We start from the raw sequence: 54,204 nt of genomic DNA, 5'->3' as shown, positions 1-54,204 counted from the left end.
ACAAAATAATCTTAAATAATGTAGATTTCGATATGCAAAGACACCGTTCAGAAAAATATATAAAAAGCAGAGGGTATTGCGATTAACCTTAAAGAAAAATTTAAATCCCTATCGATAGGGGAAGTGTTTCGGGGGATTGGCTGTATGCTGATCCCACACTCATCTTAATGATACAACAAAGATAGCTGTTGTGAGAGCATGATGCTGGAAAAACTAATGGAGAGGAAGGAACAGTTGGAAAAAGAGGTTCAAGAGCTTACGAAAAAGAGGGATGAGCTGAATAAAGCTGCGAGAGAATATGCAGATAAGAGGGATGAGCTGAATTCTCTTGTCAGAGAGCTTCTTGCGAAGGTTAAGGAGATCAAGGAAAAGAGAGATGAAAACAACAAGAAGGCGAAGGAACTAAAGCAGAAGAAGAATTCGCTGAACAGAGAAATTGACAAGCTTTACAGGGAGCTTGACAAGCTCAGAAAGTCGATAGATAAGGGCGGCAGACCACTCTCAGAAATAGAGAAAGAAATAAGGAGGCTCGAGTTCAGACAGCAGACTGCGGTGCTTACAATAGACAAGGAGAGGGCGTTGGTTGAGAGGATTGCCAAGCTGAAGAAGGAGCTTGAAGAAAGGAAGTATCAGCTTGAGAGGCACGAGGAGTTTAAGAGGCTGATTGCCAGAATAAAAGAGCTGAAAGAGAAGGTCAGAGAGATCCATCAGGAGATGATGGAGTTCGTCGAGGAGGCTGATAAGTACCACGCTGAGATGACGAAGACTTTCCAGGAGATAGATGAAAAGAGGAGCGAAGCTGACAAGATGCACGAGATGTTCGTTAACAGCAAGAAGGAAGCCGACAGAATACATAATGAGATAATCAAACACAGGAAGGATCTAAAAGATCTCGACAAGGTCATAAAGGCTCTGAAGGCCAAGCAGGCGAGAAGCAGGGTTGACAGGGAGAAGGAAGAGCTTATAAGGAAGGCAAAGGAAATCTACGAGATGTTCAAGAGAGGAGAGAAGCTCGAAACCGAGGATCTGCTGCTCCTCCAAAGAGCAGGACTTATCTAATTTTTATTTTGTTTATTTTTGCCTTGTTGCTTTTGACTTATATCCCTCAATAAGCAGTCTGACGAACCTGTTGATCTCATAGACAGGGGACTGATACTTTTTCCCGTAGCTCTGGAAAGCGTTTCCGCACCCAGCAAACGGACTTATAAGGCCGGAGCCTTTCAGCTCGGCTATTACCACACCACCATCTCTGTTTCTTTTCTGAGAGGCTTTGACTATCGTATTTCCGCACACAATGTTGTTTTCCGCCTCATTGGTTATCTCCTTGAAGATCTCAAAAAAATCTGAGGGTTTCCTCTCGCCAATCTTCCGAAAATAGTTCTCTACAATTTTCTCGAGCTCAAAGTTTCCGTTCTTCACACTCCTGAAAATTTCCCTTACGATATACGGTATCTCAAGCTTGTTTGTTGAATGTGATATAAGCCTGCTTTTCCATGCAAGAGATGAATTGATCGCTGTTAGAGGATGAGCAAGATCAAAGTAAGAGAGGATAAGGCTTATCTCGAATTTCTCCTCTTCACTCAACCCACTCAGATCAATATAGCCTCTCTCACAGTTCTCAACTAGCAGATCAACCGCCTTTCTTGAGTACTCATCCCCACCAAGGGTTTCAACAAATTCTTCTATAATTTTATTTTCGGGCTTCATTAGCTTCATCATTGCTGAGCCTACTGATGACACCCTAATCCATTACAATCAGCGCACCATAAGGGCAAGCTTCAACACAGTCGTAGCACTCTAGGCACTTGTCATGATCAATTCTGGCAACTTTTGCTCCGTTCCTGATTATCGCTCCCGTCTTGCAGACCCTGTCACATGTCCCGCATCCCTGACAGTTCAGAACCGCAATCATTTCTGATCCTCTTTTGCACTCCTGTTCAATGCTACAAACTCATCGATTACCTCTCTCATTCTCCTATACCAGTCGTCAAGCAACTTGATCATCTCCTTTGCCAGCTCTTCGACATCTACCGGCTTGTAGATGTAATAATATCCGCCATCATTGATCGTTTTCTTGTCTCTTGTAACTATCCCCGCAAGCATGAGCTTTTGCAGAGATTTATAAACCGAGTTTTCCCTCCTACCAAGAGTTTTACTTAAAGTATCTATTTTTGCACCCCTGAGCTTTACAAGAGTCTTGAACACAATTATATCCGCTTCGTTCATCCCATATAAGCATTCGAGGACATTATCACAATTCAGTCTGGTTAGAGCTTCTTTTATCGACTTCATGTTAAAAAATAAACTCAGGCACTTACTTTTTTAAGTGCCTTCTCTATTTCATGTTTCACAGCCCCTTCAGGCAACGCACCAACAAAGGCGTTGACGATCTCTCCATCGTAGAACATCAGCACTGTTGGGATGCTGAATATGCCAAATCGAGATGCTAACGCTGGATTCTCATCGGTGTTAACCTTTGCGAATTCAACCTTTCCATCGTACTCTTTCTCCACCTTCTCCAGTATGGGTGTCAGCATCCTGCAGGGCATGCACCACTCAGCCCAGAAATCCACAACTACGAGCTTTTTCTTCTTTATCTCATCGTAAAAGTTCTCCTCATTCAAATTTTTCATCAAACCACCTCCTAGTAAGCTCTCATCTGCTCAACCACTCTTTGAAGTTCTCCCATGCTGGGAACTCCAAGTATTACAGCCTGATCGTTAATTATCAGGGCAGGAACCCCCCTTATTCCGAACTTCACTGCTTCTTTCAGTCCCTCATCAGTGTTCACAGGTATTTCTATCGCCACTACATCCTTATTCTTTTCAACAAACTTCCTCACGACATCCGCTGCCATCGGACAGTACGGACATGTTGGGGATGTAAGCAATTTAATTTTTATCATCCTATATCACCACTAAATACTAGTGATTAAAGGTATATAAATTTTATCGGTTTTGTCAATCACAGTAAAAACCGTTACAGGTCAAATTCAATACAATTATGCATAAATTGTCAGAATATCACCATCCTCAAGTACATGGTCTATACCAACCCTCTGCTCCTTGAACTTCGCAGACTTGCCGATAACTCTTGCATACCTGAAATTCCTGTACATATCCTTGTGCAGTTTCTTGCAAACATCTCCAACCGTCATGCCCCTCTTAATGATCATGGGCTCGTTGAGGTCTGCTTTCCCACCAGGAGGTTTGAGAAATATCCTTATCAAGTCGAGCTTCTCGTAAATGCTCTTGGCCAGAAGATCGAGATTTATTTTCTTCTCAGCAGAAACGGGAATAACGCTATCTGGAAGGTTACCTGGATTATAAAGATCTATCTTGTTCACAACCACTATTGCTGGAATGTACACGCGATTCCTGAGAATGGCATCTATAAATCGATCCACGGTTACATCTTCCCTTATCAGCACCTCAGCATTATGAATCCTGTACTCCCTCAGAACCTCATAGATCGTCTGCTCATCTATAGATAGGGGAACAGTGGATGTTATCTTCAAACCACCTCTCTCCAGCTTTTTGACATACACCTCTGGAGGTTTCTGGTTCAACCTGATCCCGCCATTGTAAAGCTCCCTCTGAATTATCTTTATGGATTCAAGATTAAAAGGGTCCGCAATTATAACAACAAGATCGGAGTTCCTTACAGCAGATATTATCTCCCTTCCCTTTCCTCTTCCCTTCGATGCCCCCTCAACAATTCCGGGAAGGTCTATTATCTGGATTTTTGCCCCATTGTACTCAAGCATTCCGGGAACTGGCTTAAGAGTTGTGAAATCGTAAGCCCCTATTTCGCTTTTAGCTCCAGTTAAAGCGTTCAGCAGCGATGATTTCCCAACCGATGGAAACCCAACTAAAACCACTGTAGCATCACCATCTTTTTTGATTGAGAACGACGGTCTGCCAGTTTTTGCCTTCTGCTTTTCTGCCTCCTCCCTTAGTCTGGCTAGTTTAGCCTTTAGTCTACCTATATGATGCTCAGTAGCCTTGTTGTAGGGTGTGTTCTTAATTTCTTCTTCAAGCTGTCGTATCTGTTCCTCAAGACTCATTCTGAATTGAGTTAAGTGATTTGCTAAAAAAGATTTCCAAGTGGCTACCACCAAGTTAATAAAAAACAGTAACTTAGATCCAGCATGCTTATCTTCATAGGAACGGGCTTATGGGATGCCGAAGATATCAGCCTGAAGGGGCTGAGATATGCGAGAAGCTCGGATGAGGTTTATCTCGAGCTTTACACATCAAAGCCAAACATCGATACGGATTCGCTAAGTGAGCTAATTGGCAAGGAAGTTGGATTGCTTAGCAGATCAGATCTTGAGGAAAACAGCAGATATCTAGTAGAGAAAGCCAAAGAAAGAGATATAGTCATTCTTGTCCCCGGAGATCCAATGGTAGCTACAACCCATACAGCTTTGAGGGTTGAGGCAAAAAAGAGAGGTGTAAAGACTGTTATAATCCACTCATCCAGCATTCTGAGTGCTGTGTGTGGCATTACCGGCTTACACATCTACAAGTTCGGAAAATCGGCAACAATAAGCTATCCATATCGCGAAAAGGTCTCAAAAACTCCTGTGGATGTTATTGAGAGCAATCGAAAGATTAACGCCCACACGCTACTCTTCCTCGATTTGCATCCAGAGCCGATGAAAATTGACAAGGCTATTTCTTTGCTTGAGCAGGTCGGTAATGTTTCAGAGTATTACGGTGTCGGAATAGCGAGAGCGGGTTCAGAGAATATGGTTGTAAAATGCGATAAGCTGAAGAACCTGAAGGAGTTCGATTTTGGAGATCCGATGCACATACTCATAACACTATCGCCGAGGATCCACTTCATGGAATTTGAATATCTGAGGGAGTTTGCCGATGCCCCTGATACTCTCGAAAAGCTCGTTGAATGATTTTAATCATTAATAATAATTTGCAATAAATAGAACTTTAATTTGATAAATATTATATATGCCTTCTACTTAATATAATCGGTGGTAATATGAGAGAACTTAAAAGATCACTGGATATTCACGAGTACATTTACTACCTAAAAAAAATTTTTGATAGTCCTGCAGCAAGAAAGATCCTATCAAAACTTTCAACACCCAAGAAGATAGAGAAGATATTATCTATATACTGTGGCCTTGAAGATCCTAAAGGTCTGAGCGAGAAGCTTCAGGCTTTCACGCTTTCCGAGATAATTAAAAAGTCAGCTGAAAAGTTTGATATCGATGAAGATTTACTTAAAAATGGATTGAAGGACAGGTTTTACAGAAGGGGACTGGCGAATGTCATTGCTGGAATCGCCAGATACGGCATAACTGTGCCGCAAAGACTGTTTGCTCCATTCCTTGTGGTATGGGATTTTACGAAGATGTGTAATCTGAGATGCCAGCACTGCTACTCCAATGCCGGAAAGATGGGTCATGAGCTAACACTGCTCGAAAAACTTGAGCTCGTAAATCAGCTTGATGAGGCAGGAGTTGTTGCAATATCCTTCTCAGGAGGGGAGCCATTGATGAGCAGTGATTTCTGGCTTACTGCCGAACATGCCAAAAGGCTCGGTTTCCATGTGAGCGTTGCCACAAACGGAACACTGATAGATGAGGATGTTGCTAAAAAGTTGAAAGGAATAGTAGATTATGTTGAGATCAGCCTGGATTCTCCGAATCCCAAAGCTCACGACAGCTTCAGAGGGGTTAAGGGAGCTTTTGAAGGGGCAATTGAGAGAATAAAGAACTGCATCAAAGCTGGAATCCAGACAGGAATAGCCACAACAGCAACCAAAAAGAATCTCAGTGAGATACCAGAGCTAGTTGAGTTGGTAGAGGAGCTTGGAGCTTACAGACTCGTTGTCTTCAACTTCGTACCAACAGGAAGGGGCAAGGGGATAACAGACATGGATCTGAATGATACAGAGATAGAATGGCTCCTCAAATTTCTATATGACAGCATGCCGAACAAAGACATTCAACTACTGTCCACTTCCCCACTTTATGCTGTCGTTGCGGTAAAGAGGATTGCTGAGGGTAAGGGCAAAAGCATGACTCCAACCCATCTAACGGATGTCTGCATTCCCAAGGAGGGAACGCTCATGCTTTCAGATTTCATTGGCGGATGTGGAGCAGGAAGGTTGTACTGTGGAATAAGACCAAATGGAGATATAACTCCATGCGTGTTCATACCGATCGTCGTCGGGAACTACAGAGAGAGTTTCATAAAGGTATGGCAGGAGAACAGGGTGCTTGAGGCTTTGAGGGACAGGGATTCCACCAATTACGGTTGCAGTAAGTGTGAGTACAGATGTATCTGTGGGGGTTGCAGGGCGAGAGCTTACGGCTATTATGGTGACCTCTACGAGATCGATCCAGGATGCTTTCTGAGCATAAGTTGAACTTGGTATAACTGAATATAGAAAAATAATTTATACTTTTTTCACAGATGTTCAACGATGAAAGGACTGGTTGGCAGGATTTACGGTAATGCAGGATCAACAGAGTTTAATTTCGTTGTTTTAGAACCAAAAGAGGTTAAAAGAACGGATTACATCAAGGTCTGGAACGACTCAGAGGGGTGGGTTGTTGCTCAGGTTCTCGATGTTATAGCCTCCACAGACCTGAAGGAAACAGATGTTCTGAAAGGCAGGGATGCTGAGAGGGAGATCTACATAGCAAAAGCATATGTGATCGGAAAGAGAGATGAGAATGGTCTCCTGAGGGTTCCAAAAACCCCCTTTGTTCCTGGAGAGAATGTTTTCAAGGCAGAAAAGGAGCTCATTGTGGATGTGCTTGGACTCGAAAAAGATGGTATTTATCTTGGATTGATAGAGGATACGGACATCAGGGTCAATCTGGATGTCAACTCACTGGTGCAAAAGCACTGCTGCATTCTGGCAAAAACTGGAAGTGGAAAGAGTTACACTGCTGGTGTTATAATAGAGGAGCTTATAGAGAGAGGTGTACCGCTTTTCATAATAGATCCGCATGGAGAGTACGCCTCGCTGAAAGAACCCAACAGGGATGAAGAGGAAAAAATGAAAATCTATGGAATAAGTCCGAAAGGGTACGGCAATAAGGTTAGGGTGTATGTCCCTCCCAACTCTCCCTTCGCAAATAGGGCTGATGGGATTCTCAGGCTCGATGGATTGAATCTGTCTGCTGAGGAGATAATAGAGCTTGCCGGAATAACCAACACAACCCAGCAGGCTTTGCTGTATCAGGCATTGAAAAATCTTAAAGGTCAGGAGTACACAATAGAGGACATAATCGATGAGGTTGAACAGATAAAACACAGTGCGAAGGTTGCTTTGCTTGGCAGCCTCGAAAAGATTCTCGAATCCGGACTTTTCGGAAGGGATTCAACTCCCGTAGATATCCTGCTCCAGAAGGAGAGGGCGATAGTCCTGGACATGAGAGGCACACCTCCAGAGCACCAGGACCTCATCGTATCGAGGGTGTGTGCGAAGCTTTTCGAACTGAGGAAGAGAGAGGAAGTACCACCTGGCATGATAGTCATTGAGGAGGCTCACAACTTTATTCCTGAGAGGGGGATGGGCAAGGCCGTTTCCACACAGGTTTTGAGGACCATAGCCAGTGAAGGCAGGAAGTTCGGTCTCGGATTGCTGGTGATAAGCCAGAGACCTGCGAGAGTTGATAAGAATGTCATAAGCCAGTGTAACACCCAGATAATACTGAGGGTTACGAATCCAAATGATCTGAATGCTATAAAGAAGGGTGTTGAGGGTTTAACAGCAGAAATGGTTGATGAGATAAAAAGGCTCCCTCCTGGAACAGCTTTGGTTGTGAATCCAGAGCTCGAGAATCCGATTATAGTCAACATAAGAACTAGAAAAAGCAGGCATGGTGGTGCATCTGTTAGCGTTGTCAAGGGAACTGAGAAAAAGAAGAGAACAGAGAGAACCGCAAAGGTTAGAGATGTTAAGGATAAAAAAGAAGCTAAAAAGGAAAAGAAAGATAGCAAGAAGAAGAGCAGGAAAGGATTCCTGAGAAGGATGTTCGGGTAATCCTATGATAATCCTAACTCACACAGTTACCCTTAAAAGTCAGAACCGTGAAGAGACTATAGGGTGATAAAACTTGAACTACATCGTAAGACTTCAGGGTGGCTGGATCGTTAGAAAGGCAAAAAGTGTAGAGGATGCGATGAACATCGCGGTAGCTGAGGCTGGGAAGAGACTCAACCCAGATCTCGACTATGTCGAGATCGATGTTGGAGATACAGCCTGTCCAGCCTGCAACGTACCTTTCAAATCCGCATTCATGGTTGCCGGAGTCGCTTTAGTCGGGCTGATCTTTGAGATGAAGGTTTTCAATGCAGAAAGCAAGGAGCATGCGGGAAGAATAGCCAAGTACGAGATTGGCAAGAGGCTGGGCAGAATCCCGCTTGAGGTTATAGAGATTGAGGAGTTCGAGTAGGATTGGAAGTCGAGGCTCAATCCCGCTGAAAAATTTTTCGACTAAAATTCTATTTTGAATATGGAATTTGTCAGCGTTAGTGAGGTAACAAGCTATGCTTACTGTCCGAGATACTGTTATTTCATTCAGAGATATGGTGAGAGCTATGGAAGAGGAATGGCTCTGAAAGAGATCTACCTCAGTATTCGAAAAGGTTTAGATGCTGAATGGGCTAAAGCGAGATTTCTCAGTTTAGGCGGAGATGAGGGGATATTCAGCTCAGCCATTGAGGATTTCAGGTTCAATGGGTCCTTAAACGAGCTCGTTCCCGTTGACTGGGAAGTCAGCCTGACTAACGAGAAGTTCCGGCTGAAAGGGGTTGTGGATGAGATAGTCACAAAAAATGAAATGCTGTACCCCCTTTCAATTTCATATAAGGCTCCGGAAAGAGGTGTATGGTTTAAAGACAGGGTAAAAATTACCTGCTTCTGTATCCTTCTTGAAGAAAAACTGAAAGATAAGGTAAAGAGAGGATTCGTTTATTACTGCCGCGATGGCAGGCTAAGGGATGTTGAAATATCGAGAAAAGACAGAATGACTGTTTTAAGAATGATCGAAAGAGTTATTAGGCTCAGAAAAAATTTCATACCCGAGAGAAAAGAGAGTGGAAAATGTAAGTTCTGCTCTTTCAGGGAGAACTGTCTCACGATGAAAACAAGCTTCGCTTCAAAGTTTCTTTAGCGCTCCAGCCATTCCTCCTCAAATCCACTGTTATTGGCTTTGGTAACCAGACTCTCACACTCCACATTCTTTTCCCTGAATGCAGAAATGAGATCTCTTTTAACAGAATTGGCGTTGCTATCTGTTATAGCATAAACGGTTGGGCCGGTTGAGCTCATGCCCACAGCACATCCGGAGACAGAGCCCATAACATCCCATATCAGGTTTCCATACTGCTCTATCTCCACCCTCTTGAACCCTATGCGCTGAATTCTCGATATTCCCTCAGCAAAGCTATCCAGATCCTTTTCAACAATCGATGGCAGAACCTTCATGAGGATTATGTGACTGAGCATCCTGACCTCATTAATCGATATCGGGCAGTATTTCTGGAACAGATTCACCTCTCCAGCACCATATGACCCTGTAAGCTCTGGAATGACAACAACCACATCCCAGTCTGGAAAATCGTACCTTGCAAGCAAAGGAGGTGGTGGGGCTTTGCTCGCGGATGATGGTAGAAAGTCTTTCTTTACCTTCTTCGAATGTCCACCATCGAGAATGAATCCCCCGTATTTGAATGCGTGGATACCTATGCCAGATGTTCCCCCCCTTCCGACAAGGCTCGCAAGCTCGTACAGACTCAGATCCAAACCATAAAGCTTTTTGAATGCCTCAGCGACAGCCAAAGCTGACTGGGTTCCGCTTCCAAGCCCGACATGATTTCTGTATGTGCTCAAAATCTCAAGGCTAATCTCTTTTCCAAAAGCTTTTTTCAGCCTCTCTGCATACTTGTTGAACGGCTCCGGGATTCGTTCAGGGTTATCCGAGTCGCTGGCAGTGATCTCTATGTTTGGTTTTTCCAGGGCTAAGCCGATGCCACCATCGAGTCTCCCTATCTCTCCATTGAGGTCTATGAGCGTTATATGCAACCTTGAAGGAGTCTTTATCCTGATTCTCATATCAATCACCCATCCTCTGCAGATCTATCTTTCTTAAATAGTTCGGACTGTTGAAGTCAACAACATAAGCCTCCGGAGCTATGGTTGGCAGTTCATATCCGGTAAATATTCTCATAACCTCTCCTGCCTGTATGGAGCAGGTTATCGCGTAAGATATTGGGTTATGACTCGGAGAATCATACCTCACATCGAAGAAAGAGATGCCATCCGGGAGGAAGGTTGTTATGATCTCCGGTATGAAGGGTACTCCAAGCTCCTCTGCGATTCTTGCTGACCTCCTTATGTGCTTGTGGGCAATTATGACATCTATTCCCTTCAACTGCTTTTTCAATTCAGAGTATTCTTCAGGGTATGGGTAGGATATAACGCATGAGTCGAAGCTCATGGGGTGTACAACATCGTAGTCATTCGCCTCAAGTGGCTTGATAGTCGAGTCGAGTCTCGCATCGACTGGTGTTACGAAATCACCTATGTATCGTATGCACCCAACACCACTCCTCCAGAGTATCTCCATAAGCATCCTCGATCCTATGATCGCAACGCTGAACTTCTCGAGGTAGTCTATTTTCTTCTCATCAGCCATTCCGAGCCAGAATATCTTTCTCATAATCCTTTCCCCTGATCGCTTTCATAATATCGTGTTTTGTTATTATGCCCCTAACCTCACCCTTCTCGACCACCAGAACGGCTGGATTGTGTATAAGCATTTTGCAGATGTACTCGAGTTTTTCATCGGGTTGAACTGTTGGAAGAGGAGATTCCATGCAGTCCTTGACCTTCATCTCCTCAGCCCCCTCAGGCCCTTTTTCAAGGACGATTTCAAGAATTGAGCTTTCGGTTATAGTTCCAAGAACCCTGCCCAACTCGAACACCGGCATCTGGGATATTCCTTTCTCAAGCATTACCTCAATAACCTTTCTGAGAGACTGATTTGGAGAAACATACATGACATTCGGATTCATAACGGACTTGGCGTTTACCTTTTTGCCTTCAAGGCTATCCAGGACTTCAAAGATCTTCTTTACGAGAGAGAGCTTAGGATCGATATCTCCGGACTCAATTCTCGCTATCAGCGGCTGGCTGACTCCTACAAGCTCAGCCAGTTTTTTCTGAGTTATTCCAAGCTTCTTCCTCTTTCTCTTGATTTCCTCTATTTCAAAGTGCATTAGAGTTTTCTACAATACAGGATTATTTAAAATTACCTTGGTTAATATCCCGCAAAATCAAAAGCTTTTTAATCCTAAATTAAAAATATTAATAGATGAAAAAAGTTGGTTATTTCTGCACCTTCACACCGAAGGAGATTATCAGGGCTGCAAACCTGATGCCTGTAAGGGTTCTTGCGAACAACACCGCTGTTAGCACAGCTAATGCACACATCCAGAGCTACTGCTGCTCTCAGGTGAAGGTCTCCCTTGAGAGAATGCTCAGAGGTGAGTTTGACTTCCATGGGGTTGTCTTCACGAGGAGCTGTGACTCACTGATGAGGCTGGCCGACATCTGGGAGAAAAATTCAGACATGAAAGTTTATAGCATCGAATTCCCAACGAAGATTGATGGCAGAGCCAAGGAGTTCCTGAAGAGAGAGTTTTACGATTTTAAGGATGAAATCGGGAAGTGGGGAGAGGAAATAACAGAAGAGTCTCTGATGGATGCAATAGAGGAGTATCTTGAGCTTGAGAGGGTTCTTTCAGAGGTGTTCAGAACGAAGCCGGACTACGATCTCGTACTGAAGGCTGAAACCGAAGATCCCGGAAAAGTTATTGAGGAGGCGAAGAAGAGGCTTGAAAGTGAAGGAGATGACAGGAAGAGGGTGCTTGTAACCGGAAGCGTGTGTCCTTTTCCGGAGATATTTGCGATGTTTGAGGATGTCGGTTTTGCTGTCGAGGACGATCTGTGCACGGGCAGAAGATTCTTCGATTTTGGAGCCAAAGTAGAATTAAGAGGAAATGGTATGGATGATCTGATCGATTTTCTGGCGAGCAAATACCTTGAGAAAGCTCCATGTCCCACAAAAAGCTATGAAGGTGATCGGAGGTTTAAGTACCTGCTTGAAAGATGCAGAGATGTGGATGCTGTTGTATTCCTGCTTCTGAAGTTCTGCGAACCGCACTTCTTCGACTATCCACAGCTTAAAGAAAAAATTGAAGAGATGGGAAAGAAAACCCTGCTGCTTGAAATTGAGTTTCCATTCTCGGTTGAGCAGTTAAGAACGAGAGTTGAGGCTTTTTACGAGATGCTGGAGTGATTGTTAGATTGCTGGAGGGATCACCATGAAAAGCACGATCAAAAAGCTCAATGCAACATCAAAAATGAGGGAATTAATGCTTTACTATTATCTGGAGGGAAAGCAGGCTGAGATAGTTTCGTGGGTTACGAGCGGTGCTCCGGTGGAGTTTCTGTACGCCATGGACATCTATCCAGCCTATCCTGAAAACCATAGTGCATTGATTGGAGCGAACAAAACCGCTCCAGAGTACTGCGAACTTGCAGAGCGAAACGGTTACTCCCAGGACCTCTGCTCTTATGCAAGATGTGATATCGGTGCTGTGTTTGCTGGCACAAGTCCTATAGGTGGCCTGCCAAAGCCAAACTTCCTTTTCGCCTGCAACAACATCTGCAATACGGTTGTGAAGTGGTACGAGGTTCTGGGCAGAATCTTCAAGGTTCCAGTGTTTCTGCTGGATGTTCCATTCGTCAGGAAGGAACTCAAGGAAAGCCACGTAGATTATGTTGAATCCCAGCTCTACGATTTCGTGGATTTTCTTGAGAAAATCAGTGGCAGAGAGTTTGATGAGAAAAAGTTCAGAAAAGTTCTGGAGCTATCGAGGGAGGGTGTCGAAAGATATAAAGATGTCCTCTACATGGGCAGAAACAAACCCTCCCCGCTGACATGCTTCGATGCGTTCCTGAATATGGCTCCGATTGTCTGCCTGAGAGGAACAGAGAAGCCAGTAGAATTTTACTCGGAAATGAAAAAAGAGCTGGAGGAGAGAATTAAAAATGAGGTTTATGCTGTGGATGACGAGAAATACAGACTGCTGTGGGATAACATACCTGTGTGGTACAGGCTGAAATGGCTGTCTGAGTTTTTCATCAGGAATAACGCATGTATGGTCGCGGATACATACACAAACGCGTGGACTGGGTTTTTGAGTGCAGATAGTGCAAGCAAGAAGGATGTTATGAGAAGCATTGCAGAGACATACACGAAGATCTATCTTAACATCGGTTTGGATGAGATGGTCGAAACGATAAACAGGCTGATAGACCTCTACGATGTCGATGGAGTTGTTATACACAGCAACAGAAGCTGCAAACCGTACTCTTTCGGGCAGTATGAGATAAAGAAGATGCTCGATGTTCCTGCGGTGATAATAGAGGCTGATATGACAGACCCGAGAGCTTTTTCAGAAGCACAGATAGAGAGCAGGCTTGAGGCTTTTCTGGAGATTTTGTAGAGTTTATATTTTCCTATAGGATTTTATATTTTTCATCTTTACCTATTTTGTCATAGCTTACTTATCAACTAAATGCCCACACTTAGAAAGAGTCTGCCCTAGCTGTCCGATAATTCAAATTTAACGGGGCTTCCTGCTTCACAGAGAGAACTTACCCTCGATTACCTCTCAACAAGAGATCACACAGAGTATAAATTCTCTCCACAGCATTCGGAACTGTCAGCCCCACATCCAGCATGTTCAGGAAGGCGTTGTAGTCTCTGTCCACCCCATCCACATTTCTTGACAGGTAAACAATCTGTCACTCAATCTCAGCTCTTTCACAATTAAGGAGACAGTATTATATAGTCAGAATATGAAACAGTATTTCTAATGGTCGACTCGTCAAATTTTTTCGCACTGATAGTGTTTCTGATCTGCTTCGCAGGATATCATGGCTCATACCTAATCCTATCAAAGAAATACCCGAAAAAAGTCGTTAAGACATATACAAACATTTTCAGAGAAAAGGGAATAGAAAATGTGATTAAAAAAAGAGAGCCTCTGGTTTTGGTTCAGCAGCTCAGAGATGCAATTTACGTGAGCAATCTGTTTGCTTCAGCATCGCTGATATTCATAGGTATGCTGCTGAACCTGCTCATAAACCTGAACACCCTTGCGGAAAGTCTCAAGATAACAGATGTTGGTCTTTTCGAGTTCAAGATTCTCTTCATAGCCGCACTTCAAGCTATCTCGTTCATATTCTTCGTCTCATCTCTCAGATACTACAGAATGGTGAGTCTGCTTGCCACAACTCCTCCAGAAACAATACGCGAGCATCTGGGCATTGAGGCGTACAAATACCTGGCGCACCTCCTGAACAGGGGTTGCAGCTTCTACACGCTCGGCAGCAGAGGCATACTCTACAGCATCCTCCTGCTTGCATGGTTTGTAAACGAGTGGCTGTTTATGGCAATAGTCGTGCTTACAACAGTCCTGTTTGCAAAGTACAGGGACTTCGTGCGTGATAGGAAGGAGTGCTGCATGTAACTTCATCTATACAGTAAAACGCGAAAAAACTAGATACTGGCCGTAATGGCAGCAGTCAGCACAACTGAGGTGATAGCCACTGACACTGCTGACACGCAAACAACAGACAGCAAATGCTCCCATGCTTTCAATGATTCTGGATTTCAGAAATTCCGTAAGAACTAGTATCCGATGTAGGTGACCGGAATGAAACTAACAACCCTGGAAGTTGCGATCATACTCTGCATAGTGATATGTGGAGCCGTAATTGAATATGCAGGCGAATCTGTATTGAGCAGGAGTGAGTCAACACCAGATGTTTTTCCACCCCAGATTTCGCAGATCGATTCCACCATCATGCTCAAGATAAACCCCGGTATGATGGATCCAGCCTTAAATCCAGTTTTCGTAACAATAACACATCTTGGAAGCGCTGTAGCAGTTGTTTCTCTTGGAATTGCTCTCTACATTGCAGGATACAGAAGAGAAGGTGTTCTAATTCTTGTTGTAGCAGCTATTGGATCTATAATAGTGGCACCGCTGAAGACGATAGTTCACCGTCCCAGACCATACCTGACGCTACAGGAAGTCATACCACTCGAAAAAGCAACAGGAATGAGCTTTCCCAGCGGGCACTCCGAAAAAGCATTTGCTCTTGCATCTGTTCTGTCCAACGATAATAAAACCAAAAAGCTGGTGCTATACGCTTACGCCACATCAATCGCTTTCAGCAGAGTCTATATCGGAGTCCACTACCCGATCGATGTCGTTGCTGGAAGCATTTTAGGCTGGATCGTTGGCAAGATCACGCTTAAAATAGAAAGTATATTTTTGAGGTTTGCTAACTGATTCACTATGCATCTCCCAGATCTGGTCAAAGAAAAGAACATGAGGGCGTATAATTCCCTCGTTTTCAGTGTAAAGTCCGTGGGGAATACCATCATCATCGAAGTAAACTATGAGCAGCCTGGAATCGTCCACTATAAGGAGGTAGTGGCAGTAAGATTCCACATCATGAATTTCCCCGCCGACACTGCGGATCTCGTCCCTGCACACCTTCTCGAATTTGCCCAGTGCGTATAGCTTTACACCTTCTGGCAGATATTTCCTGAATACTCCCTTGCAGTTCAGTGTAAAAAGGGGGCGCTCTCCAGCAAGCTTAACACTCTTTTCTGCACTGCGAATCATTTCCAGAATGCGGGCGATGATCGCCTCTTCTCCTTCAACCACCCATACGTGTGAACCGCTACCACCTGCTTTTGGCTTGGGCGCACGTTTTTCGAGATCGTCGATGCGTTCCTTGAGCTCCTGTTCTCGAGCGTCGAATTCTGCACGAAGTTGCCTTATGCGGTTGGTAAGAGCCCGGCGAACGCTCAGTGCAGCATATCTTTTCGGGTTTGTGTGTCTGGCCTGAATGAAACCCTTCCGTTCAAGCGATGCAAGTGTATCGTAAATACGCTGCTGTGGAACTCCAGATAATTTCGCGACAGCTCCGGCAGTAGCTTCTCCTGCAGCCAGAAGTACGTAGTATGCCCTCGCTTCATAGGCTGTCAGCCCGTAATCGCGGAGGGCATTGATGAAGCTCTCATCTATATCAATCTCCATCGCGGGCATTTCAGATACTTACTCCGTATTTAACTTTTTGTTCCTCAGTACCAGCGTGCTTGTTCGAGAGAACCGCACAACCCTCTCGGCAACACTTCCAAGAAGCAGATAGTCTATGCCACTTCTCCCGTGTGAACCCAGTACCACGAGATCGTAATCTGCCGATATGGCCACAATGACGAACACAGGGTGTCCCTTCATAGAAACATACTCTGCAGAATCTCCAAAGATTTCCCTGGCTGCACCAAGGGCGCAATCCCTGCGACGCTGCAGCTCCTCGAGATACAGCTGTGATGGAGCTGGATCAGATGTATCCATCACATGCAGCACAGTTACCTCGAAAGGTATGCGTTCCTTCAGCTTCTGCACCCACCTCAGTGCACGGTTCGAACACTCTGATCCATCTGTAGTAACCAGCACACGCTTTGGAAGCGCTGATGAGCGTGCAACAAGCACTGATGTCTTAGCATGACGTACAACTTTTTCAGAAACGCTCCCTATAAACAACCTCTCGAGTCTTGACTTGTCACCGGATCCAACGACTATCAGATTTGCGTTGATCTCCTTCGCGTATGAAACTATCTCCTCGGCTGGTTTTCCCTCTTTAACAGCAACATGAGTCCTGGGATGCATCTTCTTAATATAATCGAGAGTTTCTTCAGCCTTCTGCCTCTTCAACTGGTTGCAAACCACCGAAACTGCATGTAAATCGTAATCCAGGGACCTTGCCAGTTCCACTGCAAATCTAACAGCCTTTTCAGATGCTTCGGTTCCATCCGTTGCTACTATAATCCTGAAGTTGTCAATATCTACAGATCCACATCCTCCTGCCATGCTTCCTAACCTCCTATTTCCATTAATATAAAATTACAATTAACGCATAGGAAATTGTTGCTATAAATATCCACACAATAAATCCAACGTAGAATGGTGTTATCCCCGTCTCCCGCATCTCACGGAAGCTTGTGTTCAGACCCATGGCAGCCATAGCTACTGCAAGCATGAAATTGTCAATCTGAATCAGCATTCTTGTTATCTGATCGGGAATTATGGCCATCGAATTTATGAAAATCATTGCTATAAAGCCGAAGATGAAGTACGGTACTGGCACTGATCTAAAGCTAAAGCCACCTGCACTCTTCCGGGCAAAGGCAATGCCGAGGATTACTGCCACAGGTGCAAGAAGGACAACTCTTGAGAGCTTGACTATGGTTGCGATATTACCGCTCTCATCGCTAACAGCATAGCCTGCAGCCACAACCTGTGCAACCTCGTGTATGCTTGCACCAGCCCACACACCATAAACCGTGCTGGATAGGCCCATGACACTGGCCAGTACAGGATAGAGGAACATTGCCACAGTGCCAAAGACTGTTACTGTTGCTATGGCGAAGGCAACATTTCGGTCTCTGGCGTTAATAACACCTGCTATTGCAATTGCTGCCGATGCACCACAGATGCTAACACCAGTACCGATGAGCGTCGCAAGCTCCTCCGAAATCCTGAAGCGTTTACCTATCCAGATTGAAAATGCCAGAGTTAGTGTAACACTCACAACAACCACGATTAACCCCTTGCTGCCAACTTGGAGGATTTCTGCGATGCTGAGCTTTAGACCAAGCAAGATGATGGCTATTCTCAGTACGCGCTTCAGTGAAAATTGCATGCCCTGGCTGAACACTTCTGGAAGGCCCACAGTATTTCTGAAAATCATTCCGACAACTATGGCAAGTATAAGAGGTGAAATTGCGACATATTTGTTCACGATATGGGCTAAAATAATAGCTACTACTGCAAGTGCGCTTGAGAAAGCCAGACCAGGCATAATCTTCATAGCTCTAATTTTCAGCTCACTCATGGTTCAACCACTTTTCAATAGATTACACCACTTGGTAGTGGTGTAATATAAAAAGGTTATGTCGGGCAAGTGGGTTCAAAAACATAAAGAAAAGACTACTGCATCAAATAAACAAAACATAACATGATTCTGCAGAGTCACTTTAAACTACAAAGGCAAAAACCAATCAGCCAAAGTACCTCAAAAGCTCACTCAGTCTTGAAGGCCTGTAATACTGGTTGTGTGTTCCCGTTTCTTTCTTTAATTTGGCTTTCCTGTGCCTTTTTCAGCATCTTCGGCTTGCATTCTATCAACAAGTCCAAATCGACAAGTCTTACAAGCACATAGTACCCTTGGAATTGCCAGATCTCTGTAATAGATGTGTAAATCTTTCAAACCAAAAAAGAGCTTTCGATGCTTTGAAGAGCAATTCGATCTCAGACCCCATCTCAGCAAAATCTTCGTGGTCGTTGATTGTGAGGAAGGTCGAAGGCTCAGAGCTAGAAATGAAAAAATCCAGCATGTTGATGTTACACCTGAATGTATTTAGAAAAAAGGAGGAGACAACGCCCTCAAAGTGGCAAAAATACCGTTATACTATTTGTTAGAAGATATGAAGAGGAGATTGGGATCGTTCTATCCCAGGGAAGTTCCAAAAGTTTGATTATGGTGTAGAGGTTAGCGATAGTTCACATCATAAATTCCTTCAAAACTTTATAAAATGTTAAACCCCAAATTTATTATACATCCTTCCCGAAACAGAACTCAAATGCTATGGGTTGAAAAATACCGTCCAAAAACACTTTCAGATGTTGTTGCTGAAAAGAAGGTAATCAGTGAGATAAAAAAATGGGCGGAGACTTTCGACTCCCACAGAAAACCGCTTTTATTGGCCGGCCCTCCGGGAGTTGGAAAGACCAGCCTCGCTCTGGCTATTGCAAACACATACGGCTGGGAAGCCGTGGAGATGAACGCAAGCGATCAGAGAAACTGGGAGATAATTACGCGAATTGTTGGAGAGGGAGCTTTCAGTGAGACTTTAAGTGAGAGCGGAGAGTTTTTGAGAAGTTCTGAGAAGAGAAGGAAGGTTATAATACTCGATGAGGTTGACAACATACATAAGAGAGAAGATGCCGGTGGAGAGAGGGCCCTTATAAGAATCATAAAGAAAAAACCACCCCAACCCCTGATTTTAATTGCCAACGACCTCTATGCTCTCTCAAAAGAATTGAGGGGTTTGTGCAAGCTTATACAGTTCAGAAGATTGAATGTCAGGTCTATAGCCAAGGTTCTCAAGAGAATTTGCAGTATTGAGGGAATAAAGGTTGAGGAGGGTGTTCTGGAGGAGATCGCCAAAAACAGCGGAGGAGATCTCAGAGCAGCCATCAACGACTTACAGGCTGTTTGCGAGGGAAAAGAGTTCGTTAAGCTCGAAGATCTGGCTATTGCGAAGAGAACTCAGGAAACAGATGTCTTCAAAGTCCTTCAGATGATCTTCAAAACGGATAACGATGCGTATTCAGCCTCCATGCTCCTCGACGAAACGCCTGAGGATTTCATATGGTGGGTCAGCGAGAACATCCCGCTTGAGATGGACGGTGAGGAGTTATTCAGAGCCTTATCAAGGCTCTCCAGAGCTGACATATTCCTTGGCAGGGTTAGAAGGAGGCAGTTTTACAGGCTGTGGAAGTATGCAGGATACCTCATGACCACAGGAATCCAGGTTATAAAAAAGGAGAGAAAGGGTGGATTTACCAGGTATAAAACTCCCTCATTCTGGATGAAGCTCGGCTACTCGAGGGGCAGAAGAGAAAAGCTGAAAAAGGTTCTGGCAAAGATCGGGAAGCATTCCCACATGTCAATGAAGAAGGCCCATAACGAAATGTTTTATCTGATAAAGGCTCTGATGGAGAGGCTGGATGATGAGAGATGTGCCAGAATCTCAGCATTTTACGAGTTCGATAAAGAAGACCTCGAATTTCTAACCAATGCCAAGAAAGCGGAGAGGATAATCAAGATAATCGAGGAAAAGAACCTACACATGGTTGACGAGAGCAACATCTTGGATGGATTTGAAAGATTCGAAAGAAAGAAAAGAGAAACAGAAAGGGCAGAAAAGGCTGATGGAGATACCAACAGAAAGGATGTCAAAACCAAGGGAAAGAAAGTTAAAGAGATGACGCTCGACTCATTCTTTTGATTTCAGATGCGATGCTGTCTATCGCCACCCTTTCCTGCTTCCCGGTTTCGAGATCTTTGACAACAACCTCCCCAGCTTTGTACTCGTCCTCTCCAACGATGATGGCAAACTCCGCATTAATGGAGTTTGCAAAGCTCAGCTGCTTTCTGAGATTTCGCTCCATCACATCAGCATAGACCTTCAAGCCCTCCTTCCTAAGCATCTCTGCTACCAGCATTGCCTCAACCCTCATCGCGGGAGTTGAGGCGACAACTATGCCTCCCTTCTTCTCAGCCTGAATCTCGCATATCTCCGCTATCCTGTCGAAGCCTATCGCAAATCCGGTTGATGGAATGTCCTCCCCACCAAAGAGATGTGTCAGGCGGTAGCTTCCACCACCGCAGATCTGATTTTGAGCTCCCAATCCCCTCTTCGCGAACGCCTCAAAGACTATTCCGGTATAGTAATCCAAGCCCCTGACGATGCTGAAGTCTATGCTATATTCTATGCCCAGAAGATCCAAAGCGTTAGATAATCTTTCCAGATGTTCAAAATCGAATTCAGGGACCAGTCTTCTTGCAAGATCTATTACCTCTCTCTTGCCCTTCAAAGCAATCAATTCCCTAACCATTTCAGCATAATCTGGCTGGAGCTTTTCCAGTTCCTCCAGGTTGTTCTTGTCTATCAACCTCATAACCTTTCTGTACCTCTCCTCACTCAGATCCTTGAATAGCTCCCTCATAAGCCCTACATGCCCGATTCTGAGTTCAAACTCGATGTTTAGATTCTTCAGAATGTTATACGCAAGGACTATAACCTCCAAATCCGCAAGATATGATCCTGAACCAACAAGCTCAACCCCGAACTGCCAGAACTCCCTGTATCTGCCTTTCTGCGGGTTCTCATATCTGAAGCAGTTGGAGAAGTAGTAGAACCTCATTGGCCTCTGCATAACCGAGCATTCGTTGACAACCACCCTCATGACAGGGGCTGTTAGCTCAGGCCTTAGAGCTAAGTCCCTACCAGATTTGTCTTTAAAAGCATATATCTCCTCAACTATCCCCTCTCCACTTTTTATCGTGAAGAGTTCGAGGTGTTCGAATGTCGGTGTACATATCTCCCTGTACCCATATCTCTCAGCAGTTTCCCTCATAATCCGCTCAATAGACCTCCTCCTCTCCATCACATCTGGTAGAAAATCTCTCGTCCCTCTGGGTCTCTCTACTTTCATCCGACCACCACCACACTAATCCTCAGACTCACCAATTGCTTTTAAATATTCTCTGAGCATTCTAGGAAACTTTGATGCCTCAACATACCTTAACCCAAGTTTCTCAGCCCACTTCCTTATGCCAGCATCACTGCTCACGACTCCAGCCTCAAGTTCCTTGGCGAGCAAAAGCACATCTATGTCAGGCTCGCTGTCGAGTATTCCCCCTCTGAGCGTAACCCTGTACCTCTCCCTGAACCTGCTTATTAAGTTTCCGATCTCTTTTTCGATGTCCCCAGAGCTTTTTGACCCTATAAGCTTGGAAGTTATTGCAGAACTTTCCCAGAGGTATTCTTCAGCGAGCTTTTTACCCTGATTTATCTTCTGTCTCATTGTGAGCACATACTCGTAAAAGATTGCTGCAGGAATCTTAACCTCATATCTGTTCGGAGTTTTCTTCACAAGCCAAGTATCCATTTTAGCAATTACATCCTCATCGCAGTTATATCTCTTAAGAAAGCTTAAAAGCTCGTTATAAACCGTGGGATATGGAATATAACAGCTTATATCCAGTTTCAATCTCGCTTTCGCTATGAATGTTAGAAGCTTGTTTGTAGAATCGCAGATGCTTTCAAAGCCCTCCTTTTCCCTCATACCTGTATCCGTTAGTGCTGTGGTGTCAAGTACGAATCTCTGTCTCATAAAAAAAAAGAGGATATCAAGCTACTTAGTTTTTTCTTTAACTGCTGAGATTGCTTTCAACTTCTTTGCAATTAAATCCTCAGCATCCTCTCCATATCTCTCTATAAGCCTCACGATCGCACTCCCCATCACAACCCCATCGGCTCCGGCATCAAAAAGCTCCCTGACATGATCCTCCTTCGAGACTCCAAACCCCACAGCCACTGGAGAGTTGCAGATCCTTTTGATCCTGCTGAGTGATTCAAATGCGAGCTTCGATATCTTATCCCTCTCACCTGTAACACCGTAAGTTGAGACAAGATATATAAACTCAGAAACTTCATCTATAGCCTTTAACCTGCTCTCAGAAGTGTTTGGAGCTGAAAGAAACACATTTCCAATCCCATATTTCCTGCTTACTTTGATGAGATCATCTGCCTCATCGACTGGCAGATCCACAACAATCAGTCCATCAACTCCAGCTTCCTTGGCTCTTGAAACGAATTTTTCCAGACCCATTCTGAAAACAGGATTGTAGTATGTCATCAGGATGAGAGGTTTGTCAGAATGCTCCCTGAATTCCTCAACAATGTAAAAGACATCCTGCAGCCTCATGTGCTTCAATGCTCTGTAGTTCGCCCTCTGAATCACCTCGCCATCAGCCACAGGATCGCTAAATGGAATGCCAAGCTCCAGAATGTCTGCATATTTCTCCATTGCAAACAGAAAGTTGATCGTTGCTTTTTTACTCGGATCTCCAGCCGTTATAAATGTTATAATTGACTTATTCAGTTTCATGCTTTCAAAGCCTCCATCGCAATGAAAATGTCCTTATCTCCCCTGCCAGAAAGGTTCACAACAATTATTCCACCACGCTCCTCAGCGATTTTTATTGCATGCGCTATTGCGTGAGCAGATTCCAGAGCCGGAATTATGCCCTCAAGCTTCGATAGCTCCACAAAGGCATTCAAAGCATCTTCATCGCTCACAACCACATACTCAGCCCTTTTTGTGTCCCTCAGATATGCATGTTCCGGGCCAACTCCCGGATAATCCAGGCCAGCAGCTATGCTGTGGGTATCCTTCATCTGGCCATCTTCATTCTGCAAAAAATAGGACAGCATTCCATGTAATACTCCCTTATCTCCAGAATTTAGAGAGGCTGAATTGTTCACCCCATTTCCTCCAGCCTCAACTCCTATCAGCTCAACATCATCCTCCACAAAAGCGTGGAAGATACCAATCGCATTGCTCCCTCCACCAACACAGGCCACAACGGTATCTGGCAGACTTCCTTCAGCCTTTAGGATCTGTTCTCTGGTTTCAAATCCGATAACGCTCTGAAAATCCCTGACAATCGTTGGATATGGATGGGGTCCTACAACAGAACCTATCAGATAGTGTGTACTTTCAAAACTCGCCACCCAGTCCCGTAAAGCCTCATTTATTGCATCTTTCAGTGTTCTCGTACCGCTGTTTACTGGGATAACCTCTGCTCCAAGAAGCTTCATCCTGAAAACATTAGTTTTCTGTCTCTCAACATCTTCAGCACCCATGTATATCTCTGTTTTAAGTTTAAACAGTGATCCTGCCATTGCTGTTGCCACACCATGCTGTCCAGCACCTGTTTCAGCAATAATCCTTTTTTTACCCATGTATTTCGCAAGTAAAGCCTGTCCGATTGTGTTGTTTATCTTATGTGCGCCCCCATGGAGCAAATCCTCCCTCTTCAGGTAGATCTTGGCACCATGCTTCTCGCTCAAATTTTTTGCATAATAGAGCGGTGTGGGCCTTCCAGCGTAGTTTCGGAGGTAGCAATCCAGTTCTTTTTTGAAGCTTTTATCATCCTTTATTTTCTCATAAGCCATTTCAAGTTCCTCAAGTGGAGGAATTAAAACTTCGGGAACGAATCTCCCACCAAACTCTCCGAATCTTCCCTTAGATGACACTAAACCACCCCAGTTAAACCCGTATTCGCTTCCTGTTCTTGCTCAAAATCATCCAAACTGGCTAAAAAATTCTGTATAAGGCTCTTATCTTTTTTTCCATCCCGTTCCACTCCAGAGGAGACATCCACACCATATGGATTGACAAAGCTAACCACATACCCCACATTCTGTGGATTCAGACCTCCAGCAAGCATTATCTTTCGTTCTACCCTCCTGCAAATCTCCCTGCTAACTCTCAGGTCATGCATTTTCCCGCTTCCATTTCCGCTGTCGAGCAGTATCAGATCTGCTGGGAAGGATTCAATCTTTTTCACAAGCTCCTCTGAAAACTGGATGTAATCCAAAACAGATAAAGGAACCTTAAAAACCTTCATAATAAAAAGTCCCATGTCCCTGAACTCCTGAACGAATTCTGCTGGCATCTCCGAATGGATCTGGATGAATTCAGGGTTCAGCTTTCGAATGATCTCGTTCCAGACTTCAAAGCTCGCTGTGGAAACAACAAACACCGGGATTGAGGAGATATCTATTAGCTCTCCAGCCTTCTCAAGGCTGATACACCTTCTGGACTGGCTTTTAACTATAACCCCGGTAAAATCAGCGTACTTCTCCACAAGATCAAGCTCCCCGGCACTCCTTATTCCACAAATTTTTACTTTCATTTGCACAACCTCACAAAATTTTTGATTATTTTCAAACCCTCTTTCCTCTCAAATTCTGTGAGTACACTCTCCGGATGAAACTGCAAGCCCTCAATGGGCCTGTTCTTACACCTTATACCCATAATGGTTCCATCGCAAGTGATGGCCGAGATCTCAAATCCCTTTGGAACTTTTTTGACTGCAAGGGAGTGATATCTCCCCCCAAAAATCGGGTTTTGGACATCAGAGAATATTGTTTTTCCATCGTGCATGATCAGGCTCTTCTTTCCATGAACTGGCTTTATTCTTCCAACGAGTCCCCCAAAAGCATGGGCTATAATCTGATGACCCAAACAGATTCCCAAGATCGGTACATCCATCTCGATCACAATCTCAGCACAGTTACCAATATCCTCTCTCCGTTCAGGAGATCCCGGACCAGGAGAGATGATTATTCCATCCGGATCCATCTTTTTAAGTTCATACAGCTTTATTCCATTATCGACTACCCTTACTCTGTCAAATAGAGAAGTATATTCTGCAAGATTCCACACGAATGAATCCCTATTATCGATTAAAACGATCATTCTACACCTCCACACAGGATAGATTTAGCGCCTTCAAAACTGCAGACATCTTCCTTTCAGTCTCATAGTATTCATTTTCTGGAACCGAATCCGAGACTATCCCTGCTCCAGCCCTCACTCTGCACTTACCATCAAATTCGGCCATCCTTATGGCTATGGCCATATCAGCCCATCCGTTTGAAGAGAAGTAACCCACGCATCCCCCGTATACCACTCTCTGAGACCTTTCAAGCTCCCTGATTATCTCCATTGCCCTTATTTTTGGTGCCCCTGTAAGAGTTCCTGCAGGGAATGCCGATTCCATCGCATCAAATGCCGTTTTACCATCTTCAAGAACACCACATACCTCGCTCTCGATATGGATAACATGGCTGTACTTCACAACCTCCATGTACCTACTTACACTAACACTTCCAGATCTCGACACCTTCCGGACATCATTTCTCGCAAGATCGAGAAGCATTATGTGTTCAGCAATCTCTTTCTCATCACTCATGAGTTTTTTTATGAGAATCTCATCCTCTTCCCCATCTTTTCCTCTTTTAATCGTCCCTGCAATTGGATTTATTTTTACGATGTTCCCGATAACAGATGCCATTGTTTCCGGGGATGCTCCAGCAATGGCTTTTTCAAATTCAAAAAGGAACATATACGGACTTGGATTTATCCTTTTAAGGTTTCTGTAAAATTCGAAGGGTGTTAGCTCTGTGTCCACAGCATATTCCCTCGACAGAACTATCTGAAATGCATCTCCCGCAAGGATGTAGTCCTTAGCCCGATACACCATTTCGACAAAATCATCTCTATCAGCATCTGTACTCAGTATATTTGATTCTCCGTTCTCTGTTTCGATCTCAATACTTTTAGCCCTAGAAACCACCTGCTCAGCATACTCCCTGTCTCCATTATAATACAGTGTCCTCGCAAAATTGTCGTAAACAAAAACATGAGGATAAAATCCAAAGACTGCTGGTTCACTGAGGTCTCCGTCGATGTAATTGTAAACCGCCTGATAGGGAATATATCCTACAAGACCCCCAACGAATCTTTCTCCACCAACACAGCCATTAATCAAGTTCTTCAGAGCTTTGAATGGGTTGCTCACCTTGGATACTCGCTTTCGATTTATCTTCATCCCACTTTTATTTATCTGAACTATGTACTCAGGATTTGATGAGATATAAGTATGTCTGGCTTTCAGCTCATTCTTATCCGCAGATTCAAGAATAAATGGATAGCTGTCATCTCTCAGAACACAGTACAGTTTTTCGGGCTCTACATACTCGATTTTGTGGAAAAGCATCTTATACCCTCCAGCTTTTTGATCGCTGTTTCACCCAGAACAGATTCTGCAAGCTCTCTGCACTCGTGAAAATCATCAATTCCGGTAGAAAATAAAGCAAGAGCAGAGTTGATGACAATAAAGTTTCTATCCTCTCTAAAGCCCTTTCCCGAAAGAACCCTGAAGATCCTGTCAGCACTTTCTTCTGCCCCACTACATGGAATAATCTTTACCGGAGTTAAGCCAAAATCTTCGGGTTTTATCCTGAATTTCTCTATATCCTCAGACACAACAGCAATAACACTCTCCTTTCTGGGATTTGCCTCATCAATACCATTCCCATGAACAACCACAGCTTCAACCCCCAGAAACATCAATGCCTCTGCAACGACATCAACGAGGTGCTCAGAGCTAACTCCGATCAGCTGATGTTCTGGATTCGCTGGATTGGCAAGAGGGCCCAGTACATTGAAGACCGTTCTGATCCCCAGCTCTTTTCTTACCGGCATCACCCTTTTCAGTGCTGGATGATAGAGTGGAGCGAAGAGAAATGTGAAATTGGTTTTCTCAATGCATTCTTTCGCTTCCTCTGGTGAAAGCCAGTAGTTTATCCCCAGTGCTTTCAGCAAATCGGCCGAACCACTTTTCGAGGTGATGGATGTGTTTCCATGCTTTGCAACCCTTTTATAGCATGACAGGATAATTGCTGAAGTCGTGCTGACGTTTATCGTGTTCGATCCGTCACCACCAGTACCGCAGGTATCACAGACCTCTCCAAAATCAACTCTAATAGCCTTATCCCTCATAGCCTTCGCAAAGCCAGCAAGCTCTTCCCCCGAGTAACCTTTCGTCTGAAGTGCCGAAAGGTATGCTGAGATCCTGATCTCAGACTCGTTGAACATTTCTGTGAATAGATTATATGCTGAGTCAAAATCGAGTTTTTTCTTTTCAACCAACAAATCGAGCATGTCTATCCCTCTACAAAGCTTCTGAGCTTGCTCTCTGGATCATCAGCCATCATCAGAGCTGTACCAATCAGAACAGCATCCGCACACTTCAGGGCTCTTTTTAGATCTTCAAGGGTTCTGATTCCACTTGCACTAACTACAATCCTGCCTTTAACCGATATCAAACCAGAGAGTCTCTCAGTAACCGAGACATCTCCATCATCCTTTTCAAGCTTCATTATGTCCCGATTATTTATCCCGATAATCTCTGCTTTGCTCTCCTCCACAATCTGGATGTCCTCTGCGCTATGTACTTCAACCAGAGCTTCTAAATCGCTTTCATGTGCCAGATCAACGAATTCCGCGGTTTTATGCCCCAGTAATCTCGCAATCAGAAGAATTGCTGAAGCTTCAGCACTGGCTGTCCTTTCTATCTCTTCTTTGCTAAGAATGAAGTCTTTCCTCAAAACCGGTAGCTCGGTCTCCTTGCAGATCAGTTTAAGGTTCTCAAAATCTCCCTTAAACTCCCTTGCAGTTATATAAGAAATGCCTACAGCATTTGCATTCTCATAAGCTCTCAAGATGTCTATAACATTTCTGTTTCTGACTAAATCTCCGTGGATTGGGGAGTAAGTCTTTATTTCAGCTATAACAGGATTTACAAACTCCCTGTACACTTCTATCCTCTCAGCAAGACCAAAGTCCATCACCAAAGCACATTCTTATCATGAACGACTAATCATCCGTAGTGTATTTAAACTTTTCCAATATGAAAAATTCACTATCCCGAAATAACTTTACACCAAGAGTATGTGAGAAAGCTAACAAACATAGATCTAGCAAGAATAGTGAAACTGTGGCTCAAGGGAAAAACGATAAGAACGATAGCCAAATTCTTTCGAGTAACAAGGCAGAGAATCTACCAAATCTACCAAATCATCAAAAACTTCAAGAAAAAATAGGCAAGATCCCAGTTAGAAGACAGAAAAAACCTAAGAAAATAGACAAAGAAACAGAAGAAATCGTGGTGAAAGCTTACAAAATCAATCTAGACCCAGTAAACCTTGAAAAGAAGATGGAAGAGATCTATGGATTTCACATTCCTCACAACACAAAATCCTGCATTAAAATGCTTCACAATGACAGAATCTCTAAACGAGTCAGGATTCAGCGCTGGAGAAACTCTATCGACCTATGCTCTTGTAAAAACATTTACTATAATCGACAATTAAAAGCATATCAGAGCATATAATAAAAAATAGAAGTACAATAATCTACCCCTTACCTATTTTTATTCTAATCTTCCTGATTATCTCGGGAATGTCAATGTACATCGGGCATACATGCTTGCATTTGCTGCAGAGACACGACAGAAATGCATTTTCTGTCATCTCCCCAGTAATGGCACTCCATCCCATGCCCATTGGACCTCCATAAACACTTCCTCCCCAGATGTTGCCGGAAAGCTGGAAAATTGGACATTCGAGCTGACATCTCCCACATCTAACGCATGAGAGCTGCTCCACAAACTCTGTCGAGCTTCTACCGTTGTCTATAAATATAGCGTGCATTTCTTGGCCTGCAACAGGTCTGTTGACATTGATGTAGCCGGGAGGGAAGGTGCCAAAGAATGCTGCCTGAACAATGACGGATTTCAAAGCTAAAATATCATCTGGCAGTATTTTATCAATGCTTATGAGCGCAATGTATGTCTTTGGTAGTGATGTCGATAATCTTATGTTGCCCTCATTTTCGATAAGGAATACTCTCGCATTTTCAACGGAGAAAGCATTACATCCAGATATTCCAACATCAGCATTCTTAAACTTCTCCCTCATGAAAACTCTCACGCCTTTAGCCATCTCTTCAGCATTTCTTCCTTCTATGCCTATTTTCTTCAAAATTTCTGCAACTTGCTGCTCGGAATAATGCAAAGCAGGAATGACTATGTGCATCGGCTTGTCATTGGCAAGCTGAATTATAAGCTCGCCAAGATCGGTCTCCCAGACTTCATTGCCGAGCTGCTGTAAATATTCTCTCAAATGAATTTCTTCAGAAACCATCGATTTTGCCTTCACAACGATTTTTCCACTTCCAACAATTTCTCCAGCAATTTTTCTCGCCTTTTCAGCGTTTTCAGCAAAATACACTGTAGCTCCTGCATCTTCAAGTGCTTTTGCCGCCTTATCTATCCAGTACTCGTAATTCTTTGCGATTTCAAGCTTAGCCTCTTTAACATCCTTAGCAAAATCCCTTAGAAACGGAAATCGCTCCAAATTCTGCTCTACCGCATTGTGGAGATTGTTCCATGAGCGCAGAATTCCAGCTCTAATTGATTCATTTTTGATGGCAGAATAGATGTCCATTTCTCACCCCTCCAGTATGACTGTAAGCTTCTTTGGCCCGTGCATCCCCCAGACGAGCTTTCCTTCAATGTCTGCAGTTTTCGATGCGCTGCTTGATGCAAACACTATGTCTCCCTTCTTTGCGGCATGCAGGTATGCAGAGATTGTGTCTGGCATTATGTCCGCTTTTTTAACAATGGCAACGTGATGGGCTGCAAGAGCAGCATTCTTTCTTTTCTCGAATCCGACAAAGAATATTATGCCAGTATCTTCTGCGGCACTCGCAGCCTCGCACACAAAAACATTGCTGTATTTTTCAGCTTCTCTGTGAGGGTCTTCAGAAATGATTACTTCGACGCTGTTTCTCTTCAACGCCTCAATCAGCTTTTCCATTTGAATACCTCCTGAGCAACAGTGCTATGTCCTCAGTATTTCCACCGGCTCTCCTCAGATTCGCCATGCACACAGGACACATTGTTACAATTCTGCCATTTCCAAGCTCTTCAAGCCTGAGCTTTGCTACATCTCTCGAAATTTTTGGAGATAATGCCTCTATTGGCCCTCCACAGCAGGATGTGAGGTTTCCTGAGTTACGAATGTTGGCATATTCAACACCAATGCTTTCAAGCAGCTTTCTTGGCTTTTCAGATATCTCAAGATACCTTCCGTAGTAACATGGATCATGGATAACAACTTTCCCATTACCCTTTCCACTAATTCTCCCTTCAAGCAGTTCCAGATAATTTTTCACTTCAAAGCTTTTGCCAGCATACTTTGGATACAGAACCTTCAGCGCATAAGTTGTGTGGGGGTCAACAGTTACTATCTTCTTCACTCCCGCCTTTTCCAGATTTTCAGCCACAAATTTGGCATGCTCCTCAAAGCCCTCATCATCTCCAAAGTCGTAGAGCAGGATTCCGCTGTAGCAATCGAGTTCTGGCCTGTAATAAACATCTATGCCTGCGTCATTCAGTAGAGAATAAATACCTCTGAGTATCTCATTCGCTTCGCTCTTGTTCTTGCTGGATGTCAGCAGGCTGATCAATCTGAATAAGAATTTTGGTATGATGTTTGAGAGAGATAGGAAGCCCTCAAGTTTTGAGTTTTCAAACTTCTCAAGGTATCTGACGACCGTTTCTATGTAGGGTGTTAGCTGATAGAGCATGCCTGTGAAAAAAAGCCATTCGCCGTTATTCTCTACGCCATCCCACCATTTGTTTATCAAATCATTGGGAATTGCAAGAGGATTGCGGGTTTTCCTGATATTGTCCGAGAGAAGGTTGATTACATACTTTGGCCTGATCATCATTTCACCTCCTGGGTTAAAACTCCAACTTCTTCAACCCTTACAAGGTGTCTGAACTCCCTAATAACTCTGGGTATGTCAATACCTGCCGGGCAGTAAGGTTTGCATGCCCCACATTCAAGGCATGAGAAGATACCATTCACACTTTCGATGGTCGTTAGCCTGTTTTTAAGGGCAAATATTATTGTGTTTATCCTGCCCCTTGGCGTGTAATTTCTTTTAATCATAAACCTTGTGGGACATGCAGCCTCGCAAAAGCCACAGAATGAGCACCTTGATATCTCCCTGAGTAGAGCGCCCTTCATCAGATCACCTTGCCCGGGTTGAGTATGTTTTTCGGATCAAACACCTTCTTGATTTCCCTCATTATCTCCAGAGCTTTCTCGCTATTTCGGTACTTCATCTCCATCTCAAGTCCGAGTTTTTTCATCTCACCAATTCCATGCTCAGCGCTAACAGTCCCTCCAAGCTTCAGGGCAACTTCCATAACCTCAATGTAGAACTTCTCAGCCTTATCCAGCATATCTTTGTCCTCTGGTGAAGTCCATATCATCGGGTGGATGTTTCCATCACCCACATGTCCGCCTGTCAGAACTGTAAAGCCGTATTTCTTTCCAATCTCCTTAACTGCATTTATTGCCTCTGGAAGCTTCGAAACAGGAACGGCAAAGTCTTCTATTAAGACGAGCGTTGAAGATGTTTTGAACTCTTCTGAGCCGAGCTTTATCGCAAGTGGATAGAAAGCTCTCCTCAGGCCCATAAGGTTCTTCTCCTCAGCCTCTCTGGCATCTTTTGCAACTATTACCTTGCTTGCATCCCTGCTGAGAATCTCGTTGAGGGTTGAGGCAATTCTTTCCGATGCTTCATGATTGCACTCAACACCTATTATCAACATGTTTCCCTCGCCATCGACATCGACCATTTCTCTGCCCATCCTCACAACATCTTCGTCAAAGAACTCCATCACTGCAGGAAGAATTCTTCTTTTCCTTATTTCGGCCACAGCAGCCATTGCTTTCTCAGCAGTCTCAAAGAAAGCTGCAGCATAAACCATATTCTCAGACATAGGTGCAATCTTCAGAATTGCTTTGGTTACAAGGCAGAGCGTGCCTTCGCTCCCAACTATGAGCTTTGTTAAATTGTAGCCTTGCCTGCACTTCAGCGTTTTTGAACCGATGTTTATGATCTCACCTGTCGGCAACACAGCCTCGAGCCCAAGAACCCAATCAACCATCGTTCCATACTTCGCCCCTCTCATCCCTCCGGCTCCCGTGTTTATCGCCCCTCCAACAGTCGCTGAGCGCAAGGAGCCAGGATCTACTGGAAACATGTATCCATGCTTGTTCAGCTCTTCCTCAAGTTCAACAAGCCTCACACCGGGCTGAACGACAGCGTAGCCATCAGTAATATTTATCTCCTCAATACTGTTCATCTTTGAAAAGCTGATTACTATTCCTCTGTGAGGTGTTGAAGAGCCGCTCAGCTCTGTCGAACTGCCCTGAGGATAAATCTTTATTCCATTCTCGTAGCAGAATTTCACAATTTTTGCTACCTGCTCGGTGTTTTCTGGAAATACGACTGCTATTGCTTCGCCAACCTTGCCTATGGCATCCTTTGCATGCAGGGCTTTGACGAGCTCATCATCGCTGACATTCTCTTCTCCAACAATCTCCCTCAGCTTGTTAACAACATCCATTGATTGGTATTTCCCACAATAATGGATGATAGTTGAGGTTTACATGTGAGCCATGAAAAATTATAATACATTAAAGTAAAGTAAGTGGTATGAGAAGTGTCGATGAGATCATTGGAGAAGCGAGAGAAATTTTATCAAGAAAAGGAGTAAATTTATCTATTCTCGAAGGTGGAACTGAGAGGGGTTTAACGATTTTAAGGAACAGGGAAGTTCTTGACTCAATAGGCATAAAAATGCGCGTTATTGGCGACATCGAGCCAAGTCTGTCATCGAAGTTTCTCGGCAGGAAAATCTCCATGCCTGTGATGCCCGCTCCACTTTCAGGGCTTGTGAAATCAGTTGATGCACGATGCTTTCACAGAATAATCAAGGAATCGTGGGATGCTGGAGTGGTGCCCTGGATTGGTTATCCGATACAGGATGATGTTGAGAGCTTTGAGCAGCCATTTGTATGGATAATAAAGCCGATGAAAGACAGGGATAAAATCTATCAGGAAATTGAAAGGGCAGAGAAATCCAAAGCTCTTGCTGTTGGCATAGACATCGACTCTGCCGCCGGAATTAAAGTTGGTAAGAGCGTTATAGCATATGGTGGTATGAAGGCGCTGAGCAAAAAAGAGCTTGAGGACATCGCATCAACAACAAAGCTGCCGTTTATAGTTAAAGGTGTGCTCAGCGAGAAGGATTATTACGATGCATCAAGCTTCAGCGACGCTGTCGTCATCTCTAACCATGGTGGCAGGGTTATTGATTCAGCGGTTTCACCTCTTGAGATACTCGCAAATGTTGAAAAGGTTGTTGAGACAGGTGTCGACAGCGGGTTCAGGTATGGCAGCGATGTACTCAAGGCTCTTGCGCTGAATGCGGACTTTGTTCTCATTGGAAGACCAGTTGTTTACGCTCTCGCTTTTGAGAACGGGCTTAAAGAAATTCTTGAGGTGATAGGAGAAGAACTTAAGCGAATTATGGTTTTAACTGGCTTTAAAGAAGTTGGCGAGATAAACAGAGAGGCAGTAATTTTCTAATTTTTTGGTCTGCGAACTTAACCGGACTCATTAAACACGAGCAATCACAGATATTAAAATTCAAAATCATTTCTCTAAATTTCTTAAAAAAAATAAATTAAAATTAATTCAAAAGACTCAAACGAGATTCAGAGCCAGAGCGAATACGACTATTGCTGCCACAACGCTGACAATAATTGCATACAGTGCACTTGGCAGTAGGTTCTTTCTGATTACTTCTCCTTCACTGCCTAAAATTCCGCATGTTGTACAGACTGCAACAACGTTGTGGACACAGATCATGTTACCCACAGCACCACCAACATTTTGCAGTGCAACCACTATGGTCTTTGGCAATCCAACAAAGCCGGCTATCTCAAACTGAAATCCACCAAAGAGGATGTTCGATACGGTGTTGCTCCCAGCCATGTATGCTCCGAGTATTCCAACGAAGACTGCAAGGAATATGTATCCCTTCCCTGTCGCCATTGCGAGGCTTTCAGCCATGACTTTCAGCATGCTGTCCATTCCAGCCTCATTGTGGCCGGAGTTCATCATTATCTGAGACAGAGATACAGCAAAGATTAAAGCTATGGCTGCCGGAGCTACTCCTTTTGCAGTGGTCTTCAGGGCATTCTTTGTGTGATTTGGACTCAATCTGAAAATAACATTGCTAACCAGGACTGCGATTATGAATATCGTTCCTGGATTGTAGAGCAGCTTGAATGTGTGTGAAAGCGAAGTGCTGAGGATGTTGCCAATAGGAATTGTCAGAAAGCTTGTTGAAAATGCTTTGATTGATGGAACAAGCCTTGTTAAAAGCAATCCTGCTGTCAGAAGAACATATGGAACCATAGCCTCAAGCATTGTAAACTCTCTCTCTCGTATTTTACATGCTCCTCGCCAACATCCATCTTCTTTGGGAAGTCCCATGTTGTTTTCGGTGCAAAGCCAGCTTTAAGCAGTGCGGCATAGATAGCAAGACCGATAATACCACCAACAAGCGATGGGAATTCTGGACCAAAGAATCTTGCAAGAAGCCAGTAGGGAATTGCAAAGCTCAAGCCAGCAAGCAACAATGATGGAACTGCATCTTTGACATCGCTGAGCTTTCCACCGCTCCATATCACAAGGAAAGTTGCGCCCATAAGTGGAACGAAGATTGCCATAATGCCGTGAAGCGTTGCCGTCCAGAATGTGACATCCTTGTAAAGGAACTGCTGGAGAGTTATGCCGTACTGAGACAGCACCTGTTCAACGACAGGACTGTCGAGAGATGCGCCAAGCCCTCCCCACACCGGAATACCGACAGCTCCGAAAGATACAGGAGACGAGTCGAATATCAGCACGAGTGGAGCTGCTATTGCCGGTGGGAAGCCGATTCCAACAAGCAGAGGTCCAACAATAGCTCCCGGCGTTCCAAAGCCTGCAGCACCCTCGAAGAAGGTCACGAGAAGAAATGCAATCCCAGCCTGAATTCTTCTGTCCCTGGATAGACTCATCATTCCCCTTGTAATCGCCCTTGTTGCACCGCTGAGCCTGGCATCGTAATACAGGTAGACTGCACCAAATACTACAAGCAGGATTGATATGGCCACAAGAGTCCCCTTCACAGTTGCTGCCGCAATCCATTGCAGTGGCATCTTCCAGTAGGCATATGCTATGATCACTGTAACAAGCCAGCCAATTGGCATCGCTTTCATTGCAGACATCCTAAAACCTGCCATCAGTACCAGTACAAGTAATATCGGTGTTGCAGCTATTAAAGCCTCAATCAAGCACGACACCTCCCTTCTTAAATGAAAATAGAATAACATTATTAATTCGTGTGGTAAACCTGTGAACCACAAGTATTTTATCAAATGCCTCTCTATGGCTGTAAACTTTCGAGAATCTGTCACAATAATAGGTGAGTTAATATGCATGCCTTGATGCTTACACTATATCAAGAAGATTGTTGCAATATCGCTGTCAGCGAAAAAAGCGATATGGATGTAAACATCCTCACAGTTGATTTTCACGATAATTACGAAATTCTCTATTCTATATTCTCAGGTGACGTTTTCAGAGATGATCTGATAGAGAGAATGAGAAAGACAGGTATATGGGATATAACCATAACATCAAAAACCAAGTATGAGCTTGGTGTCATTTACAAAATGAGACCAACATACGCATGGAAAGCCGTTGTTAAATCTGGTGGCAGAGTTATACCACCAATCATAATTTCGAATGGAGTAGAAAGATGGATAGTACTCGTCCCTGACAAACATTCAAGAAATACGGTAATAGAAAACCTTGAAATCTCAAGCAATACGTATGTTGAGAAAGTGAAGGAAATTGAGGTTGACAGTCTGATTAAGATTTTCGCAAATATAGATATTGTTTCAAAATTCGCTGAAAGCCTTGAAAAGCTTACAGAAATACAGCTAAAAACACTGAAACAAGCATATTCAGGGGGGTATTATGAAGTACCAAGAAAATGCAGCCTTTTTGAACTTGCAAAGCTAAACGGCATATCTAAGAACGCATTTTTGAAGAGGCTTAGAGGGGCAGAAAAGAAAATAATTGGAAGTCTCTTCCAGTAATTACCATCATGTTTCTATTTGAAGAGTGTTCTTTCTTGCTTCCAAAGTCGTTAACATTCCAGATTTGGTAGAGTAAGATCGTAAAATAATCATGGAAGATAAAAAAGATGCATACCATTTAGTCTGTACGGACTGGATTCTGGATTGAGGAGGAGCATAGAAGGGATAAATTGTTTTAAAGCTTGATTCATATTGTTGATGTCTTAGCCATCTGCAATGTTTTCTGGCATAGCTAACTCCTGACAGGGTTATGTGGTTTGTAAGGAGGCAGTGGGATTGAAAAGAAAGTGTAAAACTAAATTGAGAATTCACAAAAATGCTTCACCAATTAGCTCTTCAGGATAGAAAACAATACAAAAACAAAAAATTGTGATGTCGAAAAAGCAAAATCAGGAAAATTAAAGCTCAGCCTCAAAGTCCTCAATCGTGTATGAGAACTCCTCAACCCCTCTGAGCCTGAGCATCTCTCTGGCCAGCAGCAGATACACTAATGCAAGGGCTTTTCTTCCCTTGTTGTTTGTTGGAATGACCAGATCAACATTCTCCGCCTGATTGTTTGAATCGCAGAGTGCAACTACCGGTATTCCAACATCTGTTGCCTCTTTCACAGCCTGAGAGTCTATCGCTGGATCTGTGACGACGACAACATCCGGCTCCCTGTATTCGCTGAGGTACGGGTTCGTGAGTGTTCCTGGGACGAATCTGCCTGTTATAACATCAGCACCCACTATCTTGGCGAACATTCTTGCTGGTTTCTGACCATACTGCCTCGCAGACACAACCAGTATCCTCGGAGGATCAAACTTGGAGAGAAACTTCGCTGCGACCCTTATTCTCTCATCGAGCTGCCTTATATCAAGCACATACAGACCATCCGGGCGAACTTTGTAGATGAACCTCTTCATGTCTCCGCTCTTTATCTGGGTGCCGATATGAACTCCAGCGGACAGGTATTCATCCGTTGGCACGAGATACTCGTATGTTCCGTCCTCTCTAACCATGCTTTCTTCCTTATCCTCACTAATCATCGTAAATCACCTATATCCATTTTATTTTAACCATTGATGGTTTGTTCATTTCATCCTCAATTCTTATAAGCTCATTGAGCTTTGCAATTCTCTCGCCACCAACTACTCCCGTCTTTATTAATGTTGCGTTAAAGGCAACACTGAGATGGGCTATCGTTTCATCTTCAGTCTCACCACTCCTGTGGGAGACCACGATATCATAACCGTTTTCCTTTGACAGCTTTACAGCCCTGAATGTATCAGTTAGAGTTCCAATCTGATTCGGCTTTATCAGAACCGTGTTTGCTGAACCCATCTCTATACCCTTCTGAATCCTCTTTATGTTCGTTACAAAAATGTCATCCCCGCAGACCATGCAATTCACGGCCTTTGTCAGCTCAGCAAATCCTTCAAAATCGTTTTCGTGAAGAGGATCTTCGATGTACAGCAAATCGTACTTATCGCTCAGTTCTGCCATGTATGCTATCTGCTCTTCAGTCGTGAGCTTCTTATCGCTGTAAACATACCTCTCTCCATCCCATAGCTCGGTTGCCGCAACATCTATCCCCATTCTGACTTCTATGCCCGTTTCATCTCTCACTCCATCTATTGCAGCCTTTATGATCTCAAAAGCCATCTCATCACTGATTTGTGCCGCCCAGGCTCCCTCATCTCCCTTGGCAGAAAATATACCTCTCGCGTTCATTTCCTCCTTTATTTTCTTGTGAACCATTGTGTTCGCATACTGGGCTGTAAAGAAGTCTTTCGCACCCACGGGGATTACTAGGAATTCCTGTATGCTCGTAGAACCTTTAGCATGTGCTCCACCGCCGATGACATTCCCAAGGGGGTAAGGAAGCTCCTTAGCGAAAATACCTCCGAGATAGGCATAAAGCGGGAATCCAGAAATAGCACTTGCAAGTTTTGCAACGGCCAAACTTGCCGTTATCGCGAAATTACCACCAATATTTGAGAAATTTTCAGTCCCGTCAATCTCTCTGAGAGTTTCATCAACCTCAACCTGATCAAAAACACTGATTCCTACAAGGGCTCTCGAAACTTTCTCCTGAACCTCATCAATGAAGGAAACATCCTTCACAATGGCCTCCTCAGTCCCGGTTGAGGCCCCGGCAGGAGCAATGGCCCTTGCAGAAAATTCATCAGAAAAAACCTCACACTCAACCGTTCTGTTACCTCTGCTGTCAAAAACAATTCTGTAAATCAGGTCTTCAATCACCATATCGACACCTCAGAATAATCCATAATTTTCAAGCCAGACGAAGCCATCCTTCTTCCTCCTAACAGTGATCGGTATTGCCCCCCTCTCGAATTCCTCTCTGGCTATATCAAGAGGATCGGTCTTATCAGTATCGATTAAAACGGGCGCACCCATCGCTATCTGCAGAGCTCTCGCTCCGATGATTCTTGCCTTCTCAAATCTCGTGTATTCAAAGGGAAAATAACTTTTTTTAGACTTTGATTTTGATACCGTATTCATCACCCCATGCATCATGGGGCCGCCGAGATTTGAACTCGGGTAACGGCGTCCCGAACGCCGCAGGATAACCAGGCTACCTCACGGCCCCCTTGAATTTCATAAATTCCTTAATCACGGACTTGTATGTCAGGAACATCCTTCTACAGCAGTACCTGTCAATCGACAGCTCATCCAAAGCTTCCTTAGGAGTTTTGCCTTCTCTGAGTTTCTCCTGATAGCTCTCCCAGAGGTGACCGATGACCTTTCCACAAGTGAAGCATCTTACCGGAAACATATCAACACCATTTAAAATGTCAAATTAAATAAATTTATCTGTAAGAAGTCTGCCTTCTCTTTCTTGCACCCCTGCCCATCTGCTTCTTTGGCTCCTTCCTTCTGATGTCGTTGACGAGAAGTGTTCTATCGTACTCGAGATAGACCTTTCTAAGCTCTTCATCTCCGCTCCACTCAACCAGCGCTCTGGCAATTGCTGTTCTTGCAGCTTCAGCCTGCCCCATGAATCCACCGCCGTTCGTGTTCACATCGATGTCCACCTTGTTTGCAAGCTCCTTTGCCATTATGAGTGGCTCCATTATAATGTTCCTCGCCATTTCCGGAGTTATGAGTTCTATTGGTATCTTGTTTATTCTAACCCTTCCCTTTCCAGGCCTTATGGTTGCTCTTGCCACAGCAGATTTCCTTTTACCACTTGTAACCAGAATCTTCATGCTTCCACCTCATATCCCAAAAACCTGCTTACCTCCCCAACAGTTACATACTTCTCAGCCTTGGATACCTTCTCAAGCAGGGCAGATTCTACCACTTCCGCCTTACCCTGAAGCTCCTCGGGAACTCCAATAAAGACCTTCAGGTTCCTGTATGCTTCTCTACCCCTCCTGCTCTTCCACGGCAGCATCCCTCTAACCGTTCTCTTGAAAATTCTTTCCGGATGTCTTGGATAATACGGGCCTTTTTCCTTGCTGCCTCTCTCGTATTTCTCCCTGTATCTGTTGAAAACCATCGATCTCTCACCGGTTATAACCGCTTTATCAGCATTAACAACAACTATTTTCTCACCGTTGAGCAACCTTTTGGCAATTATGCTTGATAACCTTCCAAGAACATGATTTTCAGCATCGATAACCGTAAAATCACCCAACCTATCGAGAATCCTCTTTACATTAACCGTCATGATATCCCTCCCTATATGAGAATCCTGACTTTGCTTCCCTTTGGATTTACCTTCATCAAATCCTCAATGCTCATGCACTCTCCGCCAGCAGATACTATCTTTGACCTTGCCTTCTCTGAAAAAGCCAGTGCAGCGACTTTCAATGGCTTATCAATTTCTCCAGACCCAAGAACCTTTCCAGGAACGATGGCTACCTCTCCATCCCTGAGATACCTCTGGATCTTCGACAGGTTAACCTCAGCCTGCTTTCTTCTCGGCTTTGCAAGATGCTCGGCTACCTCTCTCCACAACTTGGACTCGTTTTTTGCGCTATGCTCAAGTAAATCCTCGATTAACCTGATAAGATTGGGATTCGTCTTTCTAGCCATCCTTTTTCTTATTCTACTCATGCAAATCACATCCCGTTAACCTTAATCTCGTGAAGGAGCAATCTAACCAAAGGTTATTTAAAGGTAACTATGCTCAGACGGAGGGTTCTTCAATCTACCACAACAATACCATCCCGAATTAAGAATTTTTCCATTCAAGCATTCTACCATCATCGTAGACTGAGAATAATTTAAGGATAATTAAGGTAAAACATTATATATTTGGTCGTTACGAATTGTTAGTGGTGGTTTTATGATCAGTGAGATATCAACGCTTTTCGGCTTGAAGGTATATACTGATGAGGGCAGGTATGTCGGCAAGGTTAACGATGTTGTCATCGATGTTGAGCATAGGGTGATCAAAGGACTTGCCATAGTCGATTACAACAAATCACTGATTGAGTCAAAAGCTCCGGGAGTGATAATCCCCTACAGATTCGTAAAATCCGTCAATGATATAATTCTGATCAAAGACATATTTAAGGTTCTGAAAGACAAGAAGCGAGAAGCTGAGGAGGTTGAAGAGGAGGAAGAAGAGGAGGAAATTGAGGAAATCTAAAAATAAAATTTAAAATTTTAGTTGTTCAGGCCGAACTCTTTCTTTTCTCAACCCACCCTTCCACCGGATTCTCAAATGTCTTCTTCAGCAGTGGCGGTGTTATCATTGTCGTCACGAATGACATGACCACAGCGATTGTGTAGATATGCTCATCTATTACGCCATACTTCAAGCCATAGTATGCAACTATAAGTCCCACCTCACCTCTCGGAACCATGCCTATTCCTATTCTGGAAGCACCATGCTTGTTGAACCCTCCAAAGTAAGCTGCGACATAGCACCCAAAGAACTTACCAATTATAGCAAACACGATTATCACTACACCAAGCAGAGCGATCTCAGGTATTCTCTTGACATCCACGAGCATACCCATTGCGACAAAGAATATCGGGACGAGGAATTCGTATATAGGAATCATCCTCTCAGCAAGGAAGTCCCTGTGGGCTGATGCAGATAACGCTAGACCGGCTGCATAGGCTCCAATTATCGGTGCCAACTTCACGAGGGATGCGAGATAGGAGATCATGAGTCCAAAGGCTATCGCCACAGTTAACTGAGAACCGGGCATCTTGAACATGCTTAGAATCCGGGATATCTGATCAACGAATTTCAGCCCTAAGAATATCACACCAATCCAGAAAACCACAGCTATCACTATCGTCTTTGCTATTTCGAATGTTGACATCGCTTCTCCTTCTACACCGGTAATAGCTACAACGATCGCCAGAACCAGTATACCGAGAACATCGTCTATGACCGCCGCTCCCAAGATCGTTGAGCCTTCGGGAGTCGTTAGCTTCCCAAGATCGTTGAGGACTCTCGCAGTTATACCTACAGATGTTGCCGTCAGTGCAGCTCCTGTGAAGAGTCCGGCGGCAAATTTGTTTGGAGCGTCATAAAAAAGCTCGATCGCTAAAAATCCGAGGAAGAATGGCAAAACGATCCCCATCGCTCCAACTAGTCCTGAGATCAGCCCAAATCGAAGGAATTTTTCGATGTCCGTTTCGAGACCTGCCACGAACAGAAGCAGTATAACGCTGATGTTGGCGATCATGTCCACATCTGGAGGGATTGGCAATGGAGCACCAGGCACTGGATGAATCCCTATGTACGGTCCCAGAGCAAACGGCCCTATGACCATTCCAGCAAGCAGTTCACCAAGAACAGCAGGTTGCTTGAACCTGTTCTCTACAATCTCTCCAAAAATTTTCGCTGATATCAGTATTATCGCGAGTTTGAAGAGAAGAGCCGAGACTTCAGATTCCCCAGTCACCGTATCACCAAAAATGAAAAAAGGATTTTAGAATTTAAATTTTCCGTTATAATCCAGGTTAGATCAAATCTCCGCAAAAAAGAATTTCAAAAGGAATACCAGAAAATTATAGTGCGATCTCGAGAATTGTGTTCATTTCCTCTGCCTTTCTTTTTATAATCTTTAGAGCTTCCTCAAGCACCGTTCTTACCGGCAAGGCTCCTGTACCTTCAGCAATGAACAAGAAATTGTTAGTCTCTTTAATCTCTATTGCATTTTCCTCGCAAACATTAACGCACTCCATGCACATCGAGCACTCAAGCACATTCTCAGCAGAGAGCTTGCCCTCGACAACGCTGAAAACATTTCTCGGGCATGCATCAATGCATTCCATACAGAGCTTGCAATTCTCAGTAATATTTATCTCAGGCACAATTCTGTAACCGCAGAGCGATACGGGTTGCCACTTCACATGCTCCTTTCCAGTCCCCAGTCGAGCTACAGCCTCGATCATGATCTGCTGACCCTTATCGAGTTCAACTACAGGAATGTTATCAAAAACCGGGACTATTTCCGGATCCTCAGAAATGAAGTCTCCAGAATAGACAACTTTAGGCCCTTCAATGTTCAACCTGAGAGATACCTGACAGTTCGGACATCCTTCTCCCCCACAAACACATTTATCCTGAAAATTGAACCTCTGCAGATCGGTTTTTATCGGAATCAGACCTATTCTGTGAGCAAGAATCTCATCGTAGAGGTATGAAGTGTTCAGGTAGAAATCAACATAATCTACTGCAAGAGTTGGAACCAAGCTTTTCATCGCTCTCCTCAATGAGTTCGCAAATGCGGTAGAGGATTTCAAAATAAACTTTATTCTGAACTCATCCTCCTCAAGAATCCTGATTTTCATTCACCCTCACCAAAAACTCTCAAAAATAAAGAGTTGGATTAAACTCTCCTACCCCTCTTGCCACCGGGTGGTCGAGTACCATCATGCGGTATTGGGGTAACATCCTCTATTCTGCCAATCTTAAGCCCAGCTCTCGCAAGAGCCCTTATCGCTGCCTGTGCACCGGGTCCGGGATTCGTGTGCTTGTTTCCACCAGGAGCCCTGACCTTGATGTGAACTCCCTCAATGCCCTTTTCCATGGCCTTCTCCGCAGCCCTTATGGCAGCCTGCATAGCAGTGTATGGATTCCCCTCGTCTCTGCTAGCTTTAACGATCATCCCACCGCTTATCCTGACTATCGTTTCACTCCCGGTGATATCGGTTATTGTGATTATGGTATTGTTATATGATGAGAATATATGAGCAATACCCCAGACTCCCTTTTTCTTCTCCATAATAAACACCTCTTTTAAGTTTCAGCAGTTTCAGCCTTTTCAGCCCTCACAACAATCTCCCTTTTAGCAAAGGGAGAATTCTGATAGTAAGATATCTTCGTCTCCTCCTCCTTGGTGACTAAACGCCCAGGAACGGTAACTCTCACACCATCGATCGCAATGTGTCCATGAGTTATGAGCTGTCTCGCCTGCTTTATCGTATTGGCCAATCCCTGCTTGAAGACGATCGTCTGCAACCTCCTTGAAAGGAAGGCATCGACTGTCAGGTTCAGGATGTCATCTATGGTTGCTCCTTCTTCAAGAATCCCCATTTTAATGAGCTTCTTTATGACCATCTGTGCTTTGGCTTTTGCAAGCTCTCCCTCTTTGCCCGGAAGGTCTATCTTGGCCAGCAACTCCCTAGCAACTCTTCTGTACTTCCTGAGAATGTTCTGAGATCTCCATAGCTCCCTCTTGTTCCTCAGACCATACTTGATTATATATTCTACCTCTTTTTCAAGCCTTACCTTATCCCAGGGTCTTGGAGGAGTAACATACTTTCTCCTGTGCCTCTTTGGATCACCCATATCGAATCACCTTACTTCTTCCTTCTAATAACTCCAACAGTCCTTCCACTTCTGCCAGTTGAGCGTGTTCTCTGTCCCCTGACCTTCTTTCCTTTCGCGTGCCTTATTCCTCTGTAACATTTCATTCTCATCATCATTTCGATGTCAACCATTCTGGCGAAATCGACATCCTTGCTCAGGAGGTGAAGGTCTCTGCCTGAGTATCTGTCCTTCCTTCTGTTCATCATCCAGTCTGGCATCTGCTCTATGTCCTCCTCGACAAACTTCTTCAGCCTATCTACAGTCTCATCGTCAAGCTCTCCGAGCTTTGCGTTTGGATCAATGCCAAGGTAGTTGGTGATGCTCTTCGCTACCCTGCACCCGATTCCCTTTATCTGAGTGAGCGCGAAAACAACCTTCTTCTTCCCATCTATGTCTGTATCGGCAATCCTGATGATGTGCTTGAATTCACTCATATAATCACCACACTGAAGTAAGCGAACAGAACGAAGATATTTAAAGATTATGCAGAAGTTACAAACCATGAAGGAAACCCTCATCCTTGGAATCGATGTCGGGAAGAGAGCTTCCCACTATGTTCTGCTTGAAGATAACGCTGTAGTAGATATGGGAAAGTTCGAAGATGTTGTGGATCTCAAGATCAGAGCCAATTATGCTGGAGTTGACGCTCCTCTCTCATTTCCCACCAGCGGAAGCTACAGGGAGTGTGAAAAGGAGCTTATAAAAAGAGGTATAAGACTCTTTCCTCCAAACGCAAATTTCTTCAGAAAGATAACCCACATCGGTATGAAGATCGCCAGATTTTTGAGAGAGAATGGCACAGAGGTTTTTGAAGTCTATCCCTATGCCACACGGAAAATACTGAATATCGCCCCCGAACTCAAAAAGAATACGAAAAGCAACATGAGGCTGATTCAGGAAGAACTCAGAAAGTATCTGAACTTTGACGAATTTGAAAACCACGATCTGCTCGATTCCGCAATTTCAGCACTCACAGTAAAGCTATTTTTAGAGGGCAGGGGCGATATAGTTGGAGGTGTCGATGGAAAGATAATTGTTCCAAAAGTTTCCAGTTATTCAATCACTGATATGTGATCTCCTCAACTTGCATTTTCGGCTTCCTAATCCCCTTCAGATAATCCCTCAAAGCCACCATGAACTCACAATACCTCGGGCACTCATTCCCCCCTACTCCTGCTATAAGGCATCTATCTCTGTTCTCACAAGAAATCAATCGCGGTGTATCAGCTACCTCGAACACCGCCTGACTCCTTTTTGATTTCAATATAATATACCTCTTCTGCTCGGCGAAGAGGGTTGTCCCGTTCATAAACCTCATTATAGTTATTACGATATTGTAACTTAAGTGTTTTGATGTAACACATGGTGAGTATGATGGACGACAAGAATAAAAATATAAATTTTAATAAAAATCAAAAAGTAAATTCCTCACCAGGTTTTAGAATGACAACCTCTGTATCAAGTCCAGATTCTGCAACAGACTTTTTGAAATCCTCTGGATTCTTCTCAATTACAGGGAATGTATTGTAATGCATTGGAATCGCATATTTTGGCTTCACCAGCTCAAGCGCCTTGACAGCACCTTTTATACCCATCGTGTACCAGTCGCCTATTGGAACGAGCATTACATCTGGCTTGTGCAACTCCCCGATCAACTGCATGTCAAGAAATACATCAGTATCTCCAGCATGATATACCCTCTTCCCATCCATCTCAACGATCACACCACATGCATCGCCTGTGCTTATTATCTCCTCTCCCTCTTCAACATCAGCAGAATGCAGGGCCTGAACCATCGTCACCGAAACTCCCTTGACTCTCGCAGTTCCACCAATATTCATCCCAACAGCCTCAACACCCTTTTTCGATAGATACCTTGACAGCTCATGAATACACAGTACTGGACAGTCATTTCTCTTTGCTATTTCCACAGCATCTCCGAGATGATCTCCATGCCCGTGTGTAACCACAATCAGATCTGCCACAACATTCTCAGCTTTCACCGGAGCGCTGGGGTTTCCGGTCAAGAATGGATCGATTATAACCTTCTTCTTCGCCTCTAGCTCAAAAGCCGCATGCCCAAGCCACCTGATTTTCACAATACCACCCCCGAACCAGTTCAAATTTAATAAGGATTTCAAGATACTAATCTTTTACTGACTCTGAGACAGGCATAAATCGAAAAATCCATAGGAAAATCTTTATCTAATACAGGGTAGAAAACCTATCAGGAGGTGTTGACTTGAAAAGCTATGAAGAGCTCCTCGAAAAGGCATATGCGGAGATGCCCGAAGAAGTCATAAGAAGAGAGAGATTCGAGATTCCAGAGGTTAATGTACAGAGAGAGGGAAACAGAACGATAATCAAGAACTTCTCGCAGATAGTCAAAGTTCTGAACAGATCTGAAGAGCACTTTTTCAAGTATCTGGTTAAATCCCTCGGCACTGCGGGATTCCTCGAGAGCGGAAGAGTTATCCTTCAGGGAAAGTTCACGAGGGAAGAGATTCAGGATGAACTGAACAGCTATGTCAAGGAGTATGTCATCTGCAAGGAGTGTCAGGCTCCAGATACAGAGTTCGTCAAGGAAGAGAGAGTTCTGTTCCTGAGATGTCTTGCATGCGGTGCAAAGCATCCCGTCAGGAACATATGATGGTGATATATTGTTCAGGATGAAGATATACAGGGTTCAGAGAGAAGTGCTTGTTGCTGTTTGCGATTCCAGCATAGTTGGCAATACCTACAGATCTGATGGATTCAAAATTGAGATCAGCGAAGAGTTCTACGGGAAAGAGGAGGTTGGAGAGGAAGAGGTCAGAAAGGCCTTAAAAAGTGCAACGATAGCGAACATTTCTGGAGAGAAAGCAGTAAAGCTCGCGATAGAGGCTGGAATTATCGATGAGGAAAATGTTCTGAGAGTTGGAGACTGCTGGCACGCCCAGATGGTTGTTTTATAGATGTCAGCCTAAACCCTGAAGAATTTTTTCGCATTCTCATATGCTGTTTTTGTCAGATCCTCCTTGCTTATCCTGCATTCCAAAAACTTCACAGTTTTGTATGTTGAGAGGTAGTCTGCCGATCCAAAGCCATTATCGCTGTTTAGCATGACCCTTTCTGCTCCATAGCTTTCCACAATTTCGAGAACCTGCTTTTCGTTCAATTTTCCTTCCTCCACAGTCAGTCCAGCATGATATCTTTTCAGCACTTCTCCAACGGTCTCAGGGCTCACATGGTCAATGACTGCAAGCTCCTCCGGAAAACTCACCTTTTCCAGCACATCCAGAACAGTTCTGGTTACCTCAGTTTTGTTGCTCCTCGGTGTGTGGATGATGCACGGAATATCGAACTTTTTCGCAACTTCAAGCTGAGCTTTCAAAACCTCCCTTTCAAGCTCATTTGCTGTTTCAAGACCGATCTCACCAATAATTCTAGCATTCTCCAGATATCCCAAGATTTTACCCTTAACCTTTTCCCAGTTTTCCGGTATGCACCTTGGATGGATTCCGATAGCTGGATATATATCGATTCCAGCCTTTTTTCCTCTATAGGGCTCGAATTCCTCGAGTTTTCTGAATAAATCGATCATTGTCTCCCCATACAGCGGTTTAACGGGATAGAACGCACATGTATTGACCTTAACAATACCTTTTTCCGCCATCTCGACAAGCTCTCCCGCACTCCTGCCCTCAGAATGTGTATGGGTATCGTAGATCTTCATGGAAAAAAGTATATCACCTATGAAATTTATAATTTCTCAGGATGATGCTGCTGGATAAACTCTACGCATATGTGTGGGGTTCTGCCTTCATGGACTCTTCAAACACATATATAATAAGAGACGAGGTCACATTCATAATCGACCCGGGATGCTACAAGAGCTTCACAAACCTCTTCGGACTGATGAACAACGACAGGATACCACTTTCAGATGTTGATGTCGTGTTCAACACCCACCTCCACAAGGATCACTGCGAATCGAACAGTATGTTCCTGAGAAAGGGTGCCATTCTGGCCTTCAACATAAACGACAGAGTTATACGGAATGAGAAACCCGATCTGGATGTGTCAAAAATCAAGCACTACAGCACTGGAAAACTTGATCTTGAATTTATCCACACTCCCGGCCACACTCCTGGCAGTACATGCATATACATTAATGAATTCGATGCTCTAATCTCAGGAGACCTCGTTTTCGAGAATGGACTCCCAGGAAGGACTGATTTGCATGGTAGTAACAACAGAGATATGATAAAGTCACTGGAGAAAATCCATGACCTCTCTCCAGAACTTATCCTGCCCGGGCATGGCAGGATTTTTAGCGGGAGAGAGGGCATAAGGGCTCTTCTCGAAAAATCCATAGAGTTTATAACCCGTAAGGATAACTATTAATAATTTAAATTATAATCCATCGCGGTTTGCTTTTTAATAAAAAGTTTCATGAGATAACTTTCACAACATCCAGAAACCTTATTTTGCTGCTCAATCAACTCAATCCAATGAATGCAACACTCGACAGATTCTTTCCTCTGTTTCATCAAGAACCTGAGGATGATCTCGACATAAAGTTCCTGAAGGAGATCAAGGATTACCATTCACTGTTACTCAAGAAAGTTGAGGAGGCTTACCATGTAGCCGAAACTGCAAGAAGCAAGGGGCTAGACCCAGAGAGGAGAGTTGAGATTCCAGTTGCTAAAAACATGGCTGAGAGGGTTGAAAAGCTCATCGGGATACCTATAGCCAAGAGAATTGAAGAACTTGAAGAAAGTGGTCTGGAGAGAGAAAAGATCTGTTTTAAGATTGCGGAAGAGATAATAAAGGGAGAATTTGGAAAGTTCGATGTTGAAAGGGCTTTGGATCTTGCGATAAGGTCTGCCGTTGCTATTCTGACAGAAGGAGTTGTTGCAGCACCGATAGAGGGTATCGCGAGAGTTGGTGTTGGCAATAACTATGATGGATCCAAATTTCTGAAGATATACTATGCCGGGCCGATAAGAAGTGCCGGAGGGACTGCGCAGGTAATATCCGTGCTCGTTGGAGATTATGTCAGGAGGATAGCCGGGCTCAATAGATATATCCCAACAGAAGAGGAGATTTTGAGGTACATTGAGGAGATCCCGCTTTACAAAAAGGTTGCGAACCTACAGTACCTGCCAAGTGATGAGGAGATAAGGCTAATAGTTTCGAACTGTCCCGTGTGTATAGATGGGGAGCCAACGGAGGATGCTGAGGTATCTGGCCACAGAAATCTCGAGAGAGTTGAGACGAACAGGGTCAGAGGTGGTATGGCACTGGTTATAGCCGAAGGTATAGCCCTGAAGGCTCCCAAGCTGAAAAAGATGGTTGACGAACTCAAGCTCACAGGATGGGAGTGGCTGGACAAGCTGATAAATAAGGAATCCAAAAAGGAGGAGAAGAAAGATAGCAATGAAAAAGAGGAGATAAAACCGAAAGACAAGTATCTCTCAGACATAGTCGCCGGAAGGCCAGTTTTCAGTCACCCATCGAGAAAGGGGGGTTTCAGGCTCAGATACGGAAGGGCCAGAAACTCCGGATTTGCAACTGTCGGGATCAATCCGGCCACGATGAAGATAACCGGAGATTTCATAGCAATCGGTACGCAGATGAAAATCGAAAGGCCGGGAAAGGCTGGTGGCGTTGTTCCAGTCTCAACAATTGATGGTCCAACTGTGAGGCTTAAAAACGGAGATGTTGTTAAGATAAACACTATAAAGCAGGCCGAGATGTACAAGGATCGAATAGATGCGATTCTGGATATTGGTGAGATCCTTATAAACTACGGAGACTTCCTCGAGAATAACCACCCGCTTTTACCTGCTTCCTACTGCTATGAATGGTGGAGAGAGGAGGTCAAAAATATCCTGCATGGAGATTTCAGGAACATCGATGAGGATGAAGCAATAAAGCTGTGCGATGAGTATGGCGTTCCCCTCCACCCAGACCACACATATCTCTGGCACGATATAGATCTGGACGAACTGATTCAGCTTAGGGATTATGTTTCTGAAAAGGGCAAGATCGAGGGAAAATACGGTAAGAGCTGCCTTATATTTCCGCTAAACAGGGACATAAAGACCATTCTTGAAAAAATCCTGATCGAACATAAAGTGAGGGATGGATTCATAGTTCTCGAAAAGTGGAAGGTTTTCGCGAGATGTCTGGGGTTAGATGGTAGCCTAAAAAAGATCAGGGATGTCGATAGAGAGAAGGATGTTCTCGAGAACATAAGGTACCTCTCAGGACTGGATGTAAGAGCAAAGGCTCCTGCAAGAATTGGCGCAAGAATGGGTAGGCCTGAGAAGGCCAAAGAGAGGAGGATGAGCCCTCCACCACACATGCTCTTCCCGCTTGGACAGAGTGGAGGAAATACAAGAGATTTGAAGAATGCGATAAACTACATGAAAAGCTACAACTCAGCCAAGGGAGAAATAGAGGTCGATTTGCCCGTGAAGATTTGCGAGAGATGCGGGAAGGAGACGATTTGGAGCATGTGTGAGTGTGGAGGGTTTGCACACCAGGCTTACTACTGTCCCAGATGTGACAGAGTTCTGAAAGAAGAGAGGTGCCCAAGGTGCGGTGGAGAAGCCAACGGGTTTAGGAGGAAGAAGATCAATGTCAGAGAGCTTTACGAAAAGGCTTTAGAGAATCTCGGTGAGAGAGAGGTAAAATCGGCAATAAAGGGAGTCATCGGATTAACCAACAAAAACAAGGTCTGTGAGAGGATCGAAAAGGGAATTCTGAGGGCTAAACATGGTGTGTTCGTGTTCAAAGACGGCACAATCAGGTATGATATGACAGATTTACCGCTGACCCACTTCAAGCCTTCTGAGATAGGCATAAGCATCGAGAAGCTCAAGGAACTTGGATACAGCTATGACTACAGAGGTAAGCCACTTACAGACGAGGATCAGATAGTCGAACTAAAGCCCCAGGACATAATACTCGCGAAGGATGCTGGGGAATACATGCTGAGGGTGTCTCAGTTCATAGATGAGCTTCTCGTAAAATTCTACGGCATGGAACCTTTCTACAATGCGGAAAAGCTGGAGGATCTGATAGGGCATCTTGTTATTGGCCTTGCCCCGCATACATCCGCTGGAGTTCTTGGAAGGATTATAGGCTTTGCCGATGTCCTAGCAGGATATGCACACCCGTACTTCCATGCGGCCAAGAGGAGGAACTGCGATGGAGATGAGGACTGTGTTATGCTCCTACTCGATGGACTGCTGAACTTTTCCCACCAGTTCCTTCCAGACAAAAGGGGAGGGAGAATGGATGCTCCACTGGTTTTAACAACAATCCTCGATCCGAAGGAGGTTGACAGTGAGGTCCACAACATGGATGTTGTGGAAAGTTATCCCCTTGAGTTTTACAGAGCAACTTTGAGATATGCGAATCCAAAAGAGCTTGAAGGGGTCATCGAGAGGGTTGAGGACAGGCTCAAGTCCGAGAGGAGGTATTACGGGCTGAGATTCACACATGATACGGATAACATAGCAGGTGGTGTGAAGGTCTGTGCGTACAAGTCCCTGAAAACCATGCAGGATAAGGTTAATGCCCAGATGAGCATAGCGGAAAAGCTGTTCGCCGTGGATGAGCATGATGTTGCTGAAAGGGTTATAACAACCCACTTCCTTCCGGACTTGATAGGAAATCTGAGGGCTTTCTCCAAGCAGGAGTTCAGATGTGTGAAGTGCAACACAAAATACAGGAGGGTTCCGCTGAAGGGGAAGTGTTACAAGTGCGGGGGGAACATCATACTGACCGTCCATGAAAGCTCGATCAAGAAGTATCTCGAGCTATCCAAATTCCTCAGCGAGAAGTACAATGTAAGCAACTACACAAAGCAGAGACTGATGCTGATCGAGCTTGAAATCAACTCCCTCTTCGAAAATGAGAACAGCAGACAGATCAAGATATCTGAGTTCTTTTAACTCACAGTTCTTGAGCTTTCACAATTCTGTTGCGAAAACTTTAAAACACAATTTAATCAGCTAATACAGAAGGGGCCGTAGGGTAGCCTGGTTATCCTCCCAGCTTGGGGAGCTTTGCCCGAAGTGCTGGAGACCCGAGTTCAAATCTCGGCGGCCCCACTGATTCAAAGATTACTTTCAGCCCACTCGAAAGGATTTTTTGTTGGTGTTCAGCATTACATGCATGAAATTTTACGCGAGCTGGATATTCAAATGCCCGCGATGGATCTATTTTAGGGTCAAATTTCCTGAAAAAGAGGTTATAAATTCAAAAATAAAGGAAATAGGAAATCTTGGCGAGAAAATCGCCAAAGATTACTTAAAAAAAGACTACTGGATATTTCCAACCAGAAAGAGGTTTATCGAGCTTGATGATTTCAAGATCGTTGGTAAGGCGGATTTCAAGGTGTTGAGCAAGGATGAGAAGAGGTTTGAGGTTGTGGAAGTTAAAAAGGTCAGGGAAATCGTAACACCAAGAGTCGAATGGATTGCCCAGCTGAACCTCTATCTGAAAATGGAAGGTATAGAGAGGGGTTTGCTGCTGCAGGTTGGAGATAATATAATTGAGGAAAGAGTCGTTCATTTCAACGATGGGTTGTATGAGAGAAGTATCGGGTTCTACTCAGAAGTTCATGAATACATCAGCAGAGGTATCGTACCCCCAAAAACAGGAAACTGTATGGGATGTTCTTACGAGAGGCTGTGCATCAGTACCGATAATTCGGATTGAGATCTCTTATGCTGTACAGCGTTCTGATCTCCTCAACTCCCGGCATCTCTGCCGCTTTGCTTTTTATCTCCTCTATGCTGCTCCTCGATACAGCATGGACCATGAAGTACAGCGGGTAATTCCATTTCTCATCAGGAACTCTCTCCACAAGGTGTGTAATCTCAGGGAATTCCCTCACGAGCTTTAACGCAACCTTCTTCGGTTTCTCAGTTCTGATGAGATTCATACCGTTCTCCCTGAAGCCTATCTTTCTTTCCTTGAGAACCGCATAGAATCCCCTTATCACCCTCTCATCGATCATCTCTTCGATTAAGGATATTAACTCTCCTTCACCATATCCAAACCGCTCGTAAACCTTAAACGGTCTGTTCTGCACAGGAAACTCCCTCTCCAGAGCCCTTAAAAGCTCAGGATCGACTCCAAGCTCCTCAACCTTCGGAACATCCATCCTCTCCAGACCTGCTTCGCTGTAGGATATCCCTCTCAGCAAATCATACTTTACATCCATCTTGTAAACCCTCTTGGATGGCAGGAAGACATAGTCAGCTATCCCAGCCGCCTTGACAATCTCCTCCACCTTCGCCCTCAAAGCATCAATGTCTCTTGACTTTATCGTGAACCATATGTTGTACTCCTCGCAATCGCGAAGGTAGTTGTGCTTCGGTTTGAAGGAGTTTATTATGGCTGCAACCTCATCCACCCTGTCTGCTTTAGCTCCAACGAGAACAGCATATCCTATATCTCTGAAGGCCTTATAGTTGAGCTGAGCCCCAATACGCTTGATTATACCCTTCTCGAGAAACTCCTTAGTTTTTCTCAGGACATAGTCTAGATCGAGCCCCGTAAATTCGGATATGCCGATGTAAGGCTCTTCCGAAAGCGGAAAATTATACTGTAAAGCCATCAGCAGTGCCTTCTCTCGATCATCAAACATCGTTCCACCTAAAAGTTCAGGCTGCTCTTAACCCTGAACTTCCTCTTTCCGCTAGAGTATTCTTTAACCAGCTCTTCTGCATAAAGCTTGGCTTCCTCAACCTTCCCTTCTCTAACCAGATTTCTGAATTTCTCATCCGAGCTTACCTCAAAGTAGAGCTTCATCCTTAGATCCACCGGTACCTTCTCGGATTTCATGTACCTCTTCAGGTAATCCATCGCCTTTAGCAGTGAGATGATCTCATCATCTTTTTTCAGCATCTCCAGGATCGAGTCCCTGACCATTCTCGCCACAACGCCGCTCTTTCCCTCCGTGGTTACGGCGAACTTTATTCCC

At 44.1% G+C, this 54,204-nt stretch carries 65 protein-coding genes, 2 tRNA genes and 1 pseudogene (1 of these 68 running past the window's edge); 22 read left to right on the top strand and 46 right to left on the bottom strand.

Annotated elements, in window-relative coordinates; all coding sequences use genetic code 11:
• Window positions 1–198: 198 nt before the first annotated feature.
• Window positions 199–1,059, top strand: a complete 861-nt coding sequence (locus ASULF_RS03345) for a coiled-coil protein (protein ID WP_015590293.1) — start codon at window positions 199–201, stop codon at window positions 1,057–1,059.
• Between the two features lie 12 nt (window positions 1,060–1,071).
• Here ASULF_RS03345 and ASULF_RS03340 read toward each other — a convergent pair whose 3' ends face one another.
• The 6 genes from ASULF_RS03340 to ASULF_RS03315 form a co-directional block, all read right to left on the bottom strand.
• On the bottom strand, window positions 1,072–1,719 hold the full coding sequence (locus ASULF_RS03340) for a hypothetical protein (protein ID WP_144060471.1): 648 nt from the start codon (window positions 1,717–1,719) through the stop codon (window positions 1,072–1,074).
• A gap of 22 nt (window positions 1,720–1,741) precedes the next feature.
• On the bottom strand, window positions 1,742–1,912 hold the full coding sequence (locus ASULF_RS03335; protein ID WP_015590291.1) for a 4Fe-4S binding protein: 171 nt from the start codon (window positions 1,910–1,912) through the stop codon (window positions 1,742–1,744).
• Window positions 1,909–2,292: a helix-turn-helix domain-containing protein gene (locus ASULF_RS03330; protein WP_015590290.1), complete on the bottom strand. Its 384-nt coding sequence runs from the start codon at window positions 2,290–2,292 to the stop codon at window positions 1,909–1,911. The genes ASULF_RS03335 and ASULF_RS03330 overlap by 4 nt, the downstream gene beginning before the upstream one ends.
• Window positions 2,293–2,306: 14 nt before the next feature.
• Entirely contained in the window at window positions 2,307–2,633 is a 327-nt protein-coding gene (gene trxA / locus ASULF_RS03325; RefSeq protein WP_015590289.1) for a thioredoxin, read from the bottom strand.
• Between the two features lie 11 nt (window positions 2,634–2,644).
• Window positions 2,645–2,905: an MJ0307 family thioredoxin gene (locus tag ASULF_RS03320; protein WP_015590288.1), complete on the bottom strand. Its 261-nt coding sequence runs from the start codon at window positions 2,903–2,905 to the stop codon at window positions 2,645–2,647.
• A gap of 96 nt (window positions 2,906–3,001) precedes the next feature.
• Complete coding sequence (locus tag ASULF_RS03315) at window positions 3,002–4,066, bottom strand: OBG GTPase family GTP-binding protein (protein WP_015590287.1); 1,065 nt, start codon at window positions 4,064–4,066, stop codon at window positions 3,002–3,004.
• A gap of 84 nt (window positions 4,067–4,150) precedes the next feature.
• Between ASULF_RS03315 and dph5 the strand changes: the two genes are divergently transcribed.
• From dph5 to cas4, 5 genes are all read left to right on the top strand, one after another.
• Window positions 4,151–4,915, top strand: coding sequence for a diphthine synthase (gene dph5 / locus ASULF_RS03310; protein WP_015590286.1), 765 nt, complete (start codon window positions 4,151–4,153; stop codon window positions 4,913–4,915).
• 89 nt (window positions 4,916–5,004) lie between these two features.
• The gene (locus tag ASULF_RS03305) at window positions 5,005–6,399 is read left to right on the top strand and encodes a radical SAM/SPASM domain-containing protein (RefSeq protein WP_015590285.1); all 1,395 of its coding nucleotides are present in this window, start codon (window positions 5,005–5,007) and stop codon (window positions 6,397–6,399) included.
• Window positions 6,400–6,456: 57 nt separating this feature from the next.
• On the top strand, window positions 6,457–8,028 hold the full coding sequence (locus tag ASULF_RS03300) for a helicase HerA domain-containing protein (protein ID WP_015590284.1): 1,572 nt from the start codon (window positions 6,457–6,459) through the stop codon (window positions 8,026–8,028).
• Window positions 8,029–8,101: 73 nt separating this feature from the next.
• A complete protein-coding gene (locus ASULF_RS03295) occupies window positions 8,102–8,440 on the top strand; it encodes a DUF555 domain-containing protein (RefSeq protein WP_015590283.1) in 339 nt (112 codons plus the stop codon).
• A gap of 60 nt (window positions 8,441–8,500) precedes the next feature.
• Window positions 8,501–9,160, top strand: a complete 660-nt coding sequence (gene cas4, locus ASULF_RS03290; protein WP_015590282.1) for a CRISPR-associated protein Cas4 — start codon at window positions 8,501–8,503, stop codon at window positions 9,158–9,160.
• On the opposite strand, the gene ASULF_RS03285 is transcribed toward cas4, so the two are convergent.
• From ASULF_RS03285 to ASULF_RS03275, 3 genes are read right to left on the bottom strand one after another with little or no spacing between them, the layout of a single operon-like run.
• Entirely contained in the window at window positions 9,157–10,101 is a 945-nt protein-coding gene (locus ASULF_RS03285; RefSeq protein ID WP_015590281.1) for a beta-ribofuranosylaminobenzene 5'-phosphate synthase, read from the bottom strand. The genes cas4 and ASULF_RS03285 overlap by 4 nt on opposite strands.
• Before the next feature lies 1 nt (window position 10,102).
• Complete coding sequence (locus tag ASULF_RS03280; protein ID WP_015590280.1) at window positions 10,103–10,708, bottom strand: hypothetical protein; 606 nt, start codon at window positions 10,706–10,708, stop codon at window positions 10,103–10,105.
• Window positions 10,677–11,267, bottom strand: a complete 591-nt coding sequence (locus ASULF_RS03275) for a CBS domain-containing protein (RefSeq protein WP_015590279.1) — start codon at window positions 11,265–11,267, stop codon at window positions 10,677–10,679. Before ASULF_RS03275 ends, ASULF_RS03280 begins: the two co-directional genes overlap by 32 nt.
• Window positions 11,268–11,362: 95 nt before the next feature.
• On the opposite strand from ASULF_RS03275, the gene ASULF_RS03270 reads away from it, so the two are divergent.
• The 4 genes from ASULF_RS03270 (at window position 11,363) to ASULF_RS03255 (ending at window position 15,419) form a co-directional block, all read left to right on the top strand.
• Window positions 11,363–12,349, top strand: coding sequence for a 2-hydroxyacyl-CoA dehydratase subunit D (locus ASULF_RS03270; protein ID WP_015590278.1), 987 nt, complete (start codon window positions 11,363–11,365; stop codon window positions 12,347–12,349).
• 25 nt (window positions 12,350–12,374) lie between these two features.
• Complete coding sequence (locus ASULF_RS03265) at window positions 12,375–13,562, top strand: 2-hydroxyacyl-CoA dehydratase subunit D (RefSeq protein WP_015590277.1); 1,188 nt, start codon at window positions 12,375–12,377, stop codon at window positions 13,560–13,562.
• Between the two features lie 372 nt (window positions 13,563–13,934).
• Entirely contained in the window at window positions 13,935–14,591 is a 657-nt protein-coding gene (locus tag ASULF_RS03260) for a DUF599 domain-containing protein (protein ID WP_015590276.1), read from the top strand.
• Between the two features lie 186 nt (window positions 14,592–14,777).
• The gene (locus ASULF_RS03255; RefSeq protein WP_015590275.1) at window positions 14,778–15,419 is read left to right on the top strand and encodes a phosphatase PAP2 family protein; all 642 of its coding nucleotides are present in this window, start codon (window positions 14,778–14,780) and stop codon (window positions 15,417–15,419) included.
• Here the strand turns inward: ASULF_RS03255 and ASULF_RS03250 are convergent.
• The 3 genes from ASULF_RS03250 to ASULF_RS03240 are packed head-to-tail and all read right to left on the bottom strand — an operon-like array spanning window position 15,354 to window position 18,033.
• Window positions 15,354–16,175, bottom strand: coding sequence for a TrmB family transcriptional regulator (locus ASULF_RS03250; RefSeq protein WP_144060470.1), 822 nt, complete (start codon window positions 16,173–16,175; stop codon window positions 15,354–15,356). The two genes, ASULF_RS03255 and ASULF_RS03250, sit on opposite strands and share 66 nt — an antisense overlap.
• Before the next feature lie 18 nt (window positions 16,176–16,193).
• Window positions 16,194–17,009 carry a universal stress protein gene (locus tag ASULF_RS03245; RefSeq protein ID WP_015590273.1) on the bottom strand — a complete coding sequence of 272 codons (816 nt, stop codon included), beginning with the start codon at window positions 17,007–17,009 and terminating at the stop codon, window positions 16,194–16,196.
• Between the two features lie 22 nt (window positions 17,010–17,031).
• Complete coding sequence (locus ASULF_RS03240; RefSeq protein WP_015590272.1) at window positions 17,032–18,033, bottom strand: YeiH family protein; 1,002 nt, start codon at window positions 18,031–18,033, stop codon at window positions 17,032–17,034.
• 748 nt (window positions 18,034–18,781) lie between these two features.
• Between ASULF_RS03240 and ASULF_RS03230 the strand changes: the two genes are divergently transcribed.
• Complete coding sequence (locus tag ASULF_RS03230) at window positions 18,782–20,212, top strand: replication factor C large subunit (RefSeq protein ID WP_015590271.1); 1,431 nt, start codon at window positions 18,782–18,784, stop codon at window positions 20,210–20,212.
• On the opposite strand, the gene hisS is transcribed toward ASULF_RS03230, so the two are convergent.
• Genes hisS through ASULF_RS03185 form a run of 9 tightly spaced genes read right to left on the bottom strand, consistent with a single transcriptional unit; the run spans window position 20,181 to window position 28,198 of the window.
• Window positions 20,181–21,422, bottom strand: coding sequence for a histidine--tRNA ligase (hisS, locus tag ASULF_RS03225; RefSeq protein WP_015590270.1), 1,242 nt, complete (start codon window positions 21,420–21,422; stop codon window positions 20,181–20,183). The two genes, ASULF_RS03230 and hisS, sit on opposite strands and share 32 nt — an antisense overlap.
• A 15-nt stretch (window positions 21,423–21,437) precedes the next feature.
• Window positions 21,438–22,103 carry an RNA ligase partner protein gene (locus ASULF_RS03220; RefSeq protein WP_015590269.1) on the bottom strand — a complete coding sequence of 222 codons (666 nt, stop codon included), beginning with the start codon at window positions 22,101–22,103 and terminating at the stop codon, window positions 21,438–21,440.
• 21 nt (window positions 22,104–22,124) lie between these two features.
• On the bottom strand, window positions 22,125–22,880 hold the full coding sequence (gene trpA, locus ASULF_RS03215) for a tryptophan synthase subunit alpha (protein ID WP_015590268.1): 756 nt from the start codon (window positions 22,878–22,880) through the stop codon (window positions 22,125–22,127).
• Window positions 22,877–24,031 carry a tryptophan synthase subunit beta gene (trpB, locus tag ASULF_RS03210; RefSeq protein ID WP_015590267.1) on the bottom strand — a complete coding sequence of 385 codons (1,155 nt, stop codon included), beginning with the start codon at window positions 24,029–24,031 and terminating at the stop codon, window positions 22,877–22,879. Before trpB ends, trpA begins: the two co-directional genes overlap by 4 nt.
• A complete protein-coding gene (locus ASULF_RS03205) occupies window positions 24,031–24,693 on the bottom strand; it encodes a phosphoribosylanthranilate isomerase (RefSeq protein ID WP_015590266.1) in 663 nt (220 codons plus the stop codon). Before ASULF_RS03205 ends, trpB begins: the two co-directional genes overlap by 1 nt.
• Entirely contained in the window at window positions 24,690–25,259 is a 570-nt protein-coding gene (locus ASULF_RS03200; RefSeq protein WP_015590265.1) for an aminodeoxychorismate/anthranilate synthase component II, read from the bottom strand. The genes ASULF_RS03205 and ASULF_RS03200 overlap by 4 nt, the downstream gene beginning before the upstream one ends.
• Before the next feature lies 1 nt (window position 25,260).
• The gene (locus tag ASULF_RS03195; RefSeq protein ID WP_015590264.1) at window positions 25,261–26,562 is read right to left on the bottom strand and encodes an anthranilate synthase component I; all 1,302 of its coding nucleotides are present in this window, start codon (window positions 26,560–26,562) and stop codon (window positions 25,261–25,263) included.
• Window positions 26,535–27,509 carry an anthranilate phosphoribosyltransferase gene (gene trpD, locus ASULF_RS03190; protein ID WP_015590263.1) on the bottom strand — a complete coding sequence of 325 codons (975 nt, stop codon included), beginning with the start codon at window positions 27,507–27,509 and terminating at the stop codon, window positions 26,535–26,537. Before trpD ends, ASULF_RS03195 begins: the two co-directional genes overlap by 28 nt.
• 2 nt (window positions 27,510–27,511) lie before the next feature.
• Window positions 27,512–28,198: an indole-3-glycerol phosphate synthase TrpC gene (locus ASULF_RS03185; protein WP_174269875.1), complete on the bottom strand. Its 687-nt coding sequence runs from the start codon at window positions 28,196–28,198 to the stop codon at window positions 27,512–27,514.
• Between the two features lie 102 nt (window positions 28,199–28,300).
• Here ASULF_RS03185 and ASULF_RS12175 point away from each other — a divergent pair.
• Window positions 28,301–28,602: pseudogene (locus ASULF_RS12175) on the top strand (helix-turn-helix domain-containing protein); the annotation flags it as partial.
• Window positions 28,603–28,762: 160 nt separating this feature from the next.
• On the opposite strand, the gene ASULF_RS03175 reads toward ASULF_RS12175, so the two are convergent.
• Genes ASULF_RS03175 through ASULF_RS03155 form a run of 5 tightly spaced genes read right to left on the bottom strand, consistent with a single transcriptional unit; the run spans window position 28,763 to window position 32,835 of the window.
• Window positions 28,763–29,854, bottom strand: coding sequence for a lactate utilization protein B (locus ASULF_RS03175; protein ID WP_015590260.1), 1,092 nt, complete (start codon window positions 29,852–29,854; stop codon window positions 28,763–28,765).
• Between the two features lie 3 nt (window positions 29,855–29,857).
• Window positions 29,858–30,226 carry an LUD domain-containing protein gene (locus ASULF_RS03170; protein WP_015590259.1) on the bottom strand — a complete coding sequence of 123 codons (369 nt, stop codon included), beginning with the start codon at window positions 30,224–30,226 and terminating at the stop codon, window positions 29,858–29,860.
• The gene (locus ASULF_RS03165) at window positions 30,210–31,139 is read right to left on the bottom strand and encodes a (Fe-S)-binding protein (RefSeq protein WP_015590258.1); all 930 of its coding nucleotides are present in this window, start codon (window positions 31,137–31,139) and stop codon (window positions 30,210–30,212) included. The genes ASULF_RS03170 and ASULF_RS03165 overlap by 17 nt, the downstream gene beginning before the upstream one ends.
• The gene (locus ASULF_RS03160) at window positions 31,139–31,444 is read right to left on the bottom strand and encodes a (Fe-S)-binding protein (protein WP_015590257.1); all 306 of its coding nucleotides are present in this window, start codon (window positions 31,442–31,444) and stop codon (window positions 31,139–31,141) included. The genes ASULF_RS03165 and ASULF_RS03160 overlap by 1 nt, the downstream gene beginning before the upstream one ends.
• Complete coding sequence (locus ASULF_RS03155; RefSeq protein ID WP_015590256.1) at window positions 31,444–32,835, bottom strand: FAD-linked oxidase C-terminal domain-containing protein; 1,392 nt, start codon at window positions 32,833–32,835, stop codon at window positions 31,444–31,446. The genes ASULF_RS03160 and ASULF_RS03155 overlap by 1 nt, the downstream gene beginning before the upstream one ends.
• Window positions 32,836–32,924: 89 nt before the next feature.
• Between ASULF_RS03155 and ASULF_RS03150 the strand changes: the two genes are divergently transcribed.
• Window positions 32,925–33,860 (top strand): alpha-hydroxy acid oxidase, encoded by a 936-nt coding sequence (locus tag ASULF_RS03150; RefSeq protein ID WP_015590255.1) that lies wholly within the window; start codon window positions 32,925–32,927, stop codon window positions 33,858–33,860.
• Between the two features lie 117 nt (window positions 33,861–33,977).
• Here the strand turns inward: ASULF_RS03150 and ASULF_RS12280 are convergent, their stop codons facing one another.
• Both ASULF_RS12280 and ASULF_RS12275 read right to left on the bottom strand, forming a co-directional pair.
• On the bottom strand, window positions 33,978–34,706 hold the full coding sequence (locus ASULF_RS12280; RefSeq protein ID WP_015590254.1) for an L-lactate permease: 729 nt from the start codon (window positions 34,704–34,706) through the stop codon (window positions 33,978–33,980).
• Complete coding sequence (locus tag ASULF_RS12275; RefSeq protein ID WP_015590253.1) at window positions 34,673–35,617, bottom strand: L-lactate permease; 945 nt, start codon at window positions 35,615–35,617, stop codon at window positions 34,673–34,675. The genes ASULF_RS12280 and ASULF_RS12275 overlap by 34 nt, the downstream gene beginning before the upstream one ends.
• A 141-nt stretch (window positions 35,618–35,758) precedes the next feature.
• On the opposite strand from ASULF_RS12275, the gene ASULF_RS03140 reads away from it, so the two are divergent.
• Window positions 35,759–36,427, top strand: coding sequence for a helix-turn-helix domain-containing protein (locus ASULF_RS03140; RefSeq protein ID WP_015590252.1), 669 nt, complete (start codon window positions 35,759–35,761; stop codon window positions 36,425–36,427).
• A gap of 398 nt (window positions 36,428–36,825) precedes the next feature.
• Here the strand turns inward: ASULF_RS03140 and rpsB are convergent, their stop codons facing one another.
• From rpsB to ASULF_RS03105, 8 genes are all read right to left on the bottom strand, one after another.
• Window positions 36,826–37,455: a 30S ribosomal protein S2 gene (rpsB, locus tag ASULF_RS03135; RefSeq protein ID WP_015590251.1), complete on the bottom strand. Its 630-nt coding sequence runs from the start codon at window positions 37,453–37,455 to the stop codon at window positions 36,826–36,828.
• A 10-nt stretch (window positions 37,456–37,465) separates the two neighbouring features.
• Complete coding sequence (gene eno, locus ASULF_RS03130; RefSeq protein ID WP_015590250.1) at window positions 37,466–38,674, bottom strand: phosphopyruvate hydratase; 1,209 nt, start codon at window positions 38,672–38,674, stop codon at window positions 37,466–37,468.
• Window positions 38,675–38,683: 9 nt separating this feature from the next.
• Window positions 38,684–38,932, bottom strand: coding sequence for a DNA-directed RNA polymerase subunit K (locus ASULF_RS03125; protein WP_048098288.1), 249 nt, complete (start codon window positions 38,930–38,932; stop codon window positions 38,684–38,686).
• Window positions 38,933–38,946: 14 nt separating this feature from the next.
• A tRNA-Pro gene (locus tag ASULF_RS03120) sits at window positions 38,947–39,020 on the bottom strand.
• Window positions 39,006–39,206 carry a DNA-directed RNA polymerase subunit N gene (locus ASULF_RS11480; protein WP_081622993.1) on the bottom strand — a complete coding sequence of 67 codons (201 nt, stop codon included), beginning with the start codon at window positions 39,204–39,206 and terminating at the stop codon, window positions 39,006–39,008. The genes ASULF_RS03120 and ASULF_RS11480 overlap by 15 nt, the downstream gene beginning before the upstream one ends.
• Window positions 39,207–39,240: 34 nt before the next feature.
• A complete protein-coding gene (locus ASULF_RS03115) occupies window positions 39,241–39,639 on the bottom strand; it encodes a 30S ribosomal protein S9 (RefSeq protein ID WP_015590248.1) in 399 nt (132 codons plus the stop codon).
• Window positions 39,636–40,103 carry a 50S ribosomal protein L13 gene (rplM, locus tag ASULF_RS03110; protein WP_015590247.1) on the bottom strand — a complete coding sequence of 156 codons (468 nt, stop codon included), beginning with the start codon at window positions 40,101–40,103 and terminating at the stop codon, window positions 39,636–39,638. The genes ASULF_RS03115 and rplM overlap by 4 nt, the downstream gene beginning before the upstream one ends.
• Window positions 40,104–40,114: 11 nt before the next feature.
• Entirely contained in the window at window positions 40,115–40,492 is a 378-nt protein-coding gene (locus ASULF_RS03105) for a 50S ribosomal protein L18e (protein ID WP_015590246.1), read from the bottom strand.
• A 232-nt stretch (window positions 40,493–40,724) separates the two neighbouring features.
• Between ASULF_RS03105 and ASULF_RS03100 the strand changes: the two genes are divergently transcribed.
• Window positions 40,725–41,030 (top strand): PRC-barrel domain-containing protein, encoded by a 306-nt coding sequence (locus ASULF_RS03100; protein ID WP_015590245.1) that lies wholly within the window; start codon window positions 40,725–40,727, stop codon window positions 41,028–41,030.
• A 25-nt stretch (window positions 41,031–41,055) separates the two neighbouring features.
• On the opposite strand, the gene ASULF_RS03095 is transcribed toward ASULF_RS03100, so the two are convergent.
• The 5 genes from ASULF_RS03095 to ASULF_RS03075 all read right to left on the bottom strand — a co-directional run bounded on the left by ASULF_RS03095 (window position 41,056) and on the right by ASULF_RS03075 (window position 44,650).
• On the bottom strand, window positions 41,056–42,303 hold the full coding sequence (locus ASULF_RS03095) for a cation:proton antiporter (RefSeq protein WP_015590244.1): 1,248 nt from the start codon (window positions 42,301–42,303) through the stop codon (window positions 41,056–41,058).
• Window positions 42,304–42,409: 106 nt separating this feature from the next.
• The gene (locus ASULF_RS03090) at window positions 42,410–43,195 is read right to left on the bottom strand and encodes a DNA-directed RNA polymerase subunit D (RefSeq protein ID WP_015590243.1); all 786 of its coding nucleotides are present in this window, start codon (window positions 43,193–43,195) and stop codon (window positions 42,410–42,412) included.
• Between the two features lie 38 nt (window positions 43,196–43,233).
• A complete protein-coding gene (locus ASULF_RS03085) occupies window positions 43,234–43,629 on the bottom strand; it encodes a 30S ribosomal protein S11 (RefSeq protein WP_015590242.1) in 396 nt (131 codons plus the stop codon).
• Between the two features lie 14 nt (window positions 43,630–43,643).
• Window positions 43,644–44,195, bottom strand: coding sequence for a 30S ribosomal protein S4 (locus ASULF_RS03080; protein ID WP_015590241.1), 552 nt, complete (start codon window positions 44,193–44,195; stop codon window positions 43,644–43,646).
• Between the two features lie 11 nt (window positions 44,196–44,206).
• The gene (locus tag ASULF_RS03075; RefSeq protein ID WP_015590240.1) at window positions 44,207–44,650 is read right to left on the bottom strand and encodes a 30S ribosomal protein S13; all 444 of its coding nucleotides are present in this window, start codon (window positions 44,648–44,650) and stop codon (window positions 44,207–44,209) included.
• 67 nt (window positions 44,651–44,717) lie between these two features.
• On the opposite strand from ASULF_RS03075, the gene ASULF_RS03070 reads away from it, so the two are divergent.
• Entirely contained in the window at window positions 44,718–45,290 is a 573-nt protein-coding gene (locus ASULF_RS03070) for a DUF429 domain-containing protein (protein WP_015590239.1), read from the top strand.
• Here ASULF_RS03070 and ASULF_RS03065 read toward each other — a convergent pair.
• Both ASULF_RS03065 and ASULF_RS03060 read right to left on the bottom strand, forming a co-directional pair.
• Window positions 45,277–45,534, bottom strand: coding sequence for a hypothetical protein (locus ASULF_RS03065; protein WP_015590238.1), 258 nt, complete (start codon window positions 45,532–45,534; stop codon window positions 45,277–45,279). The two genes, ASULF_RS03070 and ASULF_RS03065, sit on opposite strands and share 14 nt — an antisense overlap.
• A gap of 94 nt (window positions 45,535–45,628) precedes the next feature.
• Complete coding sequence (locus tag ASULF_RS03060) at window positions 45,629–46,315, bottom strand: metal-dependent hydrolase (protein ID WP_015590237.1); 687 nt, start codon at window positions 46,313–46,315, stop codon at window positions 45,629–45,631.
• A 143-nt stretch (window positions 46,316–46,458) separates the two neighbouring features.
• Between ASULF_RS03060 and ASULF_RS03055 the strand changes: the two genes are divergently transcribed.
• Window positions 46,459–46,866 (top strand): translation initiation factor IF-2 subunit beta, encoded by a 408-nt coding sequence (locus tag ASULF_RS03055; protein WP_015590236.1) that lies wholly within the window; start codon window positions 46,459–46,461, stop codon window positions 46,864–46,866.
• Window positions 46,867–46,885: 19 nt separating this feature from the next.
• A complete protein-coding gene (locus tag ASULF_RS03050; protein ID WP_015590235.1) occupies window positions 46,886–47,170 on the top strand; it encodes a DUF424 domain-containing protein in 285 nt (94 codons plus the stop codon).
• An 8-nt stretch (window positions 47,171–47,178) separates the two neighbouring features.
• Here the strand turns inward: ASULF_RS03050 and ASULF_RS03045 are convergent, their stop codons facing one another.
• Window positions 47,179–47,931, bottom strand: coding sequence for a TatD family hydrolase (locus ASULF_RS03045; RefSeq protein WP_015590234.1), 753 nt, complete (start codon window positions 47,929–47,931; stop codon window positions 47,179–47,181).
• A gap of 41 nt (window positions 47,932–47,972) precedes the next feature.
• On the opposite strand from ASULF_RS03045, the gene ASULF_RS03040 reads away from it, so the two are divergent.
• From ASULF_RS03040 to ASULF_RS03025, 4 genes are all read left to right on the top strand, one after another.
• Entirely contained in the window at window positions 47,973–48,602 is a 630-nt protein-coding gene (locus tag ASULF_RS03040) for an MBL fold metallo-hydrolase (protein ID WP_048098097.1), read from the top strand.
• Between the two features lie 107 nt (window positions 48,603–48,709).
• On the top strand, window positions 48,710–52,165 hold the full coding sequence (gene polC, locus ASULF_RS03035; protein ID WP_015590232.1) for a DNA polymerase II large subunit: 3,456 nt from the start codon (window positions 48,710–48,712) through the stop codon (window positions 52,163–52,165).
• Between the two features lie 71 nt (window positions 52,166–52,236).
• Window positions 52,237–52,324, top strand: a tRNA-Pro gene (locus tag ASULF_RS03030).
• Between the two features lie 64 nt (window positions 52,325–52,388).
• Window positions 52,389–52,934, top strand: a complete 546-nt coding sequence (locus ASULF_RS03025) for a CRISPR-associated protein Cas4 (protein ID WP_015590231.1) — start codon at window positions 52,389–52,391, stop codon at window positions 52,932–52,934.
• Here ASULF_RS03025 and ASULF_RS03020 read toward each other — a convergent pair.
• Window positions 52,912–53,868, bottom strand: coding sequence for an Lrp/AsnC family transcriptional regulator (locus ASULF_RS03020; protein ID WP_015590230.1), 957 nt, complete (start codon window positions 53,866–53,868; stop codon window positions 52,912–52,914). The genes ASULF_RS03025 and ASULF_RS03020 overlap by 23 nt on opposite strands.
• Before the next feature lie 8 nt (window positions 53,869–53,876).
• Window positions 53,877–54,204: the 3' portion of a precorrin-2 dehydrogenase/sirohydrochlorin ferrochelatase family protein gene (locus tag ASULF_RS03015; RefSeq protein WP_015590229.1), read on the bottom strand. 371 nt of this gene lie beyond the right edge of the window; 328 of the gene's 699 nt are visible here — the last part of the coding sequence; its start codon lies beyond the right edge, outside the window; the stop codon is at window positions 53,877–53,879.

It is taken from the genome of Archaeoglobus sulfaticallidus PM70-1 (genome assembly GCF_000385565.1).
Taxonomy (GTDB): domain Archaea; phylum Halobacteriota; class Archaeoglobi; order Archaeoglobales; family Archaeoglobaceae; genus Archaeoglobus_A; species Archaeoglobus_A sulfaticallidus.
This window is presented reverse-complemented; position numbering and strand designations above follow the sequence as displayed.

What these genes read in the sequence shown, in the direction of transcription:
- ASULF_RS03345 (WP_015590293.1), top strand. Translation starts at nt 199, where the DNA reads ATGATGCTGGAAAAACTAATGGAGAGGAAGGAACAGTTGGAAAAAGAG.
- ASULF_RS03340 (WP_144060471.1), bottom strand. Translation starts at nt 1,719, where the DNA reads ATGATGAAGCTAATGAAGCCCGAAAATAAAATTATAGAAGAATTTGTT.
- ASULF_RS03335 (WP_015590291.1), bottom strand. Translation starts at nt 1,912, where the DNA reads ATGATTGCGGTTCTGAACTGTCAGGGATGCGGGACATGTGACAGGGTC.
- ASULF_RS03330 (WP_015590290.1), bottom strand. Translation starts at nt 2,292, where the DNA reads ATGAAGTCGATAAAAGAAGCTCTAACCAGACTGAATTGTGATAATGTC.
- trxA (WP_015590289.1), bottom strand. Translation starts at nt 2,633, where the DNA reads ATGAAAAATTTGAATGAGGAGAACTTTTACGATGAGATAAAGAAGAAA.
- ASULF_RS03320 (WP_015590288.1), bottom strand. Translation starts at nt 2,905, where the DNA reads ATGATAAAAATTAAATTGCTTACATCCCCAACATGTCCGTACTGTCCG.
- ASULF_RS03315 (WP_015590287.1), bottom strand. Translation starts at nt 4,066, where the DNA reads ATGAGTCTTGAGGAACAGATACGACAGCTTGAAGAAGAAATTAAGAAC.
- dph5 (WP_015590286.1), top strand. Translation starts at nt 4,151, where the DNA reads ATGCTTATCTTCATAGGAACGGGCTTATGGGATGCCGAAGATATCAGC.
- ASULF_RS03305 (WP_015590285.1), top strand. Translation starts at nt 5,005, where the DNA reads ATGAGAGAACTTAAAAGATCACTGGATATTCACGAGTACATTTACTAC.
- ASULF_RS03300 (WP_015590284.1), top strand. Translation starts at nt 6,457, where the DNA reads ATGAAAGGACTGGTTGGCAGGATTTACGGTAATGCAGGATCAACAGAG.
- cas4 (WP_015590282.1), top strand. Translation starts at nt 8,501, where the DNA reads ATGGAATTTGTCAGCGTTAGTGAGGTAACAAGCTATGCTTACTGTCCG.
- ASULF_RS03285 (WP_015590281.1), bottom strand. Translation starts at nt 10,101, where the DNA reads ATGAGAATCAGGATAAAGACTCCTTCAAGGTTGCATATAACGCTCATA.
- ASULF_RS03280 (WP_015590280.1), bottom strand. Translation starts at nt 10,708, where the DNA reads ATGAGAAAGATATTCTGGCTCGGAATGGCTGATGAGAAGAAAATAGAC.
- ASULF_RS03275 (WP_015590279.1), bottom strand. Translation starts at nt 11,267, where the DNA reads ATGCACTTTGAAATAGAGGAAATCAAGAGAAAGAGGAAGAAGCTTGGA.
- ASULF_RS03270 (WP_015590278.1), top strand. Translation starts at nt 11,363, where the DNA reads ATGAAAAAAGTTGGTTATTTCTGCACCTTCACACCGAAGGAGATTATC.
- ASULF_RS03265 (WP_015590277.1), top strand. Translation starts at nt 12,375, where the DNA reads ATGAAAAGCACGATCAAAAAGCTCAATGCAACATCAAAAATGAGGGAA.
- ASULF_RS03260 (WP_015590276.1), top strand. Translation starts at nt 13,935, where the DNA reads ATGGTCGACTCGTCAAATTTTTTCGCACTGATAGTGTTTCTGATCTGC.
- ASULF_RS03255 (WP_015590275.1), top strand. Translation starts at nt 14,778, where the DNA reads ATGAAACTAACAACCCTGGAAGTTGCGATCATACTCTGCATAGTGATA.
- ASULF_RS03250 (WP_144060470.1), bottom strand. Translation starts at nt 16,175, where the DNA reads ATGGAGATTGATATAGATGAGAGCTTCATCAATGCCCTCCGCGATTAC.
- ASULF_RS03245 (WP_015590273.1), bottom strand. Translation starts at nt 17,009, where the DNA reads ATGGCAGGAGGATGTGGATCTGTAGATATTGACAACTTCAGGATTATA.
- ASULF_RS03240 (WP_015590272.1), bottom strand. Translation starts at nt 18,033, where the DNA reads ATGAGTGAGCTGAAAATTAGAGCTATGAAGATTATGCCTGGTCTGGCT.
- ASULF_RS03230 (WP_015590271.1), top strand. Translation starts at nt 18,782, where the DNA reads ATGCTATGGGTTGAAAAATACCGTCCAAAAACACTTTCAGATGTTGTT.
- hisS (WP_015590270.1), bottom strand. Translation starts at nt 21,422, where the DNA reads ATGAAAGTAGAGAGACCCAGAGGGACGAGAGATTTTCTACCAGATGTG.
- ASULF_RS03220 (WP_015590269.1), bottom strand. Translation starts at nt 22,103, where the DNA reads ATGAGACAGAGATTCGTACTTGACACCACAGCACTAACGGATACAGGT.
- trpA (WP_015590268.1), bottom strand. Translation starts at nt 22,880, where the DNA reads ATGAAACTGAATAAGTCAATTATAACATTTATAACGGCTGGAGATCCG.
- ASULF_RS03205 (WP_015590266.1), bottom strand. Translation starts at nt 24,693, where the DNA reads ATGAAAGTAAAAATTTGTGGAATAAGGAGTGCCGGGGAGCTTGATCTT.
- ASULF_RS03200 (WP_015590265.1), bottom strand. Translation starts at nt 25,259, where the DNA reads ATGATCGTTTTAATCGATAATAGGGATTCATTCGTGTGGAATCTTGCA.
- ASULF_RS03195 (WP_015590264.1), bottom strand. Translation starts at nt 26,562, where the DNA reads ATGCTTTTCCACAAAATCGAGTATGTAGAGCCCGAAAAACTGTACTGT.
- trpD (WP_015590263.1), bottom strand. Translation starts at nt 27,509, where the DNA reads ATGCTCGATTTGTTGGTTGAAAAGAAAAAACTCGATTTTGACTCAGCA.
- ASULF_RS03175 (WP_015590260.1), bottom strand. Translation starts at nt 29,854, where the DNA reads ATGGACATCTATTCTGCCATCAAAAATGAATCAATTAGAGCTGGAATT.
- ASULF_RS03170 (WP_015590259.1), bottom strand. Translation starts at nt 30,226, where the DNA reads ATGGAAAAGCTGATTGAGGCGTTGAAGAGAAACAGCGTCGAAGTAATC.
- ASULF_RS03165 (WP_015590258.1), bottom strand. Translation starts at nt 31,139, where the DNA reads ATGATCAGGCCAAAGTATGTAATCAACCTTCTCTCGGACAATATCAGG.
- ASULF_RS03160 (WP_015590257.1), bottom strand. Translation starts at nt 31,444, where the DNA reads ATGAAGGGCGCTCTACTCAGGGAGATATCAAGGTGCTCATTCTGTGGC.
- ASULF_RS03155 (WP_015590256.1), bottom strand. Translation starts at nt 32,835, where the DNA reads ATGGATGTTGTTAACAAGCTGAGGGAGATTGTTGGAGAAGAGAATGTC.
- ASULF_RS03150 (WP_015590255.1), top strand. Translation starts at nt 32,925, where the DNA reads ATGAGAAGTGTCGATGAGATCATTGGAGAAGCGAGAGAAATTTTATCA.
- ASULF_RS12280 (WP_015590254.1), bottom strand. Translation starts at nt 34,706, where the DNA reads ATGCTTGAGGCTATGGTTCCATATGTTCTTCTGACAGCAGGATTGCTT.
- ASULF_RS03140 (WP_015590252.1), top strand. Translation starts at nt 35,759, where the DNA reads ATGCATGCCTTGATGCTTACACTATATCAAGAAGATTGTTGCAATATC.
- rpsB (WP_015590251.1), bottom strand. Translation starts at nt 37,455, where the DNA reads ATGATTAGTGAGGATAAGGAAGAAAGCATGGTTAGAGAGGACGGAACA.
- eno (WP_015590250.1), bottom strand. Translation starts at nt 38,674, where the DNA reads ATGGTGATTGAAGACCTGATTTACAGAATTGTTTTTGACAGCAGAGGT.
- ASULF_RS03125 (WP_048098288.1), bottom strand. Translation starts at nt 38,932, where the DNA reads ATGAATACGGTATCAAAATCAAAGTCTAAAAAAAGTTATTTTCCCTTT.
- ASULF_RS11480 (WP_081622993.1), bottom strand. Translation starts at nt 39,206, where the DNA reads ATGTTTCCGGTAAGATGCTTCACTTGTGGAAAGGTCATCGGTCACCTC.
- ASULF_RS03115 (WP_015590248.1), bottom strand. Translation starts at nt 39,639, where the DNA reads ATGAAGATTCTGGTTACAAGTGGTAAAAGGAAATCTGCTGTGGCAAGA.
- rplM (WP_015590247.1), bottom strand. Translation starts at nt 40,103, where the DNA reads ATGACGGTTAATGTAAAGAGGATTCTCGATAGGTTGGGTGATTTTACG.
- ASULF_RS03105 (WP_015590246.1), bottom strand. Translation starts at nt 40,492, where the DNA reads ATGAGTAGAATAAGAAAAAGGATGGCTAGAAAGACGAATCCCAATCTT.
- ASULF_RS03100 (WP_015590245.1), top strand. Translation starts at nt 40,725, where the DNA reads ATGATCAGTGAGATATCAACGCTTTTCGGCTTGAAGGTATATACTGAT.
- ASULF_RS03090 (WP_015590243.1), bottom strand. Translation starts at nt 43,195, where the DNA reads ATGAAAATCAGGATTCTTGAGGAGGATGAGTTCAGAATAAAGTTTATT.
- ASULF_RS03085 (WP_015590242.1), bottom strand. Translation starts at nt 43,629, where the DNA reads ATGGAGAAGAAAAAGGGAGTCTGGGGTATTGCTCATATATTCTCATCA.
- ASULF_RS03080 (WP_015590241.1), bottom strand. Translation starts at nt 44,195, where the DNA reads ATGGGTGATCCAAAGAGGCACAGGAGAAAGTATGTTACTCCTCCAAGA.
- ASULF_RS03075 (WP_015590240.1), bottom strand. Translation starts at nt 44,650, where the DNA reads ATGAGTGAATTCAAGCACATCATCAGGATTGCCGATACAGACATAGAT.
- ASULF_RS03070 (WP_015590239.1), top strand. Translation starts at nt 44,718, where the DNA reads ATGAAGGAAACCCTCATCCTTGGAATCGATGTCGGGAAGAGAGCTTCC.
- ASULF_RS03065 (WP_015590238.1), bottom strand. Translation starts at nt 45,534, where the DNA reads ATGAGGTTTATGAACGGGACAACCCTCTTCGCCGAGCAGAAGAGGTAT.
- ASULF_RS03050 (WP_015590235.1), top strand. Translation starts at nt 46,886, where the DNA reads ATGAAGATATACAGGGTTCAGAGAGAAGTGCTTGTTGCTGTTTGCGAT.
- ASULF_RS03045 (WP_015590234.1), bottom strand. Translation starts at nt 47,931, where the DNA reads ATGAAGATCTACGATACCCATACACATTCTGAGGGCAGGAGTGCGGGA.
- ASULF_RS03040 (WP_048098097.1), top strand. Translation starts at nt 47,973, where the DNA reads ATGATGCTGCTGGATAAACTCTACGCATATGTGTGGGGTTCTGCCTTC.
- polC (WP_015590232.1), top strand. Translation starts at nt 48,710, where the DNA reads ATGAATGCAACACTCGACAGATTCTTTCCTCTGTTTCATCAAGAACCT.
- ASULF_RS03025 (WP_015590231.1), top strand. Translation starts at nt 52,389, where the DNA reads ATGAAATTTTACGCGAGCTGGATATTCAAATGCCCGCGATGGATCTAT.
- ASULF_RS03020 (WP_015590230.1), bottom strand. Translation starts at nt 53,868, where the DNA reads ATGTTTGATGATCGAGAGAAGGCACTGCTGATGGCTTTACAGTATAAT.